The organism is Mucilaginibacter sp. cycad4, assembly GCF_034263275.1.
Classification (GTDB): domain Bacteria; phylum Bacteroidota; class Bacteroidia; order Sphingobacteriales; family Sphingobacteriaceae; genus Mucilaginibacter.
This window is the reverse complement of the sequence record NZ_CP139559.1, coordinates 1,844,322-1,901,992: the sequence shown is the minus strand read 5'-3', so window position 1 is coordinate 1,901,992 and position 57,671 is coordinate 1,844,322. Positions and strand designations below refer to the sequence as shown.

General features: G+C 43.0%; 38 protein-coding genes (2 of these 38 cut by a window edge). 14 read left to right on the top strand and 24 right to left on the bottom strand.

The genetic code is table 11. The features are described from left to right. From SNE26_RS07720 to SNE26_RS07690, 7 genes are all read right to left on the bottom strand, one after another. On the bottom strand, nucleotides 1-120 hold the start of the coding sequence (locus SNE26_RS07720; RefSeq protein WP_321558784.1) for a hypothetical protein. The gene continues 483 nt to the left of window position 1, outside the view; only the first 120 of its 603 coding nucleotides appear in the window; the start codon lies at nucleotides 118-120; its stop codon lies beyond the left edge, outside the window. 44 nt (nucleotides 121-164) lie between these two features. Beyond that, entirely contained in the window at nucleotides 165-1,145 is a 981-nt protein-coding gene (locus SNE26_RS07715; protein ID WP_321558783.1) for a relaxase/mobilization nuclease domain-containing protein, read from the bottom strand. Beyond that, a complete protein-coding gene (gene mobC / locus SNE26_RS07710) occupies nucleotides 1,135-1,512 on the bottom strand; it encodes a plasmid mobilization relaxosome protein MobC (RefSeq protein ID WP_321558782.1) in 378 nt (125 codons plus the stop codon). The genes SNE26_RS07715 and mobC overlap by 11 nt, the downstream gene beginning before the upstream one ends. Nucleotides 1,513-1,745: 233 nt before the next feature. After that, nucleotides 1,746-2,066, bottom strand: a complete 321-nt coding sequence (locus SNE26_RS07705; protein ID WP_321558781.1) for a hypothetical protein — start codon at nucleotides 2,064-2,066, stop codon at nucleotides 1,746-1,748. Continuing rightward, nucleotides 2,063-2,326 (bottom strand): helix-turn-helix domain-containing protein, encoded by a 264-nt coding sequence (locus SNE26_RS07700; RefSeq protein ID WP_321560025.1) that lies wholly within the window; start codon nucleotides 2,324-2,326, stop codon nucleotides 2,063-2,065. The genes SNE26_RS07705 and SNE26_RS07700 overlap by 4 nt, the downstream gene beginning before the upstream one ends. Before the next feature lie 14 nt (nucleotides 2,327-2,340). Next, complete coding sequence (locus SNE26_RS07695) at nucleotides 2,341-2,610, bottom strand: helix-turn-helix domain-containing protein (RefSeq protein WP_321558780.1); 270 nt, start codon at nucleotides 2,608-2,610, stop codon at nucleotides 2,341-2,343. Between the two features lie 173 nt (nucleotides 2,611-2,783). After that, nucleotides 2,784-3,545 (bottom strand): hypothetical protein, encoded by a 762-nt coding sequence (locus tag SNE26_RS07690; protein WP_321558779.1) that lies wholly within the window; start codon nucleotides 3,543-3,545, stop codon nucleotides 2,784-2,786. A 227-nt stretch (nucleotides 3,546-3,772) separates the two neighbouring features. Here SNE26_RS07690 and SNE26_RS07685 point away from each other — a divergent pair, with 227 nt between their 5' ends. After that, nucleotides 3,773-8,308 (top strand): hypothetical protein, encoded by a 4,536-nt coding sequence (locus SNE26_RS07685; RefSeq protein WP_321558778.1) that lies wholly within the window; start codon nucleotides 3,773-3,775, stop codon nucleotides 8,306-8,308. 21 nt (nucleotides 8,309-8,329) lie between these two features. Here SNE26_RS07685 and SNE26_RS07680 read toward each other — a convergent pair whose 3' ends face one another. From SNE26_RS07680 to SNE26_RS07655, 6 genes are all read right to left on the bottom strand, one after another. Next, a complete protein-coding gene (locus SNE26_RS07680) occupies nucleotides 8,330-9,367 on the bottom strand; it encodes an HNH endonuclease signature motif containing protein (protein WP_321558777.1) in 1,038 nt (345 codons plus the stop codon). Then, nucleotides 9,352-10,266, bottom strand: a complete 915-nt coding sequence (locus SNE26_RS07675) for a hypothetical protein (RefSeq protein ID WP_321558776.1) — start codon at nucleotides 10,264-10,266, stop codon at nucleotides 9,352-9,354. Before SNE26_RS07675 ends, SNE26_RS07680 begins: the two co-directional genes overlap by 16 nt. 57 nt (nucleotides 10,267-10,323) lie before the next feature. After that, entirely contained in the window at nucleotides 10,324-10,896 is a 573-nt protein-coding gene (locus tag SNE26_RS07670; RefSeq protein WP_321558775.1) for a hypothetical protein, read from the bottom strand. Between the two features lie 64 nt (nucleotides 10,897-10,960). Continuing rightward, a complete protein-coding gene (locus SNE26_RS07665) occupies nucleotides 10,961-12,196 on the bottom strand; it encodes a Shedu anti-phage system protein SduA domain-containing protein (RefSeq protein WP_321558774.1) in 1,236 nt (411 codons plus the stop codon). 141 nt (nucleotides 12,197-12,337) lie between these two features. Continuing rightward, entirely contained in the window at nucleotides 12,338-13,357 is a 1,020-nt protein-coding gene (locus SNE26_RS07660) for a DUF2971 domain-containing protein (RefSeq protein WP_321558773.1), read from the bottom strand. Beyond that, entirely contained in the window at nucleotides 13,338-14,177 is an 840-nt protein-coding gene (locus SNE26_RS07655) for a hypothetical protein (RefSeq protein ID WP_321558772.1), read from the bottom strand. The genes SNE26_RS07660 and SNE26_RS07655 overlap by 20 nt, the downstream gene beginning before the upstream one ends. Nucleotides 14,178-14,406: 229 nt before the next feature. On the opposite strand from SNE26_RS07655, the gene SNE26_RS07650 reads away from it, so the two are divergent. From SNE26_RS07650 to SNE26_RS07620, 7 genes are all read left to right on the top strand, one after another. Beyond that, entirely contained in the window at nucleotides 14,407-15,036 is a 630-nt protein-coding gene (locus tag SNE26_RS07650) for a hypothetical protein (protein ID WP_321558771.1), read from the top strand. A 176-nt stretch (nucleotides 15,037-15,212) separates the two neighbouring features. Continuing rightward, on the top strand, nucleotides 15,213-18,449 hold the full coding sequence (locus SNE26_RS07645) for a P-loop NTPase fold protein (RefSeq protein WP_321558770.1): 3,237 nt from the start codon (nucleotides 15,213-15,215) through the stop codon (nucleotides 18,447-18,449). A 384-nt stretch (nucleotides 18,450-18,833) separates the two neighbouring features. Beyond that, nucleotides 18,834-19,337, top strand: a complete 504-nt coding sequence (locus tag SNE26_RS07640) for an acetolactate synthase small subunit (protein WP_321558769.1) — start codon at nucleotides 18,834-18,836, stop codon at nucleotides 19,335-19,337. A 59-nt stretch (nucleotides 19,338-19,396) separates the two neighbouring features. After that, on the top strand, nucleotides 19,397-19,966 hold the full coding sequence (locus SNE26_RS07635) for a Crp/Fnr family transcriptional regulator (RefSeq protein ID WP_321558768.1): 570 nt from the start codon (nucleotides 19,397-19,399) through the stop codon (nucleotides 19,964-19,966). Between the two features lie 92 nt (nucleotides 19,967-20,058). Next, nucleotides 20,059-20,922: an SDR family oxidoreductase gene (locus SNE26_RS07630; RefSeq protein ID WP_321558767.1), complete on the top strand. Its 864-nt coding sequence runs from the start codon at nucleotides 20,059-20,061 to the stop codon at nucleotides 20,920-20,922. 171 nt (nucleotides 20,923-21,093) lie between these two features. Then, nucleotides 21,094-21,984: an NAD(P)H-binding protein gene (locus SNE26_RS07625; protein ID WP_321558766.1), complete on the top strand. Its 891-nt coding sequence runs from the start codon at nucleotides 21,094-21,096 to the stop codon at nucleotides 21,982-21,984. Then, nucleotides 21,962-22,864 carry a helix-turn-helix transcriptional regulator gene (locus SNE26_RS07620; protein ID WP_321558765.1) on the top strand — a complete coding sequence of 301 codons (903 nt, stop codon included), beginning with the start codon at nucleotides 21,962-21,964 and terminating at the stop codon, nucleotides 22,862-22,864. Before SNE26_RS07625 ends, SNE26_RS07620 begins: the two co-directional genes overlap by 23 nt. On the opposite strand, the gene SNE26_RS07615 is transcribed toward SNE26_RS07620, so the two are convergent. Continuing rightward, nucleotides 22,865-24,274: a hypothetical protein gene (locus SNE26_RS07615; protein ID WP_321558764.1), complete on the bottom strand. Its 1,410-nt coding sequence runs from the start codon at nucleotides 24,272-24,274 to the stop codon at nucleotides 22,865-22,867. Nucleotides 24,275-24,959: 685 nt separating this feature from the next. On the opposite strand from SNE26_RS07615, the gene SNE26_RS07610 reads away from it, so the two are divergent. Next, nucleotides 24,960-25,844, top strand: a complete 885-nt coding sequence (locus SNE26_RS07610) for a hypothetical protein (protein ID WP_321558763.1) — start codon at nucleotides 24,960-24,962, stop codon at nucleotides 25,842-25,844. 542 nt (nucleotides 25,845-26,386) lie between these two features. Here the strand turns inward: SNE26_RS07610 and SNE26_RS07605 are convergent. Then, nucleotides 26,387-28,735, bottom strand: a complete 2,349-nt coding sequence (locus tag SNE26_RS07605; protein ID WP_321558762.1) for a glycoside hydrolase family 127 protein — start codon at nucleotides 28,733-28,735, stop codon at nucleotides 26,387-26,389. Nucleotides 28,736-29,261: 526 nt separating this feature from the next. Between SNE26_RS07605 and SNE26_RS07600 the strand changes: the two genes are divergently transcribed. Continuing rightward, nucleotides 29,262-29,918, top strand: a complete 657-nt coding sequence (locus tag SNE26_RS07600; protein WP_321558761.1) for a hypothetical protein — start codon at nucleotides 29,262-29,264, stop codon at nucleotides 29,916-29,918. Between the two features lie 273 nt (nucleotides 29,919-30,191). Here SNE26_RS07600 and SNE26_RS07595 read toward each other — a convergent pair whose 3' ends face one another. Then, nucleotides 30,192-35,477 carry a beta-propeller fold lactonase family protein gene (locus SNE26_RS07595; protein WP_321558760.1) on the bottom strand — a complete coding sequence of 1,762 codons (5,286 nt, stop codon included), beginning with the start codon at nucleotides 35,475-35,477 and terminating at the stop codon, nucleotides 30,192-30,194. Nucleotides 35,478-35,797: 320 nt separating this feature from the next. Here SNE26_RS07595 and SNE26_RS07590 point away from each other — a divergent pair, with 320 nt between their 5' ends. Both SNE26_RS07590 and SNE26_RS07585 read left to right on the top strand, forming a co-directional pair. Then, complete coding sequence (locus SNE26_RS07590; protein WP_321558759.1) at nucleotides 35,798-36,016, top strand: hypothetical protein; 219 nt, start codon at nucleotides 35,798-35,800, stop codon at nucleotides 36,014-36,016. Between the two features lie 5 nt (nucleotides 36,017-36,021). Further along, nucleotides 36,022-36,267, top strand: coding sequence for a hypothetical protein (locus SNE26_RS07585; protein WP_321558758.1), 246 nt, complete (start codon nucleotides 36,022-36,024; stop codon nucleotides 36,265-36,267). 72 nt (nucleotides 36,268-36,339) lie between these two features. On the opposite strand, the gene SNE26_RS07580 is transcribed toward SNE26_RS07585, so the two are convergent. Both SNE26_RS07580 and SNE26_RS07575 read right to left on the bottom strand, forming a co-directional pair. Next, the gene (locus SNE26_RS07580) at nucleotides 36,340-36,717 is read right to left on the bottom strand and encodes a DoxX family protein (protein WP_321558757.1); all 378 of its coding nucleotides are present in this window, start codon (nucleotides 36,715-36,717) and stop codon (nucleotides 36,340-36,342) included. Nucleotides 36,718-36,756: 39 nt separating this feature from the next. Then, the gene (locus tag SNE26_RS07575; protein WP_321558756.1) at nucleotides 36,757-38,148 is read right to left on the bottom strand and encodes an MATE family efflux transporter; all 1,392 of its coding nucleotides are present in this window, start codon (nucleotides 38,146-38,148) and stop codon (nucleotides 36,757-36,759) included. A gap of 286 nt (nucleotides 38,149-38,434) precedes the next feature. On the opposite strand from SNE26_RS07575, the gene SNE26_RS07570 reads away from it, so the two are divergent. Then, nucleotides 38,435-40,840 (top strand): outer membrane beta-barrel protein, encoded by a 2,406-nt coding sequence (locus SNE26_RS07570; RefSeq protein WP_321558755.1) that lies wholly within the window; start codon nucleotides 38,435-38,437, stop codon nucleotides 40,838-40,840. 596 nt (nucleotides 40,841-41,436) lie between these two features. On the opposite strand, the gene SNE26_RS07565 is transcribed toward SNE26_RS07570, so the two are convergent. From SNE26_RS07565 to SNE26_RS07545, 5 genes are all read right to left on the bottom strand, one after another. Next, a complete protein-coding gene (locus tag SNE26_RS07565) occupies nucleotides 41,437-42,366 on the bottom strand; it encodes a DedA family protein/thiosulfate sulfurtransferase GlpE (RefSeq protein ID WP_321558754.1) in 930 nt (309 codons plus the stop codon). A gap of 161 nt (nucleotides 42,367-42,527) precedes the next feature. Continuing rightward, entirely contained in the window at nucleotides 42,528-44,798 is a 2,271-nt protein-coding gene (locus SNE26_RS07560) for a CRTAC1 family protein (protein ID WP_321558753.1), read from the bottom strand. Between the two features lie 25 nt (nucleotides 44,799-44,823). Beyond that, nucleotides 44,824-48,396, bottom strand: a complete 3,573-nt coding sequence (locus SNE26_RS07555) for a VCBS repeat-containing protein (protein ID WP_321558752.1) — start codon at nucleotides 48,394-48,396, stop codon at nucleotides 44,824-44,826. 107 nt (nucleotides 48,397-48,503) lie between these two features. Then, entirely contained in the window at nucleotides 48,504-50,063 is a 1,560-nt protein-coding gene (locus tag SNE26_RS07550) for a RagB/SusD family nutrient uptake outer membrane protein (RefSeq protein ID WP_321558751.1), read from the bottom strand. A gap of 24 nt (nucleotides 50,064-50,087) precedes the next feature. Further along, nucleotides 50,088-53,270, bottom strand: a complete 3,183-nt coding sequence (locus SNE26_RS07545) for a TonB-dependent receptor (protein WP_321558750.1) — start codon at nucleotides 53,268-53,270, stop codon at nucleotides 50,088-50,090. A gap of 1,277 nt (nucleotides 53,271-54,547) precedes the next feature. Between SNE26_RS07545 and SNE26_RS07540 the strand changes: the two genes are divergently transcribed. Beyond that, nucleotides 54,548-55,441: a sialate O-acetylesterase gene (locus SNE26_RS07540; protein WP_321558749.1), complete on the top strand. Its 894-nt coding sequence runs from the start codon at nucleotides 54,548-54,550 to the stop codon at nucleotides 55,439-55,441. Nucleotides 55,442-55,475: 34 nt separating this feature from the next. Here the strand turns inward: SNE26_RS07540 and SNE26_RS07535 are convergent, their stop codons facing one another. After that, nucleotides 55,476-57,671, bottom strand: the 3' portion of a protein-coding gene (locus SNE26_RS07535) for a two-component regulator propeller domain-containing protein (protein ID WP_321558748.1). 1,989 nt of this gene lie beyond the right edge of the window; the window shows 2,196 of its 4,185 coding nt (coding positions 1,990-4,185); the start codon falls outside the window, past its right edge; the stop codon is at nucleotides 55,476-55,478.

The following is a 57,671-nucleotide window of genomic DNA, read 5'->3' as shown; positions in this document are numbered from 1 at the left end:
CTGTAAAAAGGTCTTTAGAAATTCCGGCATTTCGGTTTCCACAATCGTTATCCTTTGGATAAAACCCTGTATCAGTTCCTCCAGCATCGTTACTTTTTCTTCCAGTTCTTCCTGTTGCATAATCCCTGAATTTTAATTGTTAAATAATCATTTGTATAATCACCCTACCTGCTTATCCCTTGTGACTGGGATTGTTCCGCTTCACGTTTCTTTCGTTTTCTCCGGGCTATATCAGCATCCCCCACCGGGTCGGGTGGACCGCTAACAAACTGCGGTTCCAGCAACGTTTCCAATATACTTTTGCCGCCACCTGGAATAGGTACCTGATCAGCCTGGGTACGCTGCCGGATTACCTCCCGTAACTGGTCGGCTAACGAAGGTTGATTGACCACCCTTGCTGCATGTTGCTGCTGCACCTGCAAGTTGCGGTTTAGCTGCGTATCTATGCTTGCATAACTTAAACTCCGGTCAATTGCAGAGCCTTTCATTTTAATATCGCCTTTTTCAAACGAAATGCCTTGCACTTCATTGGTACCACTGCGAAATTTATAGGCGATGCTGATACCCTGCTTTTGTAGTTGACCTTCCAACTGCTTCCAGTTCACTGATTGTTTGAGCGCTGCTTTTATGGTATCAAACAGTTCATACCGGATCTTTTCCTTGCCTTTTAAGGCCTGTCTGTTCACTTGGTCTTTGCCATCCCCTAAATGATAATCATACTTCAGCGTAATCTCCTTGCAGGCTTTAACATTCTTTGCAAAGTTATTTTTATCAGTAATGGTGTTGCCGTTATTATCTACCCGGTTATAGATCACATGTAAATGCGGGTGTTCCCTGTCATTGTGGCGGACTACAATAAACTGTGTATCACGGATACCCACTTTATCCATATATTCTTTTGCCCGCTCTGCCATTATCCCATCATTCAGTTTAGATAGGTCTTCCTTGCTCCAGCTTAAAACCAAATGCCCTACGGCTTTGCCTAATTCCGGCCTCATCTTTCGTTGCAGATTAAAATCCTGAATGATCGCACCTGCATTCTGTATCCGTACGCCTTCGGCAGTAATGATCTTTGCATCCTGCTTATTTACCACATAACGGACACAACCGCCAAAGCTTCTCCCGGTGATTGGTTTACCTATCATGGCTGTTGATCTTTGTCAAGAGTTCTTCAATTTGTTTAAGCAAAGCCTGACATTTCAAAGCCAGGGAAAACAGCCCGGCCACATGGGCCAGGTGTGTCAGCTGATTAAGGTTATTGGCAAGCCCCGCCAGCATCCTGAACCAACTTGTTTCCTCTACAGAAAATCGTGGGAAAACTTTCGCGCTTTTTGCAGCCCTGCGGAACCATTCACTTGATTTCAAACCAGCCCTTTTTGCCCGACCCTCGATCAACACCCGTTCAGTCGGCGTTAACCGTACCATTAAAAAATCACTCCGGCTGACCGTCTTTTTCGGTCTGCCGGGCAACCTCCTTTTTTGTATTTTATCTTTTTCAATTAGTCCTGTCATGAAATTATCTCTTTAAAAACCCTTCCCCACATCGACCAACGGGAGCGAGTTACCGGATCACCCCAACGGGGTGTATTCGGGTTTTTGTGAAGCAAAAACATTAACTCGCTCCCTTCGGGTCGTAGATTTCTCCGCCATATAACGCGCTATCTGTTTAATCGCTGCATGCCGCTTGCGGTATGTTATTCCAATGTTGCAAAACGAAGTTTTGCGCGGATTTAGAAACCATCTTTTTAAACACTGCTTAATGAATCCGGCCAGTAAACCAGGCTACCCTGCTTCGGATGATAGGACGGCTGATACCGGATATAACCGTACTCATCCAGTTCCCTGATGCACTTATGATAAGTGGCAATAGATGCGACCTTGGAAAACGCCATGAGCGTTTTCCGGGTCACACTGAACGGACTTATAAAACCGTTCCGTTGCCAGGAGACAAACAGACCGGTAAACAAGCTAAGATGCGTTGGCAGCAACCGGCTATCTTTCTCCATACGCTTAAGCAAGCTGGTATACCCCGCCAGCTCTTTAACAATTTCCTTTTGCAGCTTCATTTACCTTCTCCTTCCAGGATCTTGTTGATATCTTCCAGTTTGTAATACATAATACTGCCTACTTTGGTAAACCGCAGCGTGCCGTTGATCCGTAAATTCTGAAGTGTGCCGGGTGATATGCCCAACAGTTTTCTTACTTCCACACTCTTCAGCCATTTTTTTGTACTGGCCTGGCTGGGCTGTATGATCCTTTTGATCTCGTTTAGCAGATCGCTTTTAAATTCCTGTAAATCCCGTTTGGTGATTAGTTCCACATTCATCATTTCCTCCTTGTTTAATCGTTAATGGTTTGTTGCATTGCATTAAGTACTTCACTTTTTCTGAAGTACACCCTTTTATGCAGGCGCAAATAGGGTAAGCCTTTTTTCATCCAGTCAGTAAGCGTAACGAGGGACACACCAAGTTCGGCGGCGAGTTCCTGCTTGGATAAAAGTTTTTCCGAGTTAGGCAGTTGGCTGCCCTCTGTTTTAAAATGTTCCTGTAGTTCTGTCCTCACTGCCTGGCGTATGCACTGGCTAAGAGCTTCTTGATTGATTATCTGCATAGCATTTGTTTTGGAACAAATGTGTGCTGTATAGAATAGATTTCCTGACCATGCAGAACTGCATGGTTAAAATGGAGTGGTTTGGAGAAAGCTAAGAATGCTTATAAGCTACTGATTGACAAATTGATGCTATATTGACGAATAGCTAGTTATATTGCCGGCAAAAGAAAAAATCAACTCCTCTTTTTTGCGGGATTGATCGTAAAAAGCTTTGATTTTGCAGGGATATCGGCGTGTTTATCTCCCGGCTCCCGCTTGTCACTTGGGAAATAACGGCGTATAGTTTCGTAATTGATCTCTTTATCTCCTTCACGGAAATACTTGCAAATCATCTTCATCCAGACGCTTTGCGTCTGGGAAAACATGAGTTCTTTCCCTTCAGGTGTTTTGAGTTCCTGCATCTGTAAATGCAGGTGCAAAACGGCATTTCGATATCCTTCCGGAATATTGATATAACCTTCGGTTTCAAGCGCTGTGGCTTTCTTGAGATCGGCTTTTAATTGAGTTACCTCTTGTTTAAGTACTAATATTTCTGACTCCTGCTGTGCTATCACTGCATCATTGGATTTGTGAATATTCCAACGGTCAAGCGAGATCAACATTTCAGTAAACTTTTGTAATCGTACTATTTCCCGCTCATTTCTCAAATGATTCTTGTCATAAACAGTAGTACCTAACAACACCTTTAATTGCCTTTCAATAAGCGACCAAAAATATTTAAAGAAGATTTCTTCTGTACCATCGGTATGGTGAGATAAATAATAGCCCAGGTGGCGCTGATAAAATTCATTTATGCGGTCCTCTGGAATGGCGAACACTCTTTTAAAAAAGTGTTTTAAAAAATGAGACCTGTCCCATTGTAATGGATTGCCGATATCCAGGGTGTCCTTTGAAAAGTCAAAGCGATCACGCGGTTTAAAATATGTTACGCTCATAGGTGTGTTATTAACCCAAAAATAAGCCTTTATGTGATTGGCAAACACCCGAAATAACTAAACTTGTCTCAACTGCATATATGCAGGTTCAAATCTGAAACTTCAAAAGCTTGACGATAGCGAAAAAATATAATACTCCCCCTATTCCATCTTATAAGCTCTGGACTCTGATATAGACTTTGCTTGTATGAGGTAATATTATTTAGGATATGTACCTTAGTAATAATATGTCAGGTATATCAGCGCTCAAAGGTTATCGTACACAATTTATTTATTCTCTTTACCATATTTTAAAGGAGAATAGTCCGACTTCATCTTTCTTGTTGGAAGGCGTTGAAGATTTGGATCAGTACGATGGTAATGGCCAATTAACAGAGGTTATCCAGGTGAAAAATCTAAATAAACCACTTGGCTTAAGCGACCTCATTTCCAAAGAAGGTACTTCTTTTGTCCGACGCTTTTTAAACATCATATATACCTCGCCATCCACTAATGCGATCCTGATCACCTATAGCCAAGCCGGTGAGGAACTGGAACGCCTGATGAAATCAGCAAACATAGGCTCTAAAGACAAACCGATCATCAGGAAATATGGGATTACTGAAAAGGAATGGGCGGAATTTAAGGCAAGAACCACAATAATAAAAGTAGAAGAAGAGCAGCTAAAAAATAATATCCTGCAACAACTAAAAAATATTTGGGCAACGGTTGATCCTGAACCAACGGCTGAATTATTGTTGCAGTGGCTGGCAAATTGTGCAGAGAAACAGGTTGTCATCAATCACCTGATGCTGCACAAGAAAGTCGAATCGATAGCCATGTATCTTACTGAGCGAATTGCTATATCAGCCCAATTAGGGAAATATTTAATGCCGTTGATTTTGGAGTCGCCAGCAGACGTCAGTAAGCTTTCTGAAGAGTTTTACCAAGGTGTGAGCGCTCGCTTCGAACACATTAATTTGAATTTAGATGTACATCGTCCACAGCTTTTATCAGATATTGATTTGATATATCAGACCAATAACATTGCTGTGCTTTTCGGCGCATCCGGACAAGGCAAATCAACTTTGGCCTATCGTTATATTAAAGAAAATTCAGCGTCAACGCTCGCTTATGAATTACATGTCGTAGATGATAATGAAACCACGCGCGAAGCCGTATTGACCATCGGAAGTATTGCAAAAAACTTAGGATTGCCGGTGACCATATTGATCAACGTTCCTCCAAATAACCTGAGCTGGATGAGTGTTGTATCACAAAGTGCCCATCTTAATTTTATCAGGTTCCTCATCACTATCCGCCAGGAAGACTGGTTCAAATCACAAGCAGCCGGAATTAACTTTCTTCACCAACCCATCGAACTTTCATTTCACAAAATCGAAGCAGCTGAAATATATAGCCGTTTGAATCATAAGATAACCGACCTGAAACATATAGACTTTGAAGAGGCCTGGATCCAATTTCAAGGCGCTGGTCCGTTATTAGAGTTCGTGTATATGGTTACTCAAGGTGCTCCATTGCGAAATCGACTGCAACAACAAGTTGCCGCTCTGCAAAAAGAAGCTGATCATTATCCGGAAGCACTCGAAGTTCTGCGGCTGGTCGCTTTGGCTGATGCATTCGGTGCAGGCCTGGATATCCAGCAATTACGCACTATATCCGGGCTCTACGCGATAACTGCCAGATTAGAAAAAGAGTTTTTACTTAAAGTAAGTTCTGATCAGAAAATAATCACAGGTTTTCATCCTTTACGCTCAAAACTTTTGCTGGATTTTCTTTTTGACGAATTTATTATTGAAAAAAGGGCGTATGTCTGCAATCTTCTGAAGGTCGTCACAGCCGCTGAAACTTATGTTTTTTTACTAAATATATTTCATGAAAATATTATTGATCCAACGTTTTTAATTCAGGAGCTACGGGAAAGCCCTGTAGACTACAGCTGGACAAAATACCATGGAATCGTGCGCGCTCTATTATGGAGCGGATTACGAAAGTACGTTGCTAATAACAGCCGCATATTTGAAGAATATTATGATAAGCATAAAGATGGCTGGTATATCTTATTAGACATTTATTTCGGCAATACTTTAAATCATGAACAGTTACTGGGCAACTTGCAATTTCCGGAGGAGGTGAGACAAAAGTCAAGGGAGGCGAATAAATTACTTATCAAGAAAACAGCAATTTTTGATGATACAGTAAAATTCGTGGATAGTGTCCGCCCGCCCATGACCCAGCCAATTTCTGGTAACGACGCTGCAGGTTATGGTGGAATGCTTTTTTGGGTGAGTCAGTTTGATCGAACTTCGGTTATGCCAGTATATGAAGGCGATTTACTATCAAAATGGTCCGAACAAGCCACGACTGAACAGATGGCGACACTTATGCTGGGCCTTTATACCGCAGCGGGCGCATGGGAGGAGTGCAGAGAAAAATTAGAAAGTTCTTTTTTTACAAAAATCAGAAGATCACATGCCATAACGGATTTGACCATAACAGACGACCAAATCACTGCCATTTATTTAGTGGACATTTTAAGTGAGGAAAGCTTTACCGCCCTAAATGATCGTTCTTATGAAATAGCCGAGTTGCTCAGACGAGCAGTTCCAACGAAGGAATTGTACGCGATCAGGGCAATGGGGCACCATTTGGATTCGATCCCAATGATGAATGACGACTCAGTAAAGAACATGCCGATCAAAAACATACACCTGTCGGAATGGACAGGCATGAATTATACACTTAAAAATTTATTCGAAAACAGATACAGACCAAAAGACTGGAGTGATTATCTGGCCAAGTTAAGCCAATGGGAATCACAAGCCACAGAAAAAGTCAACCTTTTCAGTACCTTATTGACAAAGTTCATGAATGGGAAGGGTGATTGGGAGATCATCGCACCTTTGACATCAAATCAGATAACTGGTTTCGAGGCATTTATAAGCGCGCCGGCATCTATACAAGACCCGCTCGCCCTTCATATTCCGGAAAAGAAATTTGTTAAAAATACCACCGCGACAAAGCCCCTTGATCGCAGTGAAAAGATCGGTCGCTTACAGTTAAAGTTTAAAGATTTCAATAAAAGCCTGAACGATTATAAATCCCATATTGAAACATTTCTTACCCAGTCGAGCACCGCAATATATGAACGGGCGCGTCAGCTCTTAGATCCAAATAATGCCGAGAATGAAAATAATGTTCGCCTTTCCCAGTACAATCTACAGGAAGCTTTGAAATCCGTGAGCATTTACCACGAGAAAAGGCAGCAGTACTTTTCTAAGTATGTCGAGGTTAAAACGCCTGAAGTTTCCCGTGCCGACCTTTTTCAGATCATGTTATTGTGGAGAAATTTTCTTTCCCGAACGGGCAAGAAAAAAACTCCGGCAGTAACGATAAAGCAAGTTGAACAGATCAAGGATGATTTGATATCCCGCGCCATAAAAACTTTCCGAAATTATTCCAAAGACCAGAACTTCAGGATCACCTTTAAAATGGACAATGATACCGGCGGAAAACCGGTGATATTTCTTGATTCTGATCATACCGTAGTCTCGCTTGATGCATTAAATCGGGTTTACAATTTGTTGCCTGAACTTTTCACAGCAGAAGCCGGAAGTCTTAAACAACTTATTTTAGAAAACTTTTACGATCCGCTTTTTATCTTTTCAACTGTTCAGGGACATACCATTAATAGTGGCTGGTATCAGATCCCCCTTTACAAATTGCAGAAAAAATTCAATGATCTGAATTTATTTGATTTGGTTCCCAAGCCAATCGATGCTTCTTTATTCGCCAAACTGAACCTCGTAGATTGGTCGGTACTGATACCTAAAATCAATCAGCTTCAGGTAAGTATCGGGGAATTGATGCAGGTTCAGTTACTGGTTCAGCAATTAAAGGATGTTGCCGGTTTGCAGTCTGATGAGATGGATGAAATGAAAGAAAAACTGTTGCAAAGCAATTTTAATGAGGCCGCCCAGCGCATTGCTGTGGGTTTTCAGAAAATATTGGATGACTTGGCTTTCATTCTGGAAGACGTTGGTTATGATCAGGAACTTTACAAAATTGATCTGCCTGAAACCGAATTCATAGACGCCTTCCTGGCGATAAAAGATAACCTTTACCCGGAAAATGGTTCTGGCGGAGATTCACAATCCTTACGCTTCAACTTACAGGACACGATCGCCTGGGTACCGCGTTTGCAAATATGCCACGAAAAGCTCTCAACAATATTCTTTCTGGTTGTACAGAAATATATCGACGCTTATAATGAAGAACAGGCGATTGCCCTTTACCCGCATTTGAAAGCAAAAACATTACGTGAAATCTCAGATTTTTTTCAGCTTGATTTTACCGGGATTCCGGATATCAGCTGCCACAAAGGTAAAACGGAGATAAATAAGAGTGGCTCGCGCCTGACCAATTATTACAAAAAGCTAACCACACGCGAATGCGCTATATTTGATGCAGCCAACATTATACTCTTTGCTCCCCGCTCATACAATATCATCTTTGAAGGTTTGATCGACACGCCGATGAAGCTGGTTATGCTCAAATGGCTAATCAACCAGTTTACCCGATTGAATGGTGTTGATTCACTCGATTACGGAAAAATGACATCAGATGAAATGATGGACGTTATGGCCGGCAGATTTTGGACCGGTCGGATGTGGACCAAGAATGAAGGATCGAAGCTGCCGGATATGATGATACGTGCGGAAAAAAATAAGGTCTTTTTAACAATATTCAGTCCCATAAAGTAATGCGGCCTGGCCGTTTAATCGTTAGCAATAATCGTCAATCGAATCCCCACCATGCCATTCCAAACCCTGGGCCAGCGTATATCCTTTCTCCACCCCTTCGGGTGAAAAAAATTTGCGCAGACTCGTATGCACAAACAAGCCATCTTCAAAAGTTATTTTAGCAAGGCCATAGGGCTTGACTTCATGCTCGCCCAAAGACATAACGAGAATAGATTCTCCATTACCAATCCATGCGTATTTTGATGTTACCGCCGAATAAAGATGATTGCTGCAAAACAAAGCGCCTTGTTTGAGATTTTCAAAATAGGCAACGAGCGGATCACCTAAGTATGCTGAGGGACAACACGGAAATTCGGAAGGCGTGAGCCAGTCACGCTGAGCGGCATTAACAGTTATCGCCATAACGAGAACTGGTGCTTCTCCATCGGTGTCTGCCGGTTCATATTTCGGAAGCCCTCTGTTATTTATCCACTCCGCTAAAGAGGCATCAACAGGATCGTCTTGTTTAGCCCAGTTTAACATTCGCGCCAGGCTGGCTTTGCCATCTTCGGCACTTACCGTACACATCCATGAAAAATTAGGATCCGGAAACTTGTCTTGAAATTCCGCCGGATTAGCCAGAAATGCTTCAACGCTTCCGCATATTCGTGAAATGCGGCTGGCTGTTATCGGATTGAGTAAAATATTTTCTAATCTGGTGACCCATCGCAGATTTTCAGGGCGATTATTACGTTTATTGGTATCTATATGATCTACTACGTATTGTACACTCGTCGGCACACCTAAAAATGCAGTTGCCACAATCCGATGTACCGATAAACTAGCAACATCCATATAGCCAGTATTTTCATTCGGGTTACCAAAAGTCCATTGATCATCTATAGGACGTTTAGCTTTACCGTGACGGCGATAACGGTAAATAGCACCATTGTCGCGGACTCGAAATTGCTCTCCTTTGTAAGTGCACTCGATTTCCCTCTCAAAATCATTAACGGATACTCTATTTATTTTCATCATCACTAAACAAACAATTAGTTGATAACCTACTGCTTCGGCCAATTCGGATCTTTTTTGAAGTAAGTTTCGAAATTTTGGGGATCGTTAAATCGCTTCTCAAGCAAGTTTAATATAGCCAGGCAATAAGCTTTATAAGTTTTAGTCTTAAAATGCTGAGATGTGAGTTTGTCTAATTTTGTTGCACAAATAAGTTTGATCGATCCGTAACCGTGTTTTTTACTATGCCCGCTACCATTATGAATAGCCGTAATGCGTAGTTCGAAAAAGTTTTCTCTAAAAATCACCATATCCCGGCGTCCGGAAAGATCTAAAGATGGATCGTAACTTTGAAGTCTGATTTGCACATCTTTGGGTACAGGAATGGCCATATCACGAGAGTTATACTTATACCACTCAAAATCATGGTCCTGCGTAATAACGGAGGATGGATTTGTAAATTGAACAGCCAGGTCTTTGATACTTAAATCCTCACTATATTCTGTTCCCGTGAGCTTCGCATACATCAAATTAGAATTTAATTCTTTGATCGCGATAAGGATATTTCCTAATACCCTGGCGTTGGCGAACCCCCAAAACTGGAATTGCTCATCACCTTTGAGATCGGCTATTTTAATAGGATAGCTTTGCAGTGCTGAGTGATTATCACTTCTATTAGGACTGAAAAGCTTTTCGTAGTTTGAAGATAAGTTAAATTCCGGCGGATTTAGTATCTCATTGGTTGCGGGATTTACGAAATAAATAAACTCAAATGTTTTTTGCGAACTGCTTTCCTTAGCACCGAAAGTGATAGTCGCCACCAATGCGACAAGGCCAAATAGCACACTCGGAACCGTTTTTGCTAAAGTTTCATTACTCCAGTTATTGACCAGCAAATAACCTGACAGGGAAATTAAAACAGCAAGAACGATAAATAAAGCAATAAGGGTTAAGGGGACGGTCATTTTCACAGCCAAATAATTATAATCGAAGTTATTGAATATCCGCTAATTGATTGTTACCTAAAGCGTTGTTTCAATGAAATTATACGGTTTAAACGCTAATAAATTTTCTCCTTCCGGTGCTTCCATGGAATAGTATCCCTGAATTTCAATCCTAGCCAGGAGATTTGCAATTTCTTCTCGCTTAAGATTACTCAGATAGGCCTGAACTCTTGCGCTGGCTTTTTCTATTTTCTTTTTTACTTGTTCCTGAACATATAAACATAGCGATCGGAAATCCTCCAGATTCGGCGTCATTGTCATGACATGAGACATTTGGCAATGTAGATCTATGCCGATCGTACCCACTACAGTTCCCACTACATGCCCCAAGTCAAAGTCACTACCGGCATGCGCGATATAGCCGTTTCTCAGATCGATCATACGCGCATGTTCGTCCTTCAAAGATTGTGGAGCACTTTTGAACACATCATTATAATCCAATTTCGACCTTCCGCCTTCATTAGATGCATAAAGCTTGGCGTATGTAATCACCGAAAAAAACATGAGGCTCTGCTGGATAATTGAAGAATGACCGAGATCCTCCATTTCCTTAATGGACTCTAATAACAAATCGATATCCTTATTCATCATCGAAAACCCAGCAAACCTTTTCGCGTCATAAAAAAATTGAATAAATTATTTCTAAAATCTCATTTCATAGATAAAATTGTGCTTGGACACCGTCGATCACGTCATCGTAGGTAAGAATCTCCAAATCGCGATAATCATTACAAATTTCTTTCCACTCACTCGTCGAAAAATGCCAACGGCGACCGACTATCAATATCCTTTTGGGGTATAGAACATCGAATGAATAATTGTTTTTAAACCAGGAACGGTTATTTGGATCCTCAAAATACTTTCTATAGTTTCGGGTTTGGGATATATAGGAATTGATTTCTGCTGAAAATGTTTCCCGGTTTGCTTTACCAACTACACTACCGCCCTTTAGGGTCGGTAATTTAAATTCAACGATGTCGGCATAACCATTTGGCCGGAGCACAAAAAAGTCCGGGATAATTGCAGGATGACTTTCCGATTGCCATTCGCATTCCAATTGATCGAATATATTATTTGATAGAATACCCATGGTCAAAATGAACTTATTCTCTGGAAGAGAAAGGAAGCGAGTGATTTCAGGTTCCGTAGTATTATGGTTACCAACAAGTTCGATAAAACGATTGAGTTGCGGCAGTTTAGAGTATTTATAATCAGACTTTGGTGGGGACGGGTAAACGTATTTGGCATCGATTGGAACCAACTGTTTCATAAAACCTATGTCAACCGAAAATTTATCAACTTCAGGATCTGTTTCATCATAAATAAGCGGAAGAAAATCGATCCATTTGATGTGCCTGGTTTTTAACCCATTTTCATCAGCATCAAAAAATAAAGAATTGACCATTCGGCCAAATCGCTTTTCGGGTATGGTAAACCCACTGGAATTAATGCCCAACATCGAATTCTGGGCATCAAAATTCCAGTTTAGATCCAGCAATTTATCAAACCCTTTGTCTGTAGGGAGTATTAAATCTTCAGTAAACTCCGGAAGATGCATTTTAATACCAGTCGAGTTACCGTCACTAAATGTAAATCCAACGATGCTTTCGAAAAAATCGGCGTCCTTATTTGTATAATCATGCCAAGTGATCGGTAGCACACTACTCTCTCTTATTTCTTCAACATGCTCCGGCCCGGTATACTCAATCGCCAAATGGTTCTTTCCAAAATATAATACAATTTGGTCGGGGTTCAATAAGAAGCCAGGAAAGGTTTTTATTAGTTCAGGATTCTCTTTTAAGTACTGGTAAAGTGGAAAGGAATAAAACTTCGACATGAATTTGAAGACTGTCGAAGCCATTTCGCTAACGCTACTCGCTGGTTTTGCCATAAATCGCAATTTCGGTTTAGAATTATAAAAAGATGAATATAAAAGTCTTTCCGAATAAAGGCAATTGATTTCCTTCGGATTTCCCAGTAGCTAATCTATAAGTTACAAGTATTCACAAAATTTCTCTTTTATTTATTAGCATTACCTACGTTGCCAAAAGTCAGCAGACGGGAAGGATTGCTTAAGTGCGTCTTTAAGTTGATCAACCATTCCCTGCCCGACGAACTTTCCGCACACGACTTCCACAATTTCCAATTCAAAAAAGGGATTTTCGACACTATTACCTGTTAACGGCAAATCGATAAACTTTCTTCCGGATTTACTGTCCGTTTGAATTGGAAACGTTCGATCTAGGAAACCATTTAAACCAACCATATTAGGAGCATCGTAATGAAAACAAAGGCGTGTTTCGTTCTCCCAATTATATCTTGCCCGTTTGTAAAATTTAGAAAATCTATCAACACCGTCAGAAAAAAACATTTTATTATACTTACGAAGCTGATACTCAATTGCGTTGTAGAAATCAAAAGAATAGCCGCGATCATAAAATACATCGCGAAAATCAAATAAACGTAACCCCTCATTGTTGAAATTTGAAAATCTAAAGCCAATGGCTACGCCGTGATCTTCATTTGCATAATTTTTCCAAAACTTCTCATTATGATTATCTTGGGTAAAACACAATACAAAAATATGGTTACGTTCTACATCTGATGGACGTGTATCTTTAGGGTTGATATTGTTGTTAAATGCTTTTTTCTGAAAGTCCTCAGGTACTAGCGGGTGAAATAAACCGATCCGTTTATAGAATTCCGTATACTCTGCAAAATCATTTGAATCGTTCGAGAACAAGCTGCTTACTTGAATAGATTGATTTTTGATAATGTCTAAAGCTATATGAGCACTTTTAAAATGATGAAAGCGTCCGTAATCACCTACCCGGTTTTTAGATAACTTATCAAATATCTGTGTTATAGGATTTTTGCCTTCTTCAAAAACCAACACATTTTTCACATCATATTTATTGTGAAACCTAATATCTGAGGGTTTCACCTCATCGAATTTGAAATCAAATTCAGCTGATTTGATGTTGCTATTGATAATTTCCGCTATTTCCTGCTGTTCTTTTATTGTAATTTGATTACTTGCTGAGTTCGCCATTGAAAAATAATGTGTCGAGGTTGTGAAAATTGTTAGTTGCCTGCAAAATACCGCCGCAATAAGGGGTTTCGCGGCAAATGGTAATTATTGTTGCCCGATCAATCAGGCGCTCCACAAAATCCCTAGGCGTTGTATTTAATTCATCAATTTCTGTAAGAAAAAGTTCTCTCATACGAGAATACGGCCACGAACTCGTCTTTCCTAGTAAATCAAAAGAAAACACGTCGCAATCAAAATCTAATATGTACGGCGTTTCTGGTGTATCAGTAAACGTATACCTGTTTCGTGGATTGTTAAACTCCAATATCTCACGAATGTTCTTGAAGTCATCAGTTATCGCGGCCTGCTCGCCAAGGCAACCATTCCGATCAAGACTGTCCCAAAGATGAGGAATCGAGTATATTCGGTGGTCAATACCAGTGTGATCCGAATAACGATTGTTAATGCGAGCTATATTATCATCCTTTTCTGCCCCAATGACAACGGCATCTTTAATAAAGCCTAATTCCATTCCGTTAAGTACCCAATCATCATCCAGCGTACTGATATTAAATTCTGTAAAGCTCCAAAATTCCGGCATTGTTGGCAAAGTAGCACGAAACTTCTTTGTTATTTCTATTGATGACTTATGAGGCTTCACGGCATCATCGTGAAAGTCGAAGTAAATTATATTAAACGGATTTTTGAAATTTTCCTCGGCCTTGAGGAAATACAACACGTTCAGCAAATATCTGTGGTCTTCATAAACAATAACATATTTCTCTCCATATGAGATCACATGCATATTTGCACGGTGATTGAGTTTAAGTATCTGATTCATTTTTGGTTTAATCAACAAAAGCTAAGATATCCGATTGCATCTTATTACTGTTAATCAATGCAACTCCAAAGCCGACTTTTACAAAAAGATTACCAGTTCGATAAAATTCTATCATAATCGCCAATATAAATATCGTCTGACATAAGTTCATCGAAGAAAAAAACTGAAATAAAGGAATAGCTATGCGGATATTGAAAGAAATTTATCTTGTCGCGGATTTAAATATTGAATGATATTAAGCATTTTCTTTTTGATCATTGTAGCGCTTACTGTATTATTCTTCATCGCCGCCACCGGCAAGTTACACCCCATCATCCTCGCTTACCTGATCTGGAACATCATCATCGGCGTGCTATCCTACAACCATTTCTTTCAAAACACAAGTACCCTGCCGCCAAGGATACTGCTCGTCATTATCCCGGCCGTCATCTTCGTAACCCTTGCCTATAAAAACATCACCGCCACGACCATCAAAACCAAATGGCTATATGCCATCCATGCCCTTCGCCTGCCCGTTGAAATCTGTTTATTTCAACTATATCAAAACGGGAAAGTCCCCAAACTCATGACCTTCGAAGGCTGGAACTTTGACATCCTCACCGGCATTACCGCCATCATCCTAATATTTACAGCCGATAAATTCAGCAAAAAACTAATCAGATACTGGCATTATCTCGGCCTCACCCTGCTATCAGTCATAGTCATCCTGGCCATCTTATCAGCCCCGTCCCCGATACAGCAATTGGCGAGATCACAGCCCAACACCGCCATATTAATGTTTCCATTTACTCTGTTGCCCGGTTTAGTGGTACCGATCGTATTTCTTTCCCATCTCCTCTCCTCGCATTGCGCGAGTTAATCAAATCAGATGGCCGGAAATACAAACCTTGTAAAGGTTCATCTAATTTCCAAATGCAAAAACTTTGAAACTGCACTGAAACAATCCAGGCATCTTCATTTCAACCAGGATTTACGCCAGTGGTGAGCGAATAATGTGAAAATATCTTAACTTGCAACAACCTATTCACAATCCCAATGCCCTTAAATAAAATCGTTGTCAAATTAGACAGCTTGTTCAATACTATCTCTGATGCGATAGTCATTCCCAGATCAACTATAGGGACATTAAATGACAAGATCAGACAAGACCTCGCTTACGTATATCGATTGGAGCTGCCGGAAAGACTGGAGTACCGGCCATTGGGTGCAGTAGATATTATGCAACATACCAATCAAGATCGCCAGAATAATTTAAAGCCGGTATTCCATATCTTGATGGCCACCTGCGTGGATAATAATACGAGTACGTACGAGGCAATCGAGGACATAGCTAATGAAATTTCCGATTTCACCAAACGCAATCCGACGGTAAGAGACGTTGCCCTGCCTTTGTTAGGAACCGGTGCCGGAGGCCTCGATCACATGCGGGTTTTCCAAATCCTGACCGAGAATTTCATCAAAAATTCGTCGCCTGATGCTGTTATGGAGATTTTCGTTACTGAGGAAAGGATCTTTAGTCTGATCCGACCGCAAATCCCCCAGGATCGCACCAGCGAACTACCGAAGATCGAATTAACTTCAGAACAATCGGCTATCATGGAGCAGATTCTTGACAGGATTTCCCGCGACCATGATTGTTACCTTGCTGGTGCCGTGTGGGACGGTAGTGACAAGGCGGATGATTTTTTCGCAGCCGGTATTTGGCAAAATGGCCATGAGGACAAATTTGTTGAGTTAGTTAAGAAAATTAAGCCAGGCTCCCTCATTCTTCTTAAATCCTCTTTTGCCAGTACAGGCGTCAGCTATCTGCGGATCAAAGGGATTGGCATTGTGACATTAAATCCCGGAAACGGGCAGGAGCTTTCGGTTAACTGGAGGGCGCATCATACGCAGTACGATATACCTAATAAAGGAAATTACAGAAATACCATCACCAAAGTTGCACCGAAAACCTTTTTGGAAATTATCAGAGCGATTCCAGAATGGCAACAAATCATCTTCAAGATCTTCCCGCCCGATTCGTCAGTATATGAACCAGAATTTGCAGCGCAAATTTCTCAACTTGCGGGATTGTTAAGTGATTCTGACGATGCTGACGACCATCTAGATATTAATGCGGACGTTGATGCATTTGCGAAGATCATATCCGCAAAGACTTTCAAGCCACCATTGGCGATAGCATTGTTTGGCAAGTGGGGAACCGGTAAAAGTTTCTTTATGAGGAAACTGAAAGATAAGATTAGTTATTATACCCAGCAACAAGATGACATGGTCTGCACGGGTATTGCACACATCCATTTCAATGCCTGGTCATACCTTGATGCAAACCTTTGGGCTAGCATGATCAGCAAGATTTTCGAGGGTTTAAATCAATATATCAGCGATAACAAGAAATCCGATGTGGAAATCAATGAGGTCAAAACATCATTAATGGACCGCTTGTCCCTGAACTTTCTCCAGATGGAAAAAGTAAAAAAAGAACAGGCTACGCTGACAAGTGCAATCACTGATCTTACGGAAAAGAAAGAAAAACTCGCATCAGAACTCGAAGGTAAGAAAAAGGAAATCGCTAAAGATTCTTTTACCAAAGCATTGCAGATCGTCGATGAAAAATTGAAAGTCCGGGAAAAAATATCTTCGGCTTTTAAAGAAAACGAATCGGTCACGTCTGCAAGCAAAGAGCTCCGCGAAATTGTTCCGGAAGAGTACCTTAAGGATCCAGGGGCAGTCTTAAAAAAAGTACAGAGTATAGAAACCTATGTCAAGGTTTTCTTTAGTCGAAAAAAGCTTCTAAGCAACATTTTGTGGCTGGCCGGCATTATTTTATTCGTCTATTACGCACCATTGGTTTTGCATTGGCTCGTAAAACTTATAACGAAAACAGATTTTTCTTTTCCGCCCGTTGATCTCCTTATCAAAACTCTTGTAACGGCAGCCCCGGTCTTACATCTTATCAGAAAAACCTACATGCAAGTTCAACCGCTTGTTAGTTCTCTTTGGAAAATAAAAGTTGAATATGATACCGCAATTAAAGATGCACAGGCCGCATTGGAAAAAGAGGAGGCCGAAATTGCCCTGTCCATTGCACAAAACGAGCAAAAACTGATAGCGGTAGATAAAGAAATTAAGGAAACAGAGCGTCAGCAACTATTATTAACCTACAAAAAAGAACATGCATTATCTACTGAAGCGCTTTACAGCTTTATCGGAAAAAGGACTATCAGTGAAGATTATCAACAGCATTTAGGTATTGTGTCGTTAATCAGGCGTGATTTTGAAGCTTTGAGTGATTTGTTCTACGGTCACAACGTAGAAAATAAACACAAAGACTTCGCAGAAAATTTTAACAAGCCATTGCAGCGCATTGTGTTGTACATCGACGATCTTGATCGCTGCCGTGAGGACCGAGTTGTTGAAGTTTTGGAAGCTGTTAATTTATTGATGGCCTTTCCACTTTTTGTTGTTGTCGTTGGCGTTGACCCGAGATGGGTAAGAAATGCCCTCATTACCCGTTACGGCTCGCAATTCGCACCGGAAGGCGATAAAGAATTAATAGAGGCTTCGGATTATTTGGAGAAAATATTTCAGGTTCCGTTTCATTTAAAAGCAGCCAACGACGGGCACATTCGCCATATGATCAGAATGCTTAGTAAACCCTACGAGGCTTTTGATTTTGAAAATGAAGTGCCGATTTACGATGAAAATTCGCCAATCGTTAGGGAATATAATGAAGAACAAAATCAGGAACGGCATGAAAACATTATACCAGAGCCGCCAGTGACCGCGCCTGTTGAGCCTCGTAGCCAATTGCAGCATGTGAAACTGCAAAGCTGGGAAATAGCGCTGATGGAGGATATGTCGGTCATTTTAGGTAATAATCCGCGCGCAATAAAAAGGTTTGTTAATATATATCAGATCGTAAAAGCCCATTCAGGCTTGACTTACATGGTCGGCCAGGAAAAAACGGAGTATTTGATTATCCTATTTTTGGACGCTTTATACAATGGTTGTTACCGGAAGCTCGCTCCCTGCTTTATCAAATTTATGCAAAAGAATGAGACAGCAAAACTGGCTCAATTTCTTCAGGATTTTGAAAAACAGTCATCTGATATCGTCCTGTTAAAAAAGCAATTGGATGTTGCTTTAACAACCAAACCAGCATATCAAACACTACAGGATACGGTTATGACGCATTTTAAAGCACACAATGGTTTTATCCAACGGTTTTCATTTGATGAAATATTACCCGAATCCAGTATATTTCTGAATTGAGATGGCAGACCGCCTTTTAAATAAAAGATATAGACGCAGGTATAGAGTACAAATATAAGAGCCGCGGTAATGTAGTCGGTAAATTAAAACAGTTTTACAACAAGTTCAACAAGCCATTGACAAATAAATAAACTAAAACGACTGCATACCATCTACTTTTATTCGGAATTGCCGTAAATTGCACCCAACAGATGAATAGCCATCCATTCCATACAACCATCCCTGCTGCCAGGCCGACAAACCCTGGAGTGATCAGCGCTATTATCGTCATTATTATTACTGTCATTGCTAACCAATGGAGGGTAATCTAACTATTTAAAAAAGTACCATTAAATATTACAGCCCTCCGTAACCCGGAGGGCTTTTTTTTTGACCAAATTCAAAATGAAAAAGACAACCCCGACCAAAGTGATCACCGTTTATGCCGAAGACAAAAAAGGATTGCTCGGCCAGATCCTCATGTTCCTGAACCGAAAGGATTACCCCGTACACCAGGTAAGCGCCGCGCGCACCGATATCGCCCACATGGTATTGATCACCCTGGAAGTAAGCATTCCCGACGACAGGCTACCACTAACCATAGCCAAGCTGGAAAACATCATCGAAGTCTACCACGTATCCGGGTTTACCGGGTTTGAAGCAGAACTCTGGCAGGCCGGGTATTTCCATTTCGCCAAAGATTTCGCCAATAGCCGATTCTTCGCCCTGATGCAAAAACACGGCGCAACCATCGCAGGCGTAACCACAGAAGGTTTTGTGATTCAGAAAACCGGCACCGCGACCGACCTCGAAGTATTTTACAACCTGCTCGATGGCCCCGGCCTGATCAGCTATTGCCGGAACGGTTTGATCGTACCGGAAAGCTTAAAAATGCTGCAAAGCTTGTAGCCGTTTCCTTTTTACCAAATGTTAACAGAACTGCCAGAATTAACACCGAATTTTACCCCATGGAAGCATTCGTCAACTACATCCTGCAATTCGGCAACCTGAACCAGCAGCAAATAGACCTGATCTTAAGCAAAGCCCAAACCCTGGAACTGCGGAAAGACGACTATTTTTCAGAAGCCGGTAAAGTACCCAGGTACGTCGGTTTCCTGCTGAAAGGCGTAGTCCGTTTTTGTTACTACAACAACAGAGGCAAGGACGTCACCCATTCCTTCGTGGAAGAAAATAACTTTGTATCCGATCAGCAGCGCTTCGAAACGCAGATCATCTCCTCGGAATATATCCAGGCCGAGACCGATTGCGAACTGCTCGTCTTTTCCAAAAAAGGCTGGGATGAGATCGGCAATACAGTCGTCAGCTGGAAAGAGATCGAAAACCTGATCCTGAAAAATTGTTTGCTCAAAGCCATCGAACGGCGTAGCCCCCTCGTCTCCGAAGATGCCACCAACCGTTATTTACTGTTCAACGAACATTTTCCGGGCCTGGTGAACCGGGTACCGCTTTCCCACGTCGCCTCCTACCTGGGCATCACCCAGCCCTCGCTGAGCCGCATCCGGCGGAATGTCCGCTGATTGTCAGGTTTACCGGGCCAGCACCCTTTTTAACATATGGTAAAGGTTTCCTCCCCATCCTTAGCAACCTTTGTCTCATTAAACAGAAAAAAATGAGCAAAAAAGTAGTCCTGATCACAGGAACCAACAGCGGCTTCGGCTGGCTGACCGCGCACAGCATAGCGGCCCTCGGACACCAGGTGTATGCCACCATGCGGGATACCCAGGGAAAAAACAAAGATAAAGCCGAAGCTTTATCAGCAGTACCCAACGTAAGCGTATTGGACGTCACGCTAACCGATGATGCCAGCGTTCAAAAGGCCGTCGACCGTATCCTCAGTGAAACCGGCCGTATCGATGTATTGGTCAACAACGCCGGTTTCGCACTCAACGGCGTTGCCGAAAGTTTTACCACAGCAAACGTACAGGCCATCTTCGATGTGAACACCTTCGCCCCATGGCGTTTCATCAAAGCCGTATTGCCCGCCATGCGTCAACAGGCCGAGGGCCTGATCGTCAACGTCACCAGCGGTTTTGGCCGCGTGGCCTTCCCTTTCGCCACCATCTATGCCGGTTCCAAATTCGGACTGGAGGGCATCAGTGAAGGCCTGCATTACGAAGTCAAACGTTTGGGCATCGATGTCGCCATCCTGGAGCCGGGCGCATTCCCTACAGAAATGAACCAGAAAACGCAGTACGCCTCCGACCAATCCGTCTTCGAAGCCTACCAGGCCATCGCAGACCTGCCGGGCAAAATGATCAGCGCACTGGGCGGAGCCATGCAAACACACCAGCCTGATCCGCAAATGGTCGCTGACGCCATCATTAACCTGATCAATGCTGAAAAAGGAACACGGCCACTCCGTACCGTAGTCGATCCGATCACCGGCAAATATATCGAGGCGGCAAACGAAGCCGTTGCAGCACAATTCGCACCTGGCCTGACCGTATTTGGCATGGGTGAGCTGCTAAATTAAATTTCAAAAGGCGGGAGACATCAAATACTTTCCCGCCTTTTTTAGCCCTTATAGGAGATTTGGCTACGAGAACAATAGATTCGGTTCGGTCGTCTTGAGCCACGCGTTTGATCTTTGTATCATGAAACTTCTTGAGGGAGCTTCATCATCCTTAAAAAGGAAAACCATCAAATGAACATCATTGTAACCGGATCATTAGGAAATATCAGCCAGCCATTGGCTCAGGAACTGATCGCAAAAGGTCACGAAGTGACCATTATCAGCAGCAAGGCAGATAAGGTACCAGCCATTGAAGCCTTAGGTGCCAAAGCAGCTATTGGCGCAATTGAAGACACCAAATTCTTGAGCAGCACATTTCAGGGTGCAGATGCCGTATACGCCATGAACCCGCCAAACTTCGCGGCGTCCGACCAGATCTCCTATTACACGAACGTCGCCCACTCCTATGCCGAAGCGATCAAAAACACCGGCGTTAAACGATTGGTTTATTTAAGCAGCTATGGCGCCGACCTGGAAAAAGGGAATGGGATCATCCGGGGTTCGCATCTGAGTGAAGATATCCTGCGCCAACTGGAAGGTGTTAACGTTACTTTTTTGCGCCCTGGCTATTTTTATTATAACCTGTATCATTTCCTGGGGATGATCAAAAGCCAGGGCATCATCGGTACCAATTTTGGTGGTGAAGATAAACTGGTCATGGTTTCACCCCTGGATATCGCCAGCGCAGCCGCAGAAGAACTGACCGCCGGGTACTCGCAAGCCATTCGTTATATAGTAAGTGATGAAAGAACCTGTAACGAGGTAGCGGCTATGATCGGGGAAACCATCGGCAAACCAGGCCTGCAATGGCTTACTTTCAACGACGAACAAGTGCGTCAATTCATGCTGGATCACGGCCGTCCGGCAGAGATCACCGAGCATCTGGTGGAATTGGGCGCATCCATCCATAACGGGCTGCTGCGCAGCGATTATGAAAAGCATAAACCAGCTTTAGGAAAAACAAAATTGCCGAAGTTCCTCAAAGAGTTTAAATTGCAGTATGAACGAGCTGCTGCGCATTAAAACCATTAGCGGGTTCCATGATTACATGGGCTTGCCCAAACCTGCACACCCGCTGGTCAGTCTCTGGCGCTTCGAGGATGTAAACCGGGAATGCCTGGCACCCTTCAGTCGGATCATGGATTTCTTTTCGATAGCCATCAAACGGAATTTCAACGTCAAAATGAAATATGGACAACAACCCTATGATTTTAACGCAGGGATCATGTTTTGTATGGCACCGGGACAAGTCCTGCGGGTCGAAATGGATCACCACACAGCAAGCAGGCCGGCAGGCTGGAACCTGCTGATCCATCCTGATTTTCTTTGGCACACGTCCTTAGCCAAAACCATCAAAAAATACGCCTACTTCGACTATGCTATCCATGAGGCTTTGTTTCTTTCTGCTAAAGAAGAAGAATTGTTGATCAGCATCATGCAGCGTATTGATGAGGAATGCCGGGCGAACCAGGACCAATTCAGCCAGGAAGTAATTATCGCGCAGATCGAACTCCTGCTCAAATATACCGACCGCTTTTACCATCGGCAGTTCCTGACTCGCAAAATGGGGACACACGAAATACTCGCCCGTTTGGAACAAATCTTAAATGTATATTTTACAAACGACCATATGCGCTTGCCCAGCGTCAACGAGATCGCGGAACAATTGCACATCTCACCCAATTACCTGAGCGGCCTGCTTAAAACCCTCACCGGTCAAAGCACGCAGCAGCATATCCATGACAAGCTGATCGAAAAAGCCAAGGAAAAACTTTCAACCACCAACCTGAGCATCAGCGAGATCGCCTATGCTTTTGGTTTTGAACACCCCCAATCCTTCAGTAAGCTATTCAAAGCAAAAACTGAGATCTCTCCCCAGGATTTTCGTCAAGCATTCAATTGATCATTCTTCAGGCTTTCTCCTGCGGTGAAAGAATTCTACCTGATGCTGTGGTTTGACCTGTATTTGAATAGCTTTATTCAAAAGGTTTGATTTTTCGAGTTCATCTAATATCCCTAATACAAAGTTTTCAGTGAACAAATGATTGGTTATGTAGGGTATAAACAGATCAAAATAACTTATGCCTCCTTTCATTTTAGAAGTAGGTGTGCGAGCTTTTACATAATAATTACTTTTAACAACGAACCCTCTATCTTCAATTTTATTAATCAAGTGGATACCATTAAATAACGACATTACGACCGTTTGCCCAAAGTAGACCTCTTTTAATAAGTCATTGTCAATCTCATGCCAAAATAATGGTACTGTGCCGGGAATATCTTTATCGCCCGGTTTCGAATCATAAAGCAGCGAGCTTATCAACACGGCATTATCGTTAGAATTCACGTCGATTAAACCCCGTACGATTTCCTCCAACTGCTTGCTGATTTTGGACCCTAAATTTTTATAGTCCCTATGTGAAAGATGCTTGTACAGACTCAACTTTTTCAATTTCACGCAAGAGAAGGCGACTCCGGAACTAGCTTTGATAAATCCAACCGTATTTACTTTGGTTTTGCTTAAAAGCGATTGAATTTCCGATTTATAGGAGGGATCAACCAAATTACTTTGGGATGAGTTTGGATCGTGTTTCCCTTTTAAAAGATTTGCAATTCCCAGTTGTTGCCGCCCTGTCCTATTTTTCTCTAATTCAGGAATTATTATCCGTTTATTATCAGACACTCTTCCAGGTTTCTTTCTGAAAAGTGTTATATTGGTTTCCAATCTATCTTCTGCAACCCAACGAGTTTTTAATTCACCTATTTGAGTAACCTTCATCTTTCTTAAATCGATAAAACTAAAATCACCATATCGGAGAATATTAGTAATGCCGTGGAATAACGTAAACTCGCCTTCGATGTGTTTTATATTTCTCAAAAACTCCAATTCGCCTCTTTCACCGTTACCGGCAGTGTGATTAACCACTTTTTGATGGGATAAATGATCCGCTAATAGTTCGAGATCATTATGATAAAAGAAATAGGCGTAAGCATCACCAATTGCTTTTGCGATATTAACAACGTAATCGATACCTTCTTTATATCCAGCCAATTGCCTCATCTTTCCTTTAAACCAACGCTCGTTAAAGGTTTTTCTTCGAGTGACATAATCTTTTTCTTTTATTATAATTTTGTCTCGCAACGAATGCAATCGAAATATAGCGGTTGCTAGGCGCAATTGAAATGCGATAAATCTATCGGTAAATTGGTTGTCCTTTATGGAATTAGTCTTGAGATCAACCAAAAAATCCCAACAAAATAACAAATCATTTTCTGCCGAGTTGATTGCATTTTCGATTGTCGCGTTCGTCATGTCCTTAAGTTTGATTTCTCTTCAATTTAAATGAATATTACTAATATAAAATTAGTTACGTTCAAAAGATTAGATTAAAAAAATCACAAAAAATAACCACCCCAGCAGTTAAGGCTTTGCAACGAATCGTTTGAATTATTGAATCTTTTATGGCTCTACAATCCGGAACCATGAAAATAGTTTATATCTTTGCTAAATAGGTGCAAGCGGTCTGACTATTTAAGAGTGATTTATTATGTGACCTATAATTGAATGAAAACACAAAGCATTGGCATATAGCTGAAATTGAATCGGGTATTGTTCCCTAACTAACCAAGCCCGAGAATTTAAAATGTCTCATTGCTACCCTATATCATTCCATTTCTTTGTCTACATTTTCACTAGAATACTTGCTCAACACATCTATAAATCCTATATTTATAATAATAAACTAAGTAGCATAATAAGGTCTATTAGTAGCGATTTGGTGAGCACATAGTGAGCAGTGTCAAAAGCCAAAATCTTGATATTGAAAGTGAGCCTGTTACGTGATTTTTTACGTTCCCTCCGGCTCCACAAAATCACTTACCGTAAGTTGAACGTATGTTTGGCTTGCGGTTTTTTTGTTATAAACTACAACATATAATTATATTCGTATTATAAAGAAAAAGCCAACAATAGATACTTAAACCTTGCACGAACGTATATGAGTTACGATTTATTTTTTTACAAACAAAAAGGCAAAGAAATTTCAACAGATAAAATTTCTCAATATTTGTCAGAAAATTTGGTTCATGTAAATGAAAGTGGCACACAATGGTTTTTTGAAAACAAAGACACAGAGGTTTATTTTTCATTTGACTATAACGAACCCGATGGTGATTATCAATCTGAAGAAGATATAGTGCCTATTGATGATTTTGATGACACAAACTTTTCATTCAACCTAAATTTTATGCGTCCAAGCTTTTTTGGAAGTGAGGCTTTCTTATTTGTGGAACAATTTTGTAAAGACTTAGATCTGTTTGTATTAAATCCCCAATCTGATTCTGAGAATCCTTATAAACCCAATAAACAAGAGCAATTTGGCATCTGGAGCAAGACAAATTTGTGGGCAAGTAAAGATCACTTCAATGAAATGCAAAGTTGTTACCTAAGTGAAAAGGAATGTTATAAAGTTTGGGAATACAATTTAAACAGACAGCAATTGCAGCAAAAACTTGGGGACGGTTATTTTGTTCCTAAAATCTTTTTTTTTAAAATCAAACAAAATAATGAGCCAATTACGTTAACCACTTGGACTGAACACATCCCTATTATCTTGCCAACCACGGATTATATTTTATTAGTCAGACAATACAAGAGGCTTTTCCGAACAGTTAAAGACACCGTTTTAGTTTCCCGGGAAAACCTTTTAAATGAGTTTGGTAACTATTTTGACGAATATGATTTTCCTGACTGTAAAATAATACATCAAGGCAAAGCCGATCAGGTTAAAAACAAGTTCAATTCAATAAAGTCAGAAAAGGAACTTGGCGAATTTGCGGAAAGATTAGCGATGGAACACTTATTCAATGCAAAGCCGGAATAAATTAATCATCAATTGTGGCTTTCATCTGCCGGTTTTTCCATTGCCTCAACCGCATCAAGCAAGTCTTTAAGCAAAAGCAAATAATCTTCGTTTCCACGTGATAAAGGGGGATTCGGTTCTAACTCATTAATCCCCTTGCCTCCACTGAATTCAATGTTAAAACAGACTGAAAGCCTGCAAATCTAATGACTGCAGGCTTTTGTTTTTTAGTCAAAAGGCTATATTATTCATCAATTCCCATTTAAAAGGAGAGTAATTCGGTGAGTAGCTTTTTTAAAATCACTACTCACCAAAACGGCTTATTGAACTGAATGGGCACGGCCGCCGTACGGGTTTTCGCGTTTGATCGGTAGCCTCACAGTAACGGTGGCGTGATATTTAATTGGTTTACGAAACAATTTGGTGATTTTCGGGAAGCTTTTGATATCGACCAATTCATCCTACCGAAACCACAATCGCTAAACACCTTGAAATTATTAGTATTACAAAAGCCGGAACCAAAAATCCATCCCTTTCTGCCATTAAGAATGGTTAATAAATACTTAGTCTTTCAAAAGCCGTAATTCATAAACAGGTCCGGCAACTGAACCTGCATCCGCCTGGAACTTTATCATGAGCGTTTGATTCGAACCGTATTTCAGTTGTTTAGGAAGCTCATATTCGACTGTATAAAAGGAATCACTTTTACCTCCCTTCAGATCAACTTTCACCAACTCTTGTCCGTTAACAAAAATTGTAAACTTATGGTTCCATTCCGTGCCGAAATAAGTGACACTGATTTTTGTTGCGGCTTTATTTTTATCAGTGAGTTTATAACTGAACCAACCTGATGCAGACCGGAAATGCCTGTTGAAACGAACACCGGCAAACGAATTATCACTTTCCATAAAATGATCAGATTCCGGTTGCTGTTCTCCCGCTGTTGCCATATCAATTGTATTGGCAGCAAGTTTTGCTTCCCGGGCATCATCTTCCGCAAGTTTCGCCTGCAATTCGCCGAAACCCCTGGCCGATTCTTTTCGCCAGTACACAACATAACGGGCATCCTGTATTTTGTAGAACGGCACCAGTTTTAAGCTGCTGTATTTAGCCGGATAGATGAGCTTTTTCGCTGTAAAAGACATCGGCGTGCCCTCGTCCCTGATTATCATTGCCGCGTCGTTAATGGAATCACTTACAAAAACGGGCATATCTGCAAGTTTGTATAACTCGCCAGCAGCAATATGGCCCATCCTGCTGTCGTCGGCTTCGCGGCCTTTTTCTGCAAGCGTATCAATCACAGAAGCAAGTACGATCGGGCCGTGCAACACGGCTTCATAATTAGCCCCGTCGGGAAGTTTCTCTGTTGTTGTTTGCATTGGCAGCCGCACGCTAATGATATCCCCCTTCTGCCATTTTCTATTTAGCTGTACATATGATGACGGCTTGGATTTAACAGTTACAGGCTTGCCGTTGATAGTAATTCCCAATGCCCCTGCCTTAACCCATGAAGGGTACCGGATATTTAACCCAAATGAATTACCACCGGTTTTCAGCACCCTGAGGGTTGTTGCTTCCTGCTCCGGAAAGTTGTTTTCCTGTTTCAGTATCAAACCTTTTTCTTTCCAGGTTAGCTCAGATGGGATAAAAAGATTAATATACAGTTGGTTATCTGTATGGGTATAAATCATTTTTCCGTACTTGGCGTGATTTTCCATACCAGAGCCAACGCAGCACCACATACTGGTTTGCGGCTGGGAATAAACCCTGTAATGCCCCGGGCGCATGGGCGTAAAGTACACAAAGCCACCTTTCCCCGGCCGCTGTGTTGTGAGGATATGGTTATACAATGCCCTCTCGTAATAATCTATATAAGCTATTTCCGGATCTGATAAGTACAAATCTTCGGTAAGCTTAAGCATGTTATAAGTATTACAGGTTTCCGGCCCCTCTACACTTGAAATCATGGTAGAGAAATCTGTAGCCGGATTGAAATGTTCCCTGACACTGTTCCCCCCGGTGGCAACGGTGCGATGGTTTACCACAGTTTGCCAAAAGAATGCCGCAGCATGATTATAGGCGGTATCACCGCTGTAATCGGCAATTCGCTTAAATCCGATCACTTTCGGGATCTGCGTATTGGCGTGTAAATTATCAAGCTTGTCCTGGTTGTTTTCAAGCGGCTGAAGGATGGCCTGATGAGAAAAACTATAGGCCGAATTAAGGTATTTCTTATCGCCGGTAATGCCATATACATCGGCCAGCACCTCATTGACACCCCCGTGTTCGTTGCCCAGCAGTTGCTGCATTTGCTGCTGGGTGAGCGCAGCACTGATTTTGCAAAACCAGTCGGCCAGTTTGATGAGCATAGCTTTTGCAGTTTGATTATCCTCGTACCACCAGGCATCGCGCAGCCCGGCGAATACTTTATGAATATTATAGAAAGGCACCCATTTTTTATTGAAACCTGCAAAGTTGCCTTTCATTACCTGCGGCCACAGCTCGCGGCTCCCCGGCACACCGCCAAGATATCCATCGCCATTTTTATCCTGGCATAATTTAAGTTCATTAATCATGTAGTCGAGGCGCTGGCGGATGCGGCTGTCGCCGGTAGAAGCGTACATCATAGCCAGGGCCGAAAGATAATGCCCCCCAATATGCCCATCCAGGCCCGAATTTTCCCAATTAGTATAGCTTTCAGCTTTTTGCGGCAGCCCTGCTTCCCGTCGAAAAGGTGCAAGCAAACGGTCGGGCTTTAGGGCGAGCATATAATTCAGGTCGGTTTGTTCCTGTTCCTTAAAGATCCCCGGCAGCAGCCTCACATTTTGCAGAGGAAAGCTTTTAACAGCCTGTTTTTGCTGGGCCTGCAGCAAAAATGGATAAAGAATTAATAAGAAAGAAAGATGCTTCATAATTGGTTAGCAACCGGCAAAATGCGGGTATTAATTGTTAAAACAACAATAAAAAACGAATGTACGTGCGGACAGGCTTTAAAGCAACTCTTTTTTAAATTAAATGCAATTAATTAAGCAGCTTGTTTAACAGCAGGTACGCTCACCAACTTAAAAAAACAGAAGAATAAAAAGTGATTTTCTCCCGGGGCGCGGGTATGCAGCGCGGCTCAATTTCAACATATAACCGGGCAGTCACGAGTATCCGGCCTCTCCTATCCGGGGCTGCGACACCCGCACCGGGGGGGGGGTTAACAGGGTTAACATAAATTCGGGTTATTTTTACTTAAAATACTGATATTCAAATATTTAAGCAAAAACTAATGTTAACCCCCTCAATTGCTGAAATAAATTCAGATCAACAGCATTCAAATTACTGTAAATCAATTATTTATAAAAAAAACAATTGCAATACATTTTAAATACTAAAAATATTAGCAATTGTAAAAGTAATTCCCTATCTTTATTTGAAAGATCACTAAACCTAATGAAAGCCGAAAACGCCTTGACAAATTCACCCCCTTCGTATGAAAAGATTAGCAGTGTATTAGCGTTGGAAAAGATCACCTTAGCTGATATCGAAAATTTTACCGGTGCCGAACGTGATTACCTCGGGGAAATTACAACCGAAATGTTGGAACGGTTAAAAGGAGAAGAAAGGGACAGCTATATAAATAAAATTGCGGATATCGTTCATCCAAGTACTAATGACCAGATCTGGGAGCAGAACCACTTTTTAATTGGCCGGGCTATCTCCAAACTGATAGGCCAATATGGTTCAATGCCCCCTAAATTTATAATAGCACGCGAAACCGGCCTGAGCAGGCAAACCGTTGCCAAACACCTTGCAGATTATAAAGCACATCCGCAATACCATGCCGAAATGGAGCAATTTAAATATCTGGCCCCTAACATACTGGCCGGCGTTTGTAAGCGTGCCTGCAACGGCGACGTGAAGGCCGCCCGGCTCTATTTTGAAATGGTTGGCGCATTAAATAATCAACAGCCCAATACCGTTATCAACGAGCAAAACAACTACATACAAATAAACAATACCATATTAAGCCAGGAAAACCTGAAACAGTTAAGCAAGGAACAGTTGAATCAAATTGAGGGGATTATCAGCGGGATTGGTGGGAAGTGAATTTGGGTTAAATGATGTGATTTGGGTTTTTTGGGTTGGCAAAATTATGCCCTATTGAATTGCTTGAGGTAGTATCTGTAGATTTGTATAATATCTGCTCACAATAGGATAACCCCATTCCTGGTGCGGAGGGAAATGGCCTCCCTTTGGCTCAGGTATTCGGAGTGTTGCATTGAGAAGTCACAAGGATCCAACCTACTACAGCCGGCTCTGCGATATTCGGGCCGGTTGAATGGTTGTATTTGAGCTATGTTACGTTAAGTTTCTTTTGCATTACCTGATAATGGTTACGGTTCCTGACAAGGGAGTTGATCCATTTTTGAGGTTGATAACATAATAGTAGACGCTACCGGGGACCCCGGAACCCTTAAACCTACCATCCCACGCTATCCCATAGCCTACAGAACTAAATAATTTCTCGCCATAGCGGTTAAATATTTCAACTGTGCATCCCGGATACGATTCAATATTTTTAATTACCCAATTATCGTTTACCCCATCGCCATTAGGTGTAAAAACATTTGGTATGACCAAAGGCGATTCGGTACTGTTAACAGTAAGTATACCGTCGATATAAATAAATTTATAGTTAACGGCCTGCGCACCATTTACTATTATGGGATATTGCCCCGCGGCAGATAGCATAGTGGCCGTTGTGGTTATAAACGGCTGTATGCTCAATTGTAAAGTACTTTCGTTGTTTACAAAACCGTTGTAAGTTACTGTCAATGTGGGGTTTTGATCGCCCGCTATCTTGCTTTTGTTATCCGCGGTAATGGTTAGCGTAGCCGGATCAACTATGATATCATTTGATACATAGGTTATAGTATAATTAGCAGGGTTAAAACTGCCACCGATAGCGGCTGATGGTGTCACCGAACCGGTATATGTGTTTACGGCAGCATTGCTGGCAGCGCCAGTATTATATGTGATATTCACGCTGCCAACTGTTTCTGCATTTTTTAAACCAAAGGAGTTAAAAACAGAAGAGCCTGTTTGGTTTGTAAGTGTTGTGCCGTAATTTTTTGAAACACTATTTACGCTTATTGTTAATGGAACTGGTGATACCGTGCTGTTAGGCATAACAATATTAACCGTTTCTGCACCGCTGCTGCTTAGTACAATATTACCTGTATAGTTTCCTGTTGCTGTTTTGTTAGTTAGGCGGATATATACCGGCAAATTGGTTAATTGTGGGGAATAGGGAATGGAAACAACGCTTGTAAATATCACATTATCCATGCTTATTTCAAAACCCTGAGGTGCCGCCACAGAAACAGCTGATGCTAAATTAATACCGGATATGGTAAATACTGCCGGCGCTGATACGGTTCCGTAAATTGTATTAACAGGCGCGGGCGCATCTGCTGTTGATAGGGTTGGTGATAAGGCCGCATCTACCGTAATGGTAAAAGTAATGGGGGATCCGCCGCAATCCGCCCCGGGCGTTATAAAATTGCCAAGTGATACCGGGTTAACGCCCACCTGAATAGTTTTAATTACAGTATTGTTGGTAGCGTTAATTACAGAAACGGTATTATCATCAAAATTGGTTACATAAATATTGCTGCCATCCGGGCTTACTGAAACTCCCTCCGGATTTTTGCCGACTGATATGCTACCTTCTACACTGTTTGTTATGCTATTAATAATCGATATTGTATTTGTAGTTGAATTTGCAACATAAACATGACTTCCATCGGCGTTTATAGCCATCGCTGTTGGATTGGCACCCACAGGAACTACAGCGGTTACCATTGCTGTTGACAAATCAACCACCGAGACACTGGATGCTCCGTAATTGCTTACATAAAGTCGTTTCCCATCCGGGCTTATCACTATGCCCTGTGGCAGGCTTCCTACCGTTATGGTGGCCACAACGCTGTTTGTTACTGCATCAATAACCGAAACATCGTTTGAATTTGAATTTGCAACGTATACCCTTCCTCCATCAGGACTCACTATAATCCCATCCGGAAAAGGACCTACCGGAATAACAGCCACCTTTTGATCAGTTAAGGTATTGATGACAGTAACGGTACCCGGTCCGTTATTTGTTACATACACGCGGCTACCATCTGGATTTACGGCGATACCATAAGATGAGTTTACTTCTATTGTAGAAGATACAGTATTACTGGCAGTATTGATAACGGATACCGTATTTGAATAATGATCAGTTACATAAACCTTTTTACCGTTGGGAGTGGCAACAACGCCTACAGCGCCTGAACCTACTGGCACTATAGCTACTACTGCATTGGAGGCAGTATTGATAACAGAAACAGTACCATCGCCCGAGTTTGCGATATAGGCGTAACTATTCAAATACGGAGTTACTGTAATAGTTGCCTTAATCGGACTGCCGGTAGCATTTTTTGTTATAAATGAACCGATATTTCCTACGCCACTTGCGGCCAGCCCAATGCCGGGATTATCATTAATCCAAGTGTAAGTATTAGCGGTGCCGGTGAAAGTTATTGCAGTGCTGGCCGCTCCTGACGCCAGCGACTGATCCGCAACCTGCCCCATGTCCGGTAACGCTTTTATAATCCCACTAACTGCAATTGCTTTATTTGAAGCGCCTGTTGAACTTAATATAACATTACCAACTATATCACCTGCCAATTGTGCCGCTGCGGCGCGTACATAAACGATAACATTATCAACAATTCCTGCTACCGGTGAAATAGTTAAATTATTACTGTAGCCGATACCCTTGTTGAATGATACTTCAAAACCAACTGGCGGTTTTACAATAACATTTGCGCTTAGGTTATGTGCCGAAACAGTAAACTGCTGAATGTTTGGACTGACAGAAACTGAGCCCGCACAGGCAGAGATATTGCCTGTTACCGCACCGGCAGATAAAGATGGAAAAGTTGAATTTACTGTTATTTTAAACCTGGTTGGTACACTACTACAAATACTGCCGCCCGTCACAAAATCACCTATTGTATTTGGTTGTGCACCCACCTTTACTGATGCAACTACCTGATTGGAAGCGGTATTAATGACCCAGACATCGTTAGACCGGAAACATGCCACATAAGCTAAATCGCCATCAGGGGTAAGGGAAATACCCAAAGGGGCCTGCCCTACTGTTATTACTGCAGCAACAGCTTTGGTTTCGGCATTAATAACAGATACAGTGTTTGAGGCCGAATTGCTGGTATAAATCCATTTACCATCGGGGCTTACTGTTATCCCCTGCGGATGCGTGCCACCCGCTGAAATCGCCTCAAAAGTGTTGCTTTGCGTATTAATTATGCCAATTGTACCCGTGTAGGCGCTGCCAACGTAAACACGGCTTCCGTCGGGGCTTATTGCCATACCCCAGGGCTCTGTACCTACACCAATCGTTTTTACACTTGATCCATTAATCGTATTAATGATGCTTACCGTTTTGGCATCATAATTTGCAACATACAAACGGCTGCCATCAGGGCTTACAACGGCTGTTACCGGTTTATCTCCTACAGAGATTGTACGGGTTACGGTATTGGTACCCGCATTTATAACGGATACGTTATCATCGTTATAATTTAAGGCATATACGTTGGTTCCATCGGGGCTCGCTACTACATAATAAGGGTACGAGCCTACTTTAACGTTGGTTATAAGCGTATTATTTACAGCGTCGATAACCGATATATCGCCGCTGGCCGAGTTGGCTACATATACTCTTTTTTTATCGGGGCTTACAGAAACCCCTATTGGGCTGTTACCAACGCCGATAGTTGATACTACCTTATTGGTTGCTGTATTAATTACCGAAACAGTATTAGCACCAACGTTTGAAATATAAGCCATACCCGATATCATCGTGCTCACCGATAAATTGGCGGTAACCGGATCAGTGCCGGTATTTGTAGCAATAAATGAGGCGATATTTCCCGTGCCGGTTGCCGACAGCCCAATGCCGGGATTGTCATTTGTCCATTTGTAAACATTGCCGCTCCCTGTAAAGTTTATGGGGTTAGTAGCGGTCCCGTTGTCTTTGATTTGATCAGCTACGGGATTTACCGTGGGGAGACCGGTTATAACACCTTTTACAGAGATATTATGATTTGCCGAACCCGAAGACGATAAAACGATATTACCGGATATAGCGCCGGCTGTAGATAACGCAGCCACCCGGACATAAATTTTTGTATCATTTACTATTCCACCAGTTTGGGTAAGTATTACTGTATTTGCATAACTACCTACAGCGTTAAGCGATACCTCAAACCCTGGCGGGGCTGTAACCTTAATATTACCTGTGAGATATTTTCCCGAAGCAATAAACTGCTGAATATTGGGGCTTGTTGAAGGCGTACCAATGCAGGCGGTAGCGGTACCTGTAACAGCACCCGCGGTAATTACCGGTGGTGGGTTTACCGTAATGGTAAAGGTAACAGGCGGGCACGTCGGCCCCGAAACAAAGTTTCCTAAAGATTCATGATATATCCCAACGGTATTTGTGGAAATCACCCTGTTAGTGGCGGTGTTAATCCTCACCACATTATTATCTATTATATTGTTTATTACATATAAAATGCTGCCGTCTCCGGTTAACGATACACCTAAAGGAGACTCGCCAACAGGTATTGTAGCTACAATGGCATTGTTTGATATATCTATAACCGATATACTTCCCGAGCCGGTGTTGGCAACATATAGTCTGTCACCGGCATTGTTTATTGAAATCGCTGTTGCCGCTGTACCAACAGGTATGGTATTTACAACTGCACCCGTAACTGTGTTTATAACAGCAATACCACTAAGCGTAGTAACGTACAGTCGGCTGTCATCAGGACTTAAAGCAATACCCCATCCTGCCATGCCGGTATTAATGGTTTGCAAAACCGTATTGTTGGAAGTATTTATAACGAAAACGTTGCCGCCACCATGTGAAACATACACACGACCACCATCCTTAGTAATTGCCAACCCATTAGGATCCCTGCCTACATGGATAGTTGCCTGTACAGTATTTGTAATAGTATTGATAACTGAAACAAAATCAGCCCGCTGATTTGAAACATATAAACGGCTACCGCCCGGACTCACTACAACCTGATATGCCGGGCCCGCCAAAATAGGTATTGTAGCAATTATGGCGTTAGTTGCCGTATTAATCACAATTACTGTGTTATTATCAAAACTTGTAACATATAAACGGCTACCGTCAGGGCTTAATGATGCTGATGATGGAAACCGTCCCACCGGAATAGTAGCTATAACCGTGTTATTAGCAACATTTACAACCGATATACTACCAGAAGGCTCTGAGTTCGGTATGTACGCGAAGCCCTTAAGGGCAGGCTTGGCCGTTATTGTAGCTACAATTGGAACGGTAGTGTTATTAACCGCTGTAAATGAAGCAATATCACCGTTGCCGCTGGCAGCTAAACCAATACCGCTATTATTATTAGTCCAATTATAAACACAGCCTCCTGCCGAAAAGTTGACTGCTTTTGTAATTGCACCAGCGGTTACTACCTGGTTAGTTTGCGCCTGCGTACCCGCACAAAGTAATAATTCTATAACTATAACAAGTAAAAATCTGATCATGGTTTAGGATGTGTCCCTGAGATGAGCGTCGTCAATGCCCCCTCATCTTGACTGATTTTATTAATGCCCGAATATATTAATTTATCGTTTAAGGTTTCTATATCTAATCAGTGAGGGAGGCGAAAAATAAAAAGATATTTGATGATTAAAGTTGAAATGGTAAAAACCAATAAAGCATATTAAAACCGCGATAAAACCAGGTGCAATCACCAATTCACGCAGCGAGATAAAAAAGTGATTTTCACCCACATTTTTCGTGCCTTTAATTACAAACATCCACCTCAGCCTAACTATCTTACGGGATTATTAGGATTGATTGAATGACCCGTACACTTTTACTTTTTCTACTGGCCCTGTTACCCTTGGGCGGCTTCGCACAGCAATTTACGCTGATAGTTGTTAAAGAAAATGCCCAGCCTGCTGATGATGCCACCGTTAAACTGATCCGGGCTAACCGGCAAGTAAGCCTTAACGTAAGTAATGCCCGCGGGCAGGCCAGGTTTCAGACATCCCGCTGGGAACATTTAGCTTCTCGGTAACTTATATGGGTTATCAGCCTCAAACCACCCGCAGCTACTCTATTGCGGAAAATGTAAAGCAGGATACCATCCGCATGCAAGCCCTTAGTACGGTACTGAAAGAGGTAAGCATCACTCCCCCCACAAACTGGCGCAAGTATGTAGCGCCGACAAAAAAGCGTAACGTACTCGTGCCTTTCAATTTATCTTGTCATTGCCCCGTTCTCGTTAAACAACAAACAAAACTGCGCAGACAAGACAGGCTTCGTTAAACGTTAACGAAGCCTGTGCTTTTTAATGAAACCGGCGAACTGCGTAACATAGCTTGCCGTACAGGCCATTCACTACCGGACCATAGGAAAATATTTCTCCCTGTTTTCAATAATCACCCAGATAAGCACCGCCCAAAGTACGAGCACCATCGGTAATCCCGACGATAAAGAAATAACGGTTAACAGGATGCCAACCATAACGGGGAAAAGGATCACCGCACCTAAAGCCCTGAAACGGGGAATAATCACCAGGATGCCCCCGACGATCTCGGCAATGCCGATAAGCGGCATCAGCCATTTGATCTGCATAATAGCACCGAACATGGCCATGGCATTTTTCGGCATGTCTTTGGGTACGGGCATGTAATTTAAAAACTTGTTCAGGCCGGCATTGATAAACATCAGCCCGAATAACAGGCATACAATAAATAGGATTGTCTTTTTCATCATTTATGTGGTTTAATTGTTTTTTAAGTTATAATGAGCAGCTTACACCTTCACCTTTTTCCAGTTCCCTTTTTTGAAATAATACCAGGAAACCAGGGCTAAAAGCGCTTCGGCTGCCGGCACTGCGGCGATTGCGCCTGCCGAATGCATACCAAAGCCTTTGGCAAGTATATAAGCTAAGGGCACCTGGAAAAGCCAGAAGCAACCGAAATTGATCCATGTAGGCGTTTTGGTATCGCCGGCCCCGTTTAAGGCCTGGCTCATGACCATGGCTATGGCGTAAAAAATAAATCCCGAACCAATGATGCGGAGCGCCGTACTCCCGAAGTCCAAAATAACGGGGTCGGTTGTAAATATGCTGATTATGGGACGGGCGAAGAACAGGAACAGCAGCATAACAAAACTCATTAATACGGCGTTATATCGTGCCGTAAGCAGCACACTTTGAGCTGCCCTGTCAACATGGCCTGCACCTAAGTTTTGCCCTACTAAAGTAGCGGCAGCATTACTTAATCCCCAGCAGGGTAAAATAAAGAAAACAAAATTCCGGAAAGCGATCTGGTAGCCGGCCGAAGCTGCTGTACCACCGGTTTCGGCAACCAGCCGGGTCAGGATAATCCAGCTGCCGCTTGCAATGATAAATTGAAAAGTTGCAGGCCAGGCAACAGTGATGATGGTTTTTACAATCGTCGGATCCCAATTAAAGTGGGCCCAGCGAAACTTCAGAATGCCGCTGCCTTTAAACAGGTGGTATACCTGGAAAGTAACCCCGCAGCTCCGCCCAATTACGGTGGCCATGGCAGCGCCTTTCAACCCAAAAAAGTGAATGAAAACCGGGCAAAGAATAATGTTGATGGTGCTTGCGATCCAAAGACTTTTCATCGCCATAGCGGCATCGCCCGCACCGCGAAAAATTCCGTTGATCAGAAACAAAAGGATAATCACAAGGCTGCTGCCCAGCATGATCCGGGTAAAAACAGCTCCGTCCCTAACCACTTCTTCGCTTGCCCCCATCAGCTTTAAAATTTCCGGTGCATATAAAACTCCGGCCAGGCTAACCAAAACAGTGGTGATCAGGCAGATTACCAGCGACTGGGCGCCGGCATGGGCCGCAGCTTCAGGTTTCTTTTCGCCGATCCTTCGCGCTACGATTGCTGTTGCTGCGGTGCTTAAACCGATGGCGATAGAATAGACGATGGTGATAACCGACTCTGTTAAACCTACCGTAGCTATAGCGTTTTGCCCAAGTTTACTTACAAAAAACATATCCACCACCGCAAAAACGCTTTCCAGGCTTAATTCCAGGATCATTGGAATAGCCAGTAAAAAGATGGCTTTCGGAATACTGCCCTGCGTATAATCCTGTTGCTCGCCATTAAGGGAAAGCTTAATGGCGTTCCAGAGTTTCGAGCTTGTGATCTGTAATGTACTCATCGTTATTTGCTTATTTAAAAATTTTGTACGGTTGCCGGTTTACTTTGTTGTTTTTCGTAACACAATCCTAATTGATCATAAACTTAATCAACGATACAAAGATGTGATGCACGCCGGTATTTCGCAGTGTGCAAAAGCGACAATCCCGGGGGTAATTCGCGACAAGATTATTTCCGCCGCATGTCCGCTCCGTTCATAAAAGTGATTTTCACCCATAATTTCGCGCCTTAAATTGCAAACATCAGCCTCATCCTGACTATCTTACCGGATTATTAGGATTGACTGAATGACCCGTACACTTTTACTCTTTCTACTGGCCCTGTTACCCATGGGCGGCTTTGCACAGCAGTTTACGCTGGTAGTTGTTAAAGAAAATGCCCAACCCGCCGATGGTGCCACCGTTAAACTGATCCAGGCTAACCTGCAGGTAAGCGTAATCATAAGTAATGCCCGCGGCCAGGCCAGGTTTCAAGACATTCAGCCAGGAACATTTAGCTTCTCGGTAACTTATACCGGTTATCAGCCCCAAACTACCCGCAGCTACTCTACTGCGGAGCATGTAAAGCAGGATACCATCCGTATGCAACCCATTAGTACCATATTGAAAGAGGTAAACATCACCGCCAAAACGCCGCCGGTGGAAGTGAAGCAGGGAAAGGTGATCGTGAACGTGGAAGCCTCGGTAACCAACGTGGGGGCTACTGTATTGGAGGTATTGGAGAAATCGCCTGGTGTGATGGTCGACCGTAATGGCGGCATTTCTTTGCAAGGCAAGCCCGGGGTGCTGGTGATGATAGATGGCAAGCCTACCTATCTCTCCGGCGCCGATCTGAACAACCTGCTCAGTAGTATGAGCTCCGGCCAGGTATCACAAATTGAGCTGATTGCCAATCCCACGGCGAGGTATGATGCCAGCGGAAATGCGGGGGTCATCAATATTAAAACCAAAAAGAACCGGCAAAAGGGTTTTAACGGATCGGTTTCGGCCACGGTGGCGCAAGGTGTTTACTTCAAAACCAATAATACGCTGGTGCTCAATTACCGCGCGGGGCGCATCAGCACTTTCTTTAATTACAATATCAGCCGTCAGCAATATCTTACCAACCTGTACGCGCTGCGCAAATACACCAACGCGAGTGGGGCAATCACTTCAACATTGGAGCAGCCGTCACACTTCACCGGTACGCTGCTGAATAATACGGCCAAAGCGGGGCTGGATTATGACGTTTCGCCCAAAACCACGGTCGGCATTGTGCTTGGCGGAACCATGATCCACCGCAAGGGTAACAATACAGCTTCGGCGCGCTGGCTTAACCCGGGTGGCACAGCAGATTCGGTCATCGCTACCGACAACGCCAACAACAGCCGGTTTAAAAACGGGCAGGTAAGCCTGAGCCTTCGCCATGCCATCAGCAAAACCCAGGACCTCAGCGCTGATGCCGACTGGCTGCACTACAACATTGCCAGCAACCAGAATTTTAACAACCGCCTGCAAACCACAGGCGGTTATAACGAATCAACGCGCGCCAGCATCCCCACAGGCATCACCATACTTACAGGTAAAGCCGACTATACACTTAAAACCGACAACGACAGCCAATTACAAATGGGCTGGAAATCGGCACACAGCAGTACCGATAACTCCGCCGGTTATCAAAACTTCATCTCGGGCCAATGGACGGACGACCTAAACCGCAGTAATCATTTCCTTTACAGCGAGAACATCCACGCGGCCTACACGCAATGGGAGCGCAAGCATAAAGCCATCTCCTACCAGGTAGGTTTGCGTTATGAGCATACTGATTATCATGCCCATCAACTGGGTAACGCGCTGCAAAAAGATTCGGCCTTTTCGCGCAACTACGGCAGCCTTTTTCCCAGCGGCTATTTCAGTTACCAGGCCGATACTGCCAATAACTTTACTTTAACCCTGAGCCGTCGTATTGATCGCCCGGTTTATCAAACGCTCAACCCGTTCTATTTTATCATCAACAAGTACACCTATCAAACCGGTAACCCTTACATTTTGCCGCAATACAGCTGGAACCTGGAGCTGAGCCATCAATACAAAAACCTGCTCACCACCACAGTATCTTACAGTAATATCAACAACTACTTTTCGCAAATCTTTTTGAGCGATCCAACCCTTGCGGGCATTTTGCTGTATACACAGGGAAACGTTGGGCGCACGTACATTATAGGCCTGTCTGAAGCTGTTACGGCATCACCTACCAACTGGTGGACGCTAACAGCACAGGCGCTGTACAATTACAAAAAACTAAGCGGTTTTAACGGCAATCATTACACGTCAGATATTAACCAGCTTAACCTCAACGCCAATAACCAGTTCACCTTCGGCAAACGTTTTACGGGCGAGGTATCGGGCTTTTATACCACCCGCGCCCGTAACGATGTGCAGGAACTGCTGTACCCTACCGGGCAGCTCTCGGCAGGGTTAGGCATGTCGGTATTTAAAAAGAAGGCTACCCTGAAGCTGAGCATGCGGGATATATTCTATACCAACGCTATGGAAGGCTTAACGCAGTTCCCCAATGCTACCGAGTATTTTAAGATTAAGCGCGACAGCCGCGTAGTGGTGCTTGCGTTTACCTATCGTTTCGGCAAAACCTACAAAACGGTTAAGCGCGATAACGGTGCTGCCGATGAAATGCAGCGTGTAGGGAACGGGTAACGAAGGGGAATAAGAATAAAAAAGTCGTCATTGCGAGTAGCCATCAGGAAAATCCTGAAAAAAAATGTAATGACGTACAAGCTATACTTTAGGGATGTTGCGCGGGGGCGCGTTAGGGATAGCAGCGTAAAGCCCACAGCGCGGGTTGGGTTTGCGGGCAGGCAAGGCGAGGACTTGCATCCGCCAGCTGGCGGACCAGCCCGTTAGCTAACGGGAACGCCCATATCATAAAACGCATCGAAAAAATATCTTAATAATTAACAATTTACGATCACGTCATTATAAGGCACTAAGCAATCCCCTACAGGCAGAGGAGCGGTACAAGTCCGCCCTGTAAAGCAGGCTATTGCTTAGTGTTTTATAATAATGCAAATGTAAGTTACTGATTATTTAATTGATTTATAGACATGGGCGTTCCCGTTAGCCAACGGGCCGGGCTCATACGCTCATACTGCACAGGCCTTAATCACAGGCCGGTATCCGCTACTATCACTAACGCGGCCCGCGCACATTGTTCCTGAAATTTATTTACTCGTCATCACGATTTTTTCAGGATTTTCCTGGTGCTTACAGTAATGACGTTGGGAAATAAAGCGCTAAAGAAATGTAACCTGCTGGCCTGATTCGGCCCATGCATCAATTCCTCCTACTAATGGGCGGATGCGCTTCAGGCCAACTTTGCGTAATTTCTCTGCATATCTTGCAGCGGTTATTTCATTGGGGCACGAACAGTAAATAACAATCTCCTTATGTGCTGCGTACCGGTCGGCAATATCATTAAAACTGCTTTCATCTATGGGGACTGAACCCGGTATAAATCCATTTCTTGTGCGCTGATCTATTGGCCGTGCATCAAGTATCACAGGATCCGATTTTCCATCTATCAATTCTATCAAATCATTCACAGTTACCCTATCCGTTTCAAACTGCCTGATAAGGCGATAGCGGCGAAGCCATTTGAACAAAAGGTATAAGCCGAATAAAACGACGACAAATAAACCTCCCAGCTTACCATAATGGCTTAATGCAGAGATCAAACCGTCAACTTCATGCCTGAAAACTGCACCCAGCGTCACCGCCGCACCAAGATAAATAAGTGCTGCGATGGATGAAAATAATACAAATAATGTCAGCCGCATAGCATAAACCCCGGCAACAACGGGTGCAAGTGTTGACAGCCCCGGAATAAATTTCACAATAGTTAACGCAGGGGCGCCATAGCGTTCAAAAATATCACCGGTGCTGCGAACACAAGTATCCGGTGAAATAGAAATTTTACATAATTTCCCAAGGATCCCCGTTCCGTATCTCTTCCCGGCAAAATATAATATGAGGTCGCCTGCTAATGTACCCAATGATCCTGTTAAAATTAGTATGATGATATTCGCTTCAGTTGCCGGCGTGACAGCTGTGGTTACGATCAGCACTGCAAATGCAGGTAATGGTAACCCTACGCTCTGTAAAAGCGTGATCAGGAATACCAGCCAGAGCCCATAGGTTTGTACTAAATCAACTAATGCATTCATACTTCAGTTGCAGCTAAGATAAGACACTTATTATTAATGATCGGTCCGATTTTACTGATTAACCATTATTTTACATCAAAAGTACGAACGGAAGGAGTTAAGTAAATATTAAATAAATTGTGTTAAGGGAATTATATTTTAACCCATGCAGAACAGCCATTTCACCTGTTTATTGCCACCGGCATACCCGCCATTTCATTGAAATTTAGCTTTTTTAATTGAACCGAAGCAGGTTTTCCGTTTCCTTCGGTAATGCGGTAAAACTGGTTTACCTTCAAATTATGAAACCGCTGAACGGCATGGCTGCCAGCCCATGTAATTTCAAGTTCTTCGATAGTGCCGGCATGCCCCACGCCTACTTCCGCTTGTATTGGCGATGAGCCAAAACTGCCGCCGGAATTAATGTCCCGGTAAACAGTTCTTTTAACTCCGTTATCAATAAATGTTACTTTTAATTGACTGCCAATGGCAGCCTTATTGCATTTCACACCTTCGGCTTTTATGCTTATCCAGTTGTTGTTGTTTTGACCGGGGTTTACATACAAGGCGCTGGTGTAGGCATCGCCGGCATAAGCCCCGCCCATTTCAATGAAGATATCCTGTAAACCACGGTTCCTGAAATCGGCAAAGGCCACGCCGTGTCCTTTTTGCAGGTTCCCCGTCCCGGAGATACTTGTGATATCTTCAAACCGCTGTCCAGCCATGTTCCTGAACATCTTATTGGGTATAAGAGAGCCAAAATCCGGGTTGCCTGTGCCAAAATAGAGGTCGGGAAAGCCGTCGTTATCAATGTCGCCAAAGTTTGCCCCCATGCTAAACACTACTTTATCAAGGCCCGTGTGTTTAGAAACATCGGTGAAAGTGCCATCGTGGTTATTTTTATACAGGTAGATATTTCCGGCGTTGGATATGGGCTTTCCGAGCGCTTCAGCAGCCGAATAATAACCCAGCGGGGCCTCGAATTTGTAATCGGCAATCAGGATGTCCTGCCAGCCATCATTGTTGTAATCAAAAAACCAGGTGGTAAAAGTGCTGTTGGTGTTTGCCAATATCCCCGATTGTTTGGTAACGTCTTCAAAGTCGGGGGTATTTCCGCTGCCGCCTTTATTTTTTAAAAGATACTTGCGCCCGTCCATTGTTGAAATAAAAATATCCGGCCATCCGTCATGATTAAAATCTGCCGATGTAACCCCTTTCACGTATGCCATCACATCACAATGAGCTTTATAGCCAACTTCGGTAAAGGTGCCATTGCGGTTATTCATGTAAAGCATACTCCGGTGGATATTAATGCTATCGCCATTGTTAAAACCCTCTGCCCCTACAAATACATCAAGCCATCCATCATTATTAAAATCGGCCCAAACTGCTGCTTGTGTAGGGTGATAAAAAAGTAACCCGCCGGGTATTGTTACATCCGTAAATGTGCCATCGCCATTGTTCCGCAGCAGGGAGGCGGGCTGGTTGCCAAAGCCGTTCTTTTTCCATGCACCCCGCAGTACAAAAATGTCCATCTTCCCATCGTTGTTGTAGTCGGTTTGCTGGATATTGAGCCCGCCGGTAAACTTCAGCAACCCGCTTGTTTCAGATTTGTCAGTAAATGTCCCGTCCTGGTTATTTTGAAAATAATGCATATGGTCATCAAGCTCCGTTCCGGATGTCACTATATCAAGATAGCCATCGTTGTTAAAATCGTCGGCTATAACGCCACCTGCCCTGCTGTTCAGTTTAATACCAACGTTGGCAGCCATATTGGTAAACGGTTTTATTTTTGCCGCTGATGTTTTATCGAGACCGGGGATTAAAAACGGTTTAGGCACACTATCCGGGTAATGTCCAAGTGTCATGTAAGCGACATTAAGCATCCAGCGTGATTCCAGATCGGCCGGATGCTTTTTCAAAATGCGCTCATAAACCTTAATCGCGTTCCTTGAACCGGTTTGATTTACGTGCACCGCGTTATCCCTTATTGGGTAGGTACATGACATCCGGTTGTGGTTCAACATACAATTAGTCCGTTCGCCTAACCGCATGTAAGCCAGGGCCATGTCCGGTTCAAATAAATCGCGTTTTGAACTATCAGCACCGCTTATTATTTTTTTGTAGATAGCAACAGCCTGCTTTTCATCTCCCGTTTCCAGTAATAACTTAGCCTTGGTGTTTAAAAGATAAAAGTCATTTTCCCTGCCCGGCAGCTTCAGTAAGCTATCGCATTGCGCCACCTTTGCTTCGGGGCAAAACGAATTGCGGCTGTTGTGATCTTTTACTTTAAGATCTGCAATGATCTGCATCATCTTCCGCTCCGATGATTCCCGGCATGATGAAACCATTGACATTACCGGTATCAAAAGCAAAAACTTCGCGTAAATATTTAACCGTGTTTTTCCGCGGGCAAAACTCAAAGCAAAACTGACAATTACATTCTTTGGCATTCTTTCTATTATAATTGGCTGCACATTAAAGCTTAATTTCCCTGCCCCGGCCATCGTTAGATACAATCTTAACTTTCTGCACGTCCGGACTTACTTTCAAGAACCTTGCCGATTGTGATAAAAAAGACGAGCCGTAATAAAACTCCTGCCGGGTAACCGAACCATCTTTTGCAGATACTTCTGCGTAAGCATCCTTTGGCCCAATCCTGATTGTTCTTACCGGCGAATTAAGCTTCAATAACTGCAGTTTCCCATTATGTTGACTGGCAGCCAGGTAATACCGGTTATCTTTACCCCTAAGTTTTACAAGTGCTTTACCGTCGCCGGGAAAATAGATGCCGCTTTGCACAATCGTTAATGGCTTAAATCCCCCTTTACCATCGCCTTTTAAAAGCAATCCATTTAAAGCATCGTACCGGCCTACCGAAACATTTGTGCCGTAATCATTCCCGTTTATGGCGAGATCTAAATTTCCATCGCCGTCAAAATCATCCACCACCATTCCGTTAATGGCGGAAACCTGTGCATAGTTTGGCAGGGGATACATTTTAAACTTGCCATTGCCAAGGTTTTCCAGATAGCATGAAGTAAGCGTATTGGCTTTTAACCGCAGAGCGTTTTTCAATTGCTCGGGCGACAACAAATCCTGCAATGTCGCGTGTCCAAAGGAGCGGTAATTCACAAACTTTTTTCGGAGGCTGATCATTTGCTTAATGGCATCGTCGCGAACAAATGATGGAAATTCGCGCTTGACGCCATCGGTGTCCGGAAGAAAAATGGATGGTAAGGCATCGGTGGTTTTACGTTTGTCGAAGTCGCCCGCTGTAATATAAACCGGCTCGTTATCGCCGGCTTTGAAAAAGCTATTCTTTCCCAGGTTACCAACAATATAGTCTATCCTACCGCAATGCCTGAAGTCGCCGGCTGCAATAGAATTCCACCAGCCGAACTTATCAGCGATGCCCGAAGCAATTGTGGAGTTAATAAATTTGCCACCAACATTTCTGATAAAAGTTATGGGCATCCATTCGCCGGCAATAATAAGGTCGGGCCAGCCATCATTATCATAATCTGTAACTAATGCATCACACGTTAACCCCAGGTTTTTCAAACAGGGGGCAACTGACGCTGTTACATCCGTAAACTGCAGTTTCCCGGGTTTACTGTCGTTGCGTAAAATAAAACTGGATACCGGGTTGGGATAATGCCATGGATCAACCCGGCCGGTTACCAGCAAATCCAGCTTACCATCCTTATTGTAATCAAATGCCCTGACACATAGCTTGCTTGTTAAATTGACAGGCAAGGCGTCCTTCTGCTGTTTGAAACGCCCACGTCCATCATTAAGATAAATGCGGTCTGCATAATTTTTTGAACCCGTCGCGCTTTCATATCCGCCACTGGCCATGTACAGGTCCTGCTTCCCATCGCCATCAGCATCAAAGAATAATAAACTTTCATCCTTATAATTCGCGCTATCGGGTTTTCCATTAATTAAATTTCGCTGATTAAATTTACCATTTGCCTGTTGCAGAAAAACCTGGGCGGGAAATTTCCTGTTACCGCTGATAGCAATATCATCCAAACCGTTACCATCAATATCCCCTGCGGCAAGGGCCGGAACATATGCGGATAACTTATGAGGCAATAGCTTTTGGATCGTAAAATCTGGAAAATCATCTTCCTGGTGCTGATAATGAATGCCGGCGGCGCCTGTAATTTCTGTAAACAGGGCACCTTTGTTTTTTTGCGGTATAACCCAGTTATAGGGTTGACGTGCATCATCAATGTTCACTTTCAGCGTTTGGTTGGCCCTTATATTTTTTAAAACCTGCTTATAATTATTCGGCCATCTGACTACAACAGAATCGATCTTATTGATTTTGCCGAGGCCAAAATGAGCAGTGTTTTGAATAGATGATAAATATCCGCGATAAGGATTGTTCTCGTATACCTGGTGCTGCATACCCGCATAATAAATATCCACCCACGCACCGAAACCGTCCCTGTTAAGGCTGTTACCAATTAATTTGACACGCAGGTAATTTGATATTTGTGGATTAAGCACCCGGCTATCGTTTTTATAAATAAGCGCTTCATCATTGATGTTATTGATCACCATATCTATCGCGCCGTCATTGTTCAGGTCTGCATAAGCAGCCCCATTTGAAAATGTCGGCAAATCCAGTCCCCATTGGCCGGAAACATCGCTAAAGTTTAAGTCGCCATTATTTTTAAACGCGTAATTATGGATCTTGACTGTAGGGATCTGATCCATAATAGTTTTCTTTGAAGCTGTAGCGTAAGGATTATTTCGGTAAACGATAAAGTCATGATCAGTAACATCCTTCGGAAAGCCATTAGTTACAATGATGTCGCGGTAACCGTCGTTGTTAAAATCCGTTATCAAAGGCGTCCAGCTCCAGTCGGTCTCTGTAACCCCGCTCAAAAAACCGGCCTCACTAAAAACCGGGTTTTTGATAGAATCATTCTGCCCCAAGCCCGGCCCCTGGTTTATCTGCAATGTGTTACGCGCATATTGATATTGATAAGCATAATGATTAAACATCTCGTACGACTGGTAACTTTCCGGCATCGACATCATTTTTTTCCGGTAATTATCCGGTGGCGACATATCCAGTTCAAATACATCGGCTAAACCGTCGTTATTCAAATCTTCAATGTCCTGTCCCATCGCATTCATCGAAGTGTGTTTAAAATACTCTTTTGATCTGTTGGTGAAAGTACCATCACCATTATTGATGTAGAGGATATTGGGCGATATAAAATCGTTGGTAACATAAATATCCTTCCATCCGTCTTTATTTATATCCACAATGGTTGCCGCGTGCCCGTAACCTTCAATGGATATACCGGCCTTCTTTGACACATCGCTAAATACAAGGTGCTTAAGTTTATCATCCCATTTACCCTGATATAATCTCCCGGTGCTTTTACCGCTGCCATCCGTAATTACCGGTCGGAACTGATTGGCATAATAGCCCTCGCCGGGGCGGTTAACGGTGAGGTACATATCCAGCTTACCATCGTTATTGTAATCAAAAAAGGCCGCCATAGTTGAGTAAGATTGAATATCCAAACCGTACTCCTTCCCTTCTTCCTTAAAGTGCGGTATCCCCTCTTTATCTGTCCCTTGATTAATGTAAAGCAAGTTTTGCCGTTTAAGGCTATCCTGCAGCAATGAATTGCAAACGTAAATATCCTGCAAGCCGTCGTTATTGATATCGATAACGGCAATCCCTCTGCCCCATTTTCCTAAACCATTAACACCTGCCTTATCGGTGATATCGTCAAACCTGAAGTCGCCGCGGTTGAGGTACAGCCTGTTCGGCACCATGTTGCCTGTAAAATAAATATCGGGCAAGCCATCATTGTTAAAATCGCCTATGCCAACCCCTCCTCCATTATAAACGTTGGCGTTATCAATGGGGTTGATGGAATCATTCTCGGTGATTAGATTGTTAAAAGTAACACCAGAATGCGATGACGGTATCAATTCGAACAGTGTTGTCTTCTTTTTTGCGCACGAAAAAAAAACAACCGTAACAAATAATAAAGCCGGATAAAATTTCTTCATCTATAAATTGGTTTATATGGAAAAGATAGGCTGTTATGCACAGCCTATCTCTTTTAACAAGTCCGAAAGTCTATACTTTTAACTGCTATATATAAACAAGTTAAGTATTAATAACCAGGATTTTGATGTCCGTTTACCTTAGGGTTGTTATCCAGTTCGGCCTGAGGAATTGGCAATAGTTCATCCCTTCCTTTTTTGAAATAAGGAAACGGATCGGTGGTGAAATATTGCTTTTTCCTCCAGCGAAGGATGTCGATATTCCTTACTTCCTCACAACCCATTTCCACCATTTTTTCATGCATAATGGCTTTTACAATATCGGCCTTTGAGCCAACCGGATATTGAGCGGTTGGGTAAGGCGGCATGGCCACATCTGCACGTGCACGTAACATATTGAGGTAATTAACTGCAGCTGCGGTATTGCCCAACTCGTTTTCGCACTCGGCCAGCATCAATAAAACCTCGGCATAACGAATAATGCGCTGATTGTTGCCGCCCGGATGGAAACTTGCTGCTGGTAGGCCTTCTTTGTAAATGATCATGAACTTACGGAAGCTGATCTTTTTGGTAACGCCGTTCATCACCGATGAGTTGCCGTTCTGGTCGCCATCTGTAAGCACCGATGTACCTTTGTTATAGACATCGCCCGATTGATAACAGGTGTAGTGGAACCTTGGATCAGATTTGGTAGCTCCTGTAGCAGTATTCTCAAACTCGTTAATTAATTTATTTGAAGGGATAAGGTTTCTCCAGGCAATTGGGTTATATTCCTGGTTACGTACGGTGGATTGTGCTTCGGTAGGGCTGTCGCCCCCCCAGTTAAAGCCGCTATCACCTTTATCAACAAATACGATCTCGAAGATAGATTCGCTGTTGAATTCGGTCTCCTCCTCAAAGTTGTCAAGGTACCTGGCAGTAAGGGTATAACCATTTGCACCAGTTGTTGGGATTTTTAAAAGCGCGGCCTTTGCTCCGGCGTAATCGCCTGTTTGCATCAACACACGACCCAGCATAGCATTTGCTGCCGAAGCAGTTGCCCGGCCTTTATCAGTACCGGTTTTTTCAGGCAGAACAGCTGCGGCGTCCTGAAGATCTTTGACAATCAAAGCATAAACTTCAGCTTCAGAGGCTCGTGGCTGAAAATCACTGGGAGTTTTAACAGGTACTGTATGAAGCGGTACCCCTCCCCATTGCGAAACAAGGTCAAAATAAGCCCAGGCACGCAAAAATTTAGCTTCGCCAACCAGTCTGTCGCGTAAGGCAGTATTATCTGTTACGGTTGGTCCGTTTTGAATAACCACATTCGCTCTAAAAATCGCTGTGTACCATGTATTCCACACTGAGTTCAATACCGAGTTAGCGGGGTCGGCATTGCCATTAAGCATCTGTCCTCTTGGAGCTTCAAGCTGTCCGCCGCCTGCTGCAACTTCATCACTCCTAAGGTCGTGAATAAAAAACCACTCTCTTGACACAAGTCCTAAGGAATGGATAGCAACGTAAATAGCGTTTACTCCATTGGTTAACTGAGCGCTGGTTTTATAATATTGGTCTGTTGTTACGTTATTTGGGTCGCTGGTATTAAGGGACCCCTTTTTGCAGGAATTCACTGTTGCCGTTACGATAATAGCTGTAAGGGCCGACCACAGGTATATTTTTTTAGTTTTCATCGCTGTATCTTTTTAAATTAATCGTTAAAAGGTTGCCTGCAAACCCAGTTGAACTACTCTTGGCTGCGGATACTGGCCGTAATCAATACCGTTTGTTAGCGTACCATTACGTGAACCGATTTCGGGATCAAGGCCTTTATATTTAGTAAACGTTAAAAGATTGGTTGATGCCACATAAATCCTTAGCCTGTTAAGCGCGTTGTCTGTTTTTGCCCTTAACCATGATGCAGGGAAATTATAACCGATCTGCATGTTTTTAATGCGCAGATATGAGCCACTTTCAATCCACCTTGTTGAAGGCCTTTTATTGCCATTTGGGTCGCCTGAGAAGGCACGCGGAACATTAGTACCGGTATTTGTAGGTGTCCATGCGTTTAAAACATTAGTACCCGCGTTAAAAAGCCTTGGCATGCCCTCAAGAATAATCCTTTCAGCATTGAATATCTTATTGCCATAAACACCCTGAAAAAACACCACTGCATCGAAATTTTTATAGGATGCGCTGTAGTTTAATGAATAGGTGAATTTAGGCAGGTAGCTGCCTATAAAGGTACGATCGGCATCATTGACAACACCATCGTGGTTTACGTCCCTGAATTTGATATCGCCCGGAGCCGCTCCTGTTTGCGTGGGCGAATTAGCAACCTCGGCTGCGTTTTGAAAAATCCCGTCGACAATAAGACCATAAAAAGATTGAACAGGCTGCCCAACTACTGTGTTGGTTAAAGGGTTCCCACCGCCATAGTCAGCATCGCCACCAGCAGTAATAGAAGCGTTAGCAGTATTAAGTGTTAAAACCTTGTTTCTGTTCAGGGAAAAGTTTCCGGTAATATCGTACTTAAATTCGCCTTTGGTTTTATGGTAACCTAAAGTGATCTCAAAACCACGGTTACGCATCGACCCAACATTAGCTAAAGTTCCGGCGCCATTAAAACCAAAGCTGGGCGGTGTAGGTACGGTTAATAAAAGATTATCTGTTTTCCTGGTATACACCTCAGCGGCCAAAGTAAAGGCATCCTGGAATAAGCCCAGATCTAAACCGATGTTGGTTTGTTTGGTTGTTTCCCACGACAGATTGGGGTTACTTAAACCACTGTAAAATGAGGCGTTTCCGAGATCGGCTAAAGAACCGTTGAATGGATAGGTAGCAATATTAGACGATATAGGTTGCAAATAAGGATAATTTCCCAACACGGTTCCGTTAATACCTGTTACACCATAGCCGGCCCTTAGTTTTAATGAAGATACGGATTTGAGCCCCTTCATGAAATCTTCCTGGTCAACCTTCCAGCCTAACGACGCGGCAGGGAAACTTTCATGTTTGTGCCCCGGCGCAAATACTGATAAACCGTCGCGGCGTATAGAGCCTGATATCAGATATTTGCCTTCAAAATCATACCCAACGCGGGCAACTTCTGAAACAAGGAGGTTGGTCCCGTAGGTATAATTAGTGAAAAGATTAGTCGCGCCATTTAGTGTTTTCACCGTGTTGGTATTTTGGTTACCCGATGAAATCTGGTTATCGCCGCGCGAACTTTGGGCTTCGTAAACTAAAACAGCATTAACGTGATGCTGGTTGCCGAAGGTTTTATCGAAAGTGAGCTGTTGCGAGAACAACTGCGTGGTGGTGGATCCCCTGGTGTAATTAATAACCGCAGTTGGCGAACTTGAAGTACCACCGTCATTATAAATAGGCGTGTAGGTATTGTTTTTGTTGGTGCCGTAATCAATACCATAAATTGATTTAAAGTTAAGCCATGAAGCAAACTTTAACGTTGCGTAAGCATTACCATGGATGGTGAAACCGTGATTGGTATTATTGATCAGTTTGGCTGCTTCAATCGGGTTGGTTGGATCCGAACCATCGAAGCTGTTTTGCGGCCCCATGAACCCGCCGGCGTTATTTGGATTGTAGATTGGCAGATATGGCTGCATCCTGACAACATTTGTTATAGCAGTACGGTTACCCGCGTCTACGCCGTAAAGCTGATGATTAACGGTGGCGTTGAATGTTTCGCCAAACGACAGGAACTTGCTGATCGTATGATCGGCGTTAACACGAATTGCCTTGTGGTAGGCGCTCAAGCCCTGGGCAATACCCTGCTGATCAAAGTAATTTGCCGAAGTATAAAAGCGCGTTACAGCGTTACCGCCGCTCAATGCCACATTGTGCTGCTGTATAGGTGCGTTACTTCTGAAATAAGCATCCTGCCAGTTGGTATTGGTTTGGGCAAAGGTTTGAGAGCTACCTGCATAAATTGGCTTATTAAAGTTTTCTGGCTGCAGGCGTGGCGGTAAGGCTATGCCGGCTGAACCGTTAAGCGCGCGTTCATATTGCAGGTATTGCTGGGTATTAAGCAGGTCATATTTTTTGATAACGTTTTGTATGCCATAATATGAGTCGATAGTAACCTCTGTCCGGCTATTATTGTTACCTTTTTTGGTGGTTATGATGATAACACCATTTGTACCCCGGGAACCATAGATTGCCGCGGCACTGGCATCTTTCAAAACGTCGATACTTTGGATATCTTTAATATCAACGCCCGTAAGACTGCCAGGATAACCATCCACAATATACAAAGGATCAGATCCATAATTCACGGAACTTATACCGCGCAATGAAATAATGGCTCCCGTTCCCGGACTGCCGTTACTGGTAACGGTAAGGCCGGCCACACGGCCTTGTAAACCTTCAATACCGCCCACTGGTAATGATGCCAGCGTTTTACCGCTAACCGATGATACTGCCCCTGTTACCTTAGCACGTTTTTGCGATCCGTAACCAACCACTACAACTTCCTCCAGGTTCTTAGTATCTTTTTTCATTTGCACTTTTAGCTCGGCACCATTGGTAACCGTGATCTCTTGCTGGGCAAAGCCGATTAACTTGAACAGGAGCACCGCCGAATTTCCGGGCACTGCTATTTTAAAGTTACCGCTGGCATCAGTTGTTACGCCTTGTGTTGTGCCTTTTATGGAAACCGCTACGCCGGGCAGGGGTTGGTTATCCTCATCAGTAACTTTGCCCGAAACGTTGAAGGCGGGCTTCATTTTCAAAGCACCATTTTTGTTAATGGTAATGCCGCCTGATGAACCGCTGTTATGTGCAATTGACACCGACGGCATTGCGAGCGCACATCCGGTTAAGATGAGCGTAGCGTAACGCCACCTGTTATTATAAATTTTTTGTAAAGAATACTTCATGTTATTAAGGTTTAAAATTTTCGATTCGATGGGGAAAACGTTGGCCTGATTTGCTCTCAGCGCAACATTTACCGGCATCGTTTAAGCTGCAAATGCCTAAAATTATCCAGATGTCACCTTAATGGTAACTACCGGATTTAAATGAACGACGAAACCTGCCGGTTAGCTGTTCCGTACTTATCCCGGATCTGAAAATCTCTTTTTTGTCTTTTCATAATTTTCTTGTTGATTGATTGATAATTGATAATTGATATTTAGGTGTTATTAATTTTCAAATTCAAACGGTATCCCACACCGGATCCGGGCAGCAAACACAAATGCCACGAATGCTCCATTATTGGTCAACATGTTTATAATTGGTAATCCGTACGTTGTAATGCCAACAGTACTTTTTGTTACAGCCGCTAAAGGCAGCTTGTAATAACAGGGGTAAAATTATCTTTCGCGGTTGGGCAGGTAGCGCAGTATTTATCTTAATCTTACAACATTTGTTTAAGCCGGTCTCGCTGAACAAAGTTTTCTTTCAGGGTTACAACAGCTGCCTGATCAAATAAAAGAAGTAATCCAATCAAAAGTATCTGATTAGTTAAAAACTATTATATATTGATTTACAACTAATTAAATAAAAATAAAAAATAAAAAATAAGTTAGGGATTAGTGTTTTTCTTTATCAAAACCTGGTAACGGTTTGTTAATTTGGGGATGATTCACAATCGAAAACAATCGATTGCGAAATCTGCTAAAAACACCATGTTGGGACATTGTTAAACAATAAATTTTGTTGATTTATAGCGATAGAAACAATAAATATTTAGCCATGTAAAGCGGAACTGCTTAGGAAAACAAATAAGGACAGCCTCGCGCTGTCCTTACAACCAATTTTAAAAAAAGAAAAGTAATAAAGGTGAGGTAATTATTCTTGTTTATGACACTTGATAAAGCATTCACGCATTGACGCAAATAATTATTGATCATATTAGTAAACTTTGTTTAAGGTTATATAGTTCACGATTACACCTTTTGTAATCAAAAGTATTGAGGACTGTAAACTTTAAATGACACGCATGTTGAAAAAGTTAACACATTGGTTTACTAAACGAACAATTGCTCCTTTATTCCCAACTTACCGCTATTCTTTGCAGGCAATAACAAAAACGGCATCAACAACTGTTATAACACTTTCAACAATTGTTGTAATACCATATCTGATGGTTCAGGTATTTTTATTGAGTGGCGGCCGGGCTATTTATCGGCTATAAAAGCCTCAAAAAGATAAAATGAAGACAAAACAACTTTCTATTTCCCTATTGGTAATCAGTGTTTTAAGTATTAGCACAGCCTCTGCCCAAAACAAAAAGTTTTACATTTTTTTGTGCTTCGGCCAGTCAAATATGGAAGGCAATGCCCGCATACAGCCACAGGATACTGTTGTTGGTCCGCGTTTACAGGTATTGGAAACTGTGGACTGCCCTAACCTTAAACGCACCAAAGGCAACTGGTACACAGCCGTACCACCACTGGCACGCTGCAATACCGGCCTCACCCCTGCCGACTACTTCGGCCGTACCCTGATTGCCACCCTGCCCCCTGATGTAACAGTTGGTATTGTGAACGTATCGGTAGCTGGTTGTAAAATTGAATTATTCCAGAAAGACAGCTATAAGGACTATGCAGCCACCGCACCCTCCTGGATGGTGAACATGATTAACGAATACGGCGGCAATCCCTACGGCCATTTGGTAGAGATGGCTAAACTGGCTCAAAAATCCGGTGTGATTAAAGGCATCTTACTGCACCAGGGCGAATCTAACCCAAATGATACGCTTTGGACACTAAAAGTAAAAAGCATTTATGACATGCTATTAAAAGATCTTCGCCTGAAGGCCAGAAGAGTTCCGTTGCTGGCGGGACAGCTTGTTAACGAAGACCAGGGCGGCAAGTGCGCTGCTATGAACCGTATAATTGATAAACTCCCCGAAATTATCCCCAATGCTTATGTGATCAGTTCAGCCGGCTGTCCGGCCGCACCGGATAAACTGCACTTCACTGCTGAGGGCTACCGGAGCTTAGGCGCACGATATGGGCAGAAAATGTTAAGCTTATTGGGTTACAAACAGCAAGCTACCACCAATCCCACGACTGCCGGGCCAACAGACAATACAGGCAGGTGATGGCCCGTCTGCATTAGCCATAAAACTGGTTCTCCTATGCCACACTCTTAACGCTTCCCTTTTTCACCCGGTACTCGGATGGCAGAACATTATATTTTGCCTTGAATGATTTGGTAAAGTAATGCGGCGTTGAAAAACCAATGGAGTAAGCGATCTCGGCAATGGTCAGGTCGGTTTTTTCCAGCAGTATAGATGCCTTATCCAGCTTTATGGAGCGGATAAATTCCACAGGCGGCTCGCCGGTTAGTTCGGTGATCTTGCTATAGAACGATCCCCTGCTCATACTAAAGTGATGGCTGATCTCTTCGACTGAAAATTTAGGGTTGTTGATGTTTTTCTCAATATATATCACTACGTCTTTAATAAACCGCTCTGACGAGGATTCGATATCCATGTCTGCAGGGATAACTTTTATCTTTTTCTGATAGGTTTCTTTAAGCGACGTGTTTAAATGAAGCAGGTTTTTGATCTTAATATTCAGGATATCGAAGTTAAATGGCTTGGTCAGGTAATCGTTTACGCCAAGTTCCAGCCCTGCAAGTTGCTCCTTCTGGCTGGTCATTGCGGTTAACAAAATGATGGGTATATGGCTGGTCCTTTTATCAGCCCGAAGTTTACAGCTTAGCTGGATCCCATCCATATAGGGCATGCTGATATCACTAACTATCAGGTCGGGATGTACGGCAAGTGCTTTGTGCCACCCCTCACGGCCATTAGCCGCCTCCGACACTTTGTATGTTACGGCCAGGCTTTCGGACAGGTATTGCCTCATTTCATCATTATCTTCAATAACCAGCACATGGAGCCGGTTAGCACCCGGTATAGCTGTCGTCTTGGGTTTCCTGTCTTTGTCATCGTCGGTAACGCCGGGGGCTGCCTTCGGTGTGCTTTGATCAAATATTGCCGTCTCCGATAAATTAATCACAGGCAATGAAATTGTTAACGAAAATATTGAACCTTTACCCGGTTCACTTTTCACACCGATCTCGCCGCCGTGCAACTGTACAAGCTCACGTGTTATGGATAAGCCTATCCCGCTTCCCTGGTTAAGTATGGCAGGCTGGGCATCTGCCTGATAAAACCTGTCAAAAACATGGCCAACCTGCCCGGGTGCTATGCCCGTACCTGTGTCCGAAACCGAAATACCCAATTGGTATGAATTACCATCTTCCGAAATAACAGGAGCGGTAACTTCAACAGTAATTTGCCCGCCGGGCATGGTAAATTTAAACGCGTTGGATAGCAGGTTAAATAATATCCGCTCAACCTTATCATGATCAAATTTTACAAATAACCTTTCGCCGGCGGTTTTAAATGCCGTAACGATCTTTTTTCTACTCGCCAGATCGTAAAACGAATCGGCAACTTCGCGAACGAAAGAAATAAATTCTCCTTCAACCAAATTCAACTTAAGCTCATTCTCTTCAAGCTTTCTGAAATCAAGCAATTGGTTAACCAGGTTAAGCAGCCTGCGCGAGTTTCTTTTAATAACGCCTAATTGTTCGGTAACGGGCCCGCTGTTAGGCTGCTCAAGAAGCTTATCAACCGGCGCCATTATCAAAGATATCGGTGTTCGGAATTCATGGCTCAGGTTGGTTAAAAACTTAATTTTCATTTCATCCAGTTCATGACGGGCTTCGGCGGCTTTACGTTCCTGCTCATCGTGCAGTTTCTTTTTAAGCTTTTTAACCCCTTGCCTGCGGATGAGCAACAACACGCCAAAGGCCAGCAAAACATACAGCACATAAGCATATATGGTCATCCAAAAAGGCGGCTTCACTATAATTTTCAAGGATGTGCCGGTATTATTCCATTTTCCATCGTTATTAGATGCCCGCACCCTGAACGTATACTCTCCCGGATCAAGGTTGGTATAACTGGCCGTTGTTGATGTGCCCGCATTTTTCCAGGTATTACTAAATCCTTCTAAAATGTAAGCATAGTGATTTTGCTGCGGCAGCGTATAATTAAGCGCCACAAAGTTTATGGAGATGTCTTGCTTATACTTAATGGTGATTTCTTTTGCCTCACTGATATTAACAGGCAGGGGGTTATCGCGGTTGGGCGAAATACGTTTATTATCTATACTCAGGGTAGTTAATACAACCGGCGGCAGGTTTTTATTAAGCCTTACATCTGATCCCTTAAAATAATTGAACCCGTCTACCCCGCCAAAGTAAAGTGTACCATCTGCGGCAATAATACCCGATCCATTTAGAAAAACATTGTT

Bases quoted from the DNA above. Each gene is read 5' to 3' on its own strand.
- SNE26_RS07715 (WP_321558783.1), bottom strand. From the start codon at position 1,145: ATGATAGGTAAACCAATCACCGGGAGAAGCTTTGGCGGTTGTGTCCGT.
- mobC (WP_321558782.1), bottom strand. From the start codon at position 1,512: ATGACAGGACTAATTGAAAAAGATAAAATACAAAAAAGGAGGTTGCCC.
- SNE26_RS07705 (WP_321558781.1), bottom strand. From the start codon at position 2,066: ATGAAGCTGCAAAAGGAAATTGTTAAAGAGCTGGCGGGGTATACCAGC.
- SNE26_RS07700 (WP_321560025.1), bottom strand. From the start codon at position 2,326: ATGAATGTGGAACTAATCACCAAACGGGATTTACAGGAATTTAAAAGC.
- SNE26_RS07695 (WP_321558780.1), bottom strand. From the start codon at position 2,610: ATGCAGATAATCAATCAAGAAGCTCTTAGCCAGTGCATACGCCAGGCA.
- SNE26_RS07690 (WP_321558779.1), bottom strand. From the start codon at position 3,545: ATGAGCGTAACATATTTTAAACCGCGTGATCGCTTTGACTTTTCAAAG.
- SNE26_RS07685 (WP_321558778.1), top strand. From the start codon at position 3,773: ATGTCAGGTATATCAGCGCTCAAAGGTTATCGTACACAATTTATTTAT.
- SNE26_RS07675 (WP_321558776.1), bottom strand. From the start codon at position 10,266: ATGACCGTCCCCTTAACCCTTATTGCTTTATTTATCGTTCTTGCTGTT.
- SNE26_RS07670 (WP_321558775.1), bottom strand. From the start codon at position 10,896: ATGATGAATAAGGATATCGATTTGTTATTAGAGTCCATTAAGGAAATG.
- SNE26_RS07665 (WP_321558774.1), bottom strand. From the start codon at position 12,196: ATGGCAAAACCAGCGAGTAGCGTTAGCGAAATGGCTTCGACAGTCTTC.
- SNE26_RS07660 (WP_321558773.1), bottom strand. From the start codon at position 13,357: ATGGCGAACTCAGCAAGTAATCAAATTACAATAAAAGAACAGCAGGAA.
- SNE26_RS07655 (WP_321558772.1), bottom strand. From the start codon at position 14,177: ATGAATCAGATACTTAAACTCAATCACCGTGCAAATATGCATGTGATC.
- SNE26_RS07650 (WP_321558771.1), top strand. From the start codon at position 14,407: ATGATATTAAGCATTTTCTTTTTGATCATTGTAGCGCTTACTGTATTA.
- SNE26_RS07645 (WP_321558770.1), top strand. From the start codon at position 15,213: ATGCCCTTAAATAAAATCGTTGTCAAATTAGACAGCTTGTTCAATACT.
- SNE26_RS07640 (WP_321558769.1), top strand. From the start codon at position 18,834: ATGAAAAAGACAACCCCGACCAAAGTGATCACCGTTTATGCCGAAGAC.
- SNE26_RS07635 (WP_321558768.1), top strand. From the start codon at position 19,397: ATGGAAGCATTCGTCAACTACATCCTGCAATTCGGCAACCTGAACCAG.
- SNE26_RS07630 (WP_321558767.1), top strand. From the start codon at position 20,059: ATGAGCAAAAAAGTAGTCCTGATCACAGGAACCAACAGCGGCTTCGGC.
- SNE26_RS07625 (WP_321558766.1), top strand. From the start codon at position 21,094: ATGAACATCATTGTAACCGGATCATTAGGAAATATCAGCCAGCCATTG.
- SNE26_RS07620 (WP_321558765.1), top strand. From the start codon at position 21,962: ATGAACGAGCTGCTGCGCATTAAAACCATTAGCGGGTTCCATGATTAC.
- SNE26_RS07615 (WP_321558764.1), bottom strand. From the start codon at position 24,274: ATGACGAACGCGACAATCGAAAATGCAATCAACTCGGCAGAAAATGAT.
- SNE26_RS07610 (WP_321558763.1), top strand. From the start codon at position 24,960: ATGAGTTACGATTTATTTTTTTACAAACAAAAAGGCAAAGAAATTTCA.
- SNE26_RS07605 (WP_321558762.1), bottom strand. From the start codon at position 28,735: ATGAAGCATCTTTCTTTCTTATTAATTCTTTATCCATTTTTGCTGCAG.
- SNE26_RS07600 (WP_321558761.1), top strand. From the start codon at position 29,262: ATGAAAGCCGAAAACGCCTTGACAAATTCACCCCCTTCGTATGAAAAG.
- SNE26_RS07595 (WP_321558760.1), bottom strand. From the start codon at position 35,477: ATGATCAGATTTTTACTTGTTATAGTTATAGAATTATTACTTTGTGCG.
- SNE26_RS07590 (WP_321558759.1), top strand. From the start codon at position 35,798: ATGACCCGTACACTTTTACTTTTTCTACTGGCCCTGTTACCCTTGGGC.
- SNE26_RS07585 (WP_321558758.1), top strand. From the start codon at position 36,022: ATGGGTTATCAGCCTCAAACCACCCGCAGCTACTCTATTGCGGAAAAT.
- SNE26_RS07580 (WP_321558757.1), bottom strand. From the start codon at position 36,717: ATGATGAAAAAGACAATCCTATTTATTGTATGCCTGTTATTCGGGCTG.
- SNE26_RS07575 (WP_321558756.1), bottom strand. From the start codon at position 38,148: ATGAGTACATTACAGATCACAAGCTCGAAACTCTGGAACGCCATTAAG.
- SNE26_RS07570 (WP_321558755.1), top strand. From the start codon at position 38,435: ATGACCCGTACACTTTTACTCTTTCTACTGGCCCTGTTACCCATGGGC.
- SNE26_RS07565 (WP_321558754.1), bottom strand. From the start codon at position 42,366: ATGAATGCATTAGTTGATTTAGTACAAACCTATGGGCTCTGGCTGGTA.
- SNE26_RS07560 (WP_321558753.1), bottom strand. From the start codon at position 44,798: ATGCCAAAGAATGTAATTGTCAGTTTTGCTTTGAGTTTTGCCCGCGGA.
- SNE26_RS07555 (WP_321558752.1), bottom strand. From the start codon at position 48,396: ATGAAGAAATTTTATCCGGCTTTATTATTTGTTACGGTTGTTTTTTTT.
- SNE26_RS07550 (WP_321558751.1), bottom strand. From the start codon at position 50,063: ATGAAAACTAAAAAAATATACCTGTGGTCGGCCCTTACAGCTATTATC.
- SNE26_RS07545 (WP_321558750.1), bottom strand. From the start codon at position 53,270: ATGAAGTATTCTTTACAAAAAATTTATAATAACAGGTGGCGTTACGCT.
- SNE26_RS07540 (WP_321558749.1), top strand. From the start codon at position 54,548: ATGAAGACAAAACAACTTTCTATTTCCCTATTGGTAATCAGTGTTTTA.